This is a genomic window from Microbacterium sp. 1.5R, from assembly GCF_007667425.1.
Classification (GTDB): domain Bacteria; phylum Actinomycetota; class Actinomycetes; order Actinomycetales; family Microbacteriaceae; genus Microbacterium.
The window spans coordinates 1725327-1782035 of the sequence record NZ_VDRC01000001.1; the positions used below are offsets into that span (position 1 = coordinate 1725327).

54 protein-coding genes and 1 pseudogene (1 of these 55 cut by a window edge) are annotated in these 56709 nt (G+C 69.8%); 29 read left to right on the plus strand and 26 right to left on the minus strand.

The features are described 5' to 3' along the window. The 7 genes and pseudogenes from FSY98_RS08315 to FSY98_RS16680 form a co-directional block, all read left to right on the plus strand. Window positions 1–424, plus strand: partial view of a Na+/H+ antiporter subunit A gene (locus FSY98_RS08315; RefSeq protein ID WP_144875669.1) — the 3' end only. 2519 nt of this gene lie to the left of the window's left edge; the window shows 424 of its 2943 coding nt (coding positions 2520–2943); the start codon falls outside the window, past its left edge; the stop codon is at window positions 422–424. Beyond that, window positions 424–954, plus strand: a pseudogene (locus FSY98_RS08320) (Na(+)/H(+) antiporter subunit C); the annotation flags it as partial. The gene FSY98_RS08315 and the pseudogene FSY98_RS08320, both read left to right, overlap by 1 nt. 248 nt (window positions 955–1202) lie before the next feature. After that, window positions 1203–2756: a Na+/H+ antiporter subunit D gene (locus tag FSY98_RS08325; RefSeq protein ID WP_144875671.1), complete on the plus strand. Its 1554-nt coding sequence runs from the start codon at window positions 1203–1205 to the stop codon at window positions 2754–2756. Continuing rightward, window positions 2753–3331: a Na+/H+ antiporter subunit E gene (locus FSY98_RS08330; RefSeq protein WP_144875673.1), complete on the plus strand. Its 579-nt coding sequence runs from the start codon at window positions 2753–2755 to the stop codon at window positions 3329–3331. The genes FSY98_RS08325 and FSY98_RS08330 overlap by 4 nt, the downstream gene beginning before the upstream one ends. Continuing rightward, on the plus strand, window positions 3328–3597 hold the full coding sequence (locus FSY98_RS08335) for a monovalent cation/H+ antiporter complex subunit F (RefSeq protein ID WP_144875675.1): 270 nt from the start codon (window positions 3328–3330) through the stop codon (window positions 3595–3597). Before FSY98_RS08330 ends, FSY98_RS08335 begins: the two co-directional genes overlap by 4 nt. After that, entirely contained in the window at window positions 3594–3983 is a 390-nt protein-coding gene (gene mnhG, locus FSY98_RS08340) for a monovalent cation/H(+) antiporter subunit G (protein ID WP_144875677.1), read from the plus strand. Before FSY98_RS08335 ends, mnhG begins: the two co-directional genes overlap by 4 nt. Window positions 3984–4087: 104 nt before the next feature. After that, entirely contained in the window at window positions 4088–4255 is a 168-nt protein-coding gene (locus tag FSY98_RS16680) for a hypothetical protein (RefSeq protein WP_186307586.1), read from the plus strand. On the opposite strand, the gene FSY98_RS08345 is transcribed toward FSY98_RS16680, so the two are convergent. Beyond that, the gene (locus FSY98_RS08345) at window positions 4256–5017 is read right to left on the minus strand and encodes an alpha/beta fold hydrolase (RefSeq protein WP_144875679.1); all 762 of its coding nucleotides are present in this window, start codon (window positions 5015–5017) and stop codon (window positions 4256–4258) included. An 82-nt stretch (window positions 5018–5099) separates the two neighbouring features. On the opposite strand from FSY98_RS08345, the gene FSY98_RS08350 reads away from it, so the two are divergent. Then, entirely contained in the window at window positions 5100–6443 is a 1344-nt protein-coding gene (locus FSY98_RS08350; protein WP_260857322.1) for an MFS transporter, read from the plus strand. A gap of 42 nt (window positions 6444–6485) precedes the next feature. Here the strand turns inward: FSY98_RS08350 and FSY98_RS08355 are convergent, their stop codons facing one another. From FSY98_RS08355 to FSY98_RS08390, 8 genes are all read right to left on the minus strand, one after another. Continuing rightward, the gene (locus tag FSY98_RS08355; protein WP_260857323.1) at window positions 6486–9137 is read right to left on the minus strand and encodes a penicillin acylase family protein; all 2652 of its coding nucleotides are present in this window, start codon (window positions 9135–9137) and stop codon (window positions 6486–6488) included. Between the two features lie 175 nt (window positions 9138–9312). After that, complete coding sequence (locus FSY98_RS08360) at window positions 9313–11148, minus strand: YhgE/Pip family protein (protein WP_144875683.1); 1836 nt, start codon at window positions 11146–11148, stop codon at window positions 9313–9315. Continuing rightward, window positions 11145–11897: a hypothetical protein gene (locus FSY98_RS08365; RefSeq protein WP_186307587.1), complete on the minus strand. Its 753-nt coding sequence runs from the start codon at window positions 11895–11897 to the stop codon at window positions 11145–11147. The genes FSY98_RS08360 and FSY98_RS08365 overlap by 4 nt, the downstream gene beginning before the upstream one ends. Further along, the gene (locus FSY98_RS08370; protein WP_144875685.1) at window positions 11894–12523 is read right to left on the minus strand and encodes a TetR/AcrR family transcriptional regulator; all 630 of its coding nucleotides are present in this window, start codon (window positions 12521–12523) and stop codon (window positions 11894–11896) included. The genes FSY98_RS08365 and FSY98_RS08370 overlap by 4 nt, the downstream gene beginning before the upstream one ends. A gap of 143 nt (window positions 12524–12666) precedes the next feature. Then, window positions 12667–14346 (minus strand): Ig-like domain-containing protein, encoded by a 1680-nt coding sequence (locus FSY98_RS08375; RefSeq protein ID WP_144875687.1) that lies wholly within the window; start codon window positions 14344–14346, stop codon window positions 12667–12669. Then, on the minus strand, window positions 14347–17817 hold the full coding sequence (locus tag FSY98_RS08380) for an Ig-like domain-containing protein (protein WP_144875689.1): 3471 nt from the start codon (window positions 17815–17817) through the stop codon (window positions 14347–14349). Between the two features lie 187 nt (window positions 17818–18004). Beyond that, a complete protein-coding gene (argG, locus tag FSY98_RS08385; protein WP_144875691.1) occupies window positions 18005–19438 on the minus strand; it encodes an argininosuccinate synthase in 1434 nt (477 codons plus the stop codon). A 213-nt stretch (window positions 19439–19651) separates the two neighbouring features. After that, a complete protein-coding gene (locus tag FSY98_RS08390; RefSeq protein WP_144875693.1) occupies window positions 19652–20023 on the minus strand; it encodes a helix-turn-helix domain-containing protein in 372 nt (123 codons plus the stop codon). Between the two features lie 99 nt (window positions 20024–20122). On the opposite strand from FSY98_RS08390, the gene FSY98_RS08395 reads away from it, so the two are divergent. From FSY98_RS08395 to FSY98_RS08405, 3 genes are all read left to right on the plus strand, one after another. Further along, a complete protein-coding gene (locus tag FSY98_RS08395; protein WP_186307588.1) occupies window positions 20123–21493 on the plus strand; it encodes an MFS transporter in 1371 nt (456 codons plus the stop codon). Beyond that, window positions 21471–22298, plus strand: coding sequence for an NAD(P)H-dependent oxidoreductase (locus FSY98_RS08400; protein WP_260857324.1), 828 nt, complete (start codon window positions 21471–21473; stop codon window positions 22296–22298). The genes FSY98_RS08395 and FSY98_RS08400 overlap by 23 nt, the downstream gene beginning before the upstream one ends. A 153-nt stretch (window positions 22299–22451) precedes the next feature. After that, on the plus strand, window positions 22452–23159 hold the full coding sequence (locus FSY98_RS08405) for a ZIP family metal transporter (protein WP_144875697.1): 708 nt from the start codon (window positions 22452–22454) through the stop codon (window positions 23157–23159). Window positions 23160–23183: 24 nt separating this feature from the next. Here FSY98_RS08405 and FSY98_RS08410 read toward each other — a convergent pair whose 3' ends face one another. From FSY98_RS08410 to FSY98_RS08455, 10 genes are all read right to left on the minus strand, one after another. Beyond that, window positions 23184–24302: a hypothetical protein gene (locus tag FSY98_RS08410; RefSeq protein ID WP_144875699.1), complete on the minus strand. Its 1119-nt coding sequence runs from the start codon at window positions 24300–24302 to the stop codon at window positions 23184–23186. Continuing rightward, complete coding sequence (locus FSY98_RS08415; protein WP_144875701.1) at window positions 24296–25060, minus strand: hypothetical protein; 765 nt, start codon at window positions 25058–25060, stop codon at window positions 24296–24298. Before FSY98_RS08415 ends, FSY98_RS08410 begins: the two co-directional genes overlap by 7 nt. Next, the gene (locus FSY98_RS08420) at window positions 25057–26163 is read right to left on the minus strand and encodes a VWA domain-containing protein (RefSeq protein ID WP_144875703.1); all 1107 of its coding nucleotides are present in this window, start codon (window positions 26161–26163) and stop codon (window positions 25057–25059) included. The genes FSY98_RS08415 and FSY98_RS08420 overlap by 4 nt, the downstream gene beginning before the upstream one ends. After that, window positions 26160–27146 carry a VWA domain-containing protein gene (locus tag FSY98_RS08425; RefSeq protein WP_260857326.1) on the minus strand — a complete coding sequence of 329 codons (987 nt, stop codon included), beginning with the start codon at window positions 27144–27146 and terminating at the stop codon, window positions 26160–26162. The genes FSY98_RS08420 and FSY98_RS08425 overlap by 4 nt, the downstream gene beginning before the upstream one ends. Then, complete coding sequence (locus FSY98_RS08430) at window positions 27137–27628, minus strand: hypothetical protein (protein WP_144875705.1); 492 nt, start codon at window positions 27626–27628, stop codon at window positions 27137–27139. The genes FSY98_RS08425 and FSY98_RS08430 overlap by 10 nt, the downstream gene beginning before the upstream one ends. Further along, window positions 27615–28502 carry a DUF58 domain-containing protein gene (locus tag FSY98_RS08435; RefSeq protein ID WP_144875707.1) on the minus strand — a complete coding sequence of 296 codons (888 nt, stop codon included), beginning with the start codon at window positions 28500–28502 and terminating at the stop codon, window positions 27615–27617. Before FSY98_RS08435 ends, FSY98_RS08430 begins: the two co-directional genes overlap by 14 nt. Window positions 28503–28509: 7 nt before the next feature. Further along, a complete protein-coding gene (locus FSY98_RS08440) occupies window positions 28510–29475 on the minus strand; it encodes a MoxR family ATPase (protein ID WP_144876671.1) in 966 nt (321 codons plus the stop codon). Between the two features lie 323 nt (window positions 29476–29798). Then, window positions 29799–30062 carry a type II toxin-antitoxin system RelE/ParE family toxin gene (locus FSY98_RS08445; protein ID WP_144875709.1) on the minus strand — a complete coding sequence of 88 codons (264 nt, stop codon included), beginning with the start codon at window positions 30060–30062 and terminating at the stop codon, window positions 29799–29801. After that, window positions 30059–30319, minus strand: coding sequence for a type II toxin-antitoxin system prevent-host-death family antitoxin (locus FSY98_RS08450; RefSeq protein WP_144875711.1), 261 nt, complete (start codon window positions 30317–30319; stop codon window positions 30059–30061). The genes FSY98_RS08445 and FSY98_RS08450 overlap by 4 nt, the downstream gene beginning before the upstream one ends. A 41-nt stretch (window positions 30320–30360) precedes the next feature. After that, a complete protein-coding gene (locus FSY98_RS08455; protein ID WP_144875713.1) occupies window positions 30361–31062 on the minus strand; it encodes a Pr6Pr family membrane protein in 702 nt (233 codons plus the stop codon). A gap of 111 nt (window positions 31063–31173) precedes the next feature. Between FSY98_RS08455 and FSY98_RS08460 the strand changes: the two genes are divergently transcribed. After that, window positions 31174–33330 (plus strand): adenylate/guanylate cyclase domain-containing protein, encoded by a 2157-nt coding sequence (locus FSY98_RS08460; protein ID WP_144875715.1) that lies wholly within the window; start codon window positions 31174–31176, stop codon window positions 33328–33330. Window position 33331: 1 nt separating this feature from the next. Beyond that, entirely contained in the window at window positions 33332–34759 is a 1428-nt protein-coding gene (locus FSY98_RS08465) for a mechanosensitive ion channel domain-containing protein (RefSeq protein ID WP_222119128.1), read from the plus strand. 3 nt (window positions 34760–34762) lie between these two features. Here FSY98_RS08465 and FSY98_RS08470 read toward each other — a convergent pair whose 3' ends face one another. Next, window positions 34763–35689, minus strand: coding sequence for a DMT family transporter (locus FSY98_RS08470; RefSeq protein ID WP_144875717.1), 927 nt, complete (start codon window positions 35687–35689; stop codon window positions 34763–34765). A 251-nt stretch (window positions 35690–35940) separates the two neighbouring features. On the opposite strand from FSY98_RS08470, the gene FSY98_RS08475 reads away from it, so the two are divergent. The 8 genes from FSY98_RS08475 to FSY98_RS08510 all read left to right on the plus strand — a co-directional run bounded on the left by FSY98_RS08475 (window position 35941) and on the right by FSY98_RS08510 (window position 43788). After that, complete coding sequence (locus FSY98_RS08475; protein ID WP_144875719.1) at window positions 35941–37227, plus strand: adenylosuccinate synthase; 1287 nt, start codon at window positions 35941–35943, stop codon at window positions 37225–37227. Window positions 37228–37234: 7 nt separating this feature from the next. Further along, window positions 37235–38344 (plus strand): beta-propeller fold lactonase family protein, encoded by a 1110-nt coding sequence (locus FSY98_RS08480; protein ID WP_144875721.1) that lies wholly within the window; start codon window positions 37235–37237, stop codon window positions 38342–38344. 211 nt (window positions 38345–38555) lie between these two features. Continuing rightward, window positions 38556–39989: an NAD(P)/FAD-dependent oxidoreductase gene (locus FSY98_RS08485; protein ID WP_144875723.1), complete on the plus strand. Its 1434-nt coding sequence runs from the start codon at window positions 38556–38558 to the stop codon at window positions 39987–39989. Window positions 39990–40136: 147 nt separating this feature from the next. Beyond that, window positions 40137–40439, plus strand: coding sequence for a DUF427 domain-containing protein (locus FSY98_RS08490; protein WP_144875725.1), 303 nt, complete (start codon window positions 40137–40139; stop codon window positions 40437–40439). 64 nt (window positions 40440–40503) lie between these two features. Further along, a complete protein-coding gene (locus tag FSY98_RS08495) occupies window positions 40504–41391 on the plus strand; it encodes an ABC transporter ATP-binding protein (protein ID WP_260857327.1) in 888 nt (295 codons plus the stop codon). Further along, on the plus strand, window positions 41388–42068 hold the full coding sequence (locus FSY98_RS08500; protein WP_144875728.1) for an ABC transporter permease: 681 nt from the start codon (window positions 41388–41390) through the stop codon (window positions 42066–42068). The genes FSY98_RS08495 and FSY98_RS08500 overlap by 4 nt, the downstream gene beginning before the upstream one ends. Continuing rightward, window positions 42065–42799 carry an ABC transporter permease gene (locus tag FSY98_RS08505; protein WP_144875730.1) on the plus strand — a complete coding sequence of 245 codons (735 nt, stop codon included), beginning with the start codon at window positions 42065–42067 and terminating at the stop codon, window positions 42797–42799. Before FSY98_RS08500 ends, FSY98_RS08505 begins: the two co-directional genes overlap by 4 nt. Before the next feature lie 65 nt (window positions 42800–42864). Next, window positions 42865–43788 carry an ABC transporter substrate-binding protein gene (locus FSY98_RS08510; protein ID WP_144875732.1) on the plus strand — a complete coding sequence of 308 codons (924 nt, stop codon included), beginning with the start codon at window positions 42865–42867 and terminating at the stop codon, window positions 43786–43788. 116 nt (window positions 43789–43904) lie between these two features. Here FSY98_RS08510 and FSY98_RS08515 read toward each other — a convergent pair whose 3' ends face one another. Then, on the minus strand, window positions 43905–45218 hold the full coding sequence (locus tag FSY98_RS08515) for an AI-2E family transporter (protein WP_260857328.1): 1314 nt from the start codon (window positions 45216–45218) through the stop codon (window positions 43905–43907). Window positions 45219–45310: 92 nt separating this feature from the next. On the opposite strand from FSY98_RS08515, the gene FSY98_RS08520 reads away from it, so the two are divergent. Together FSY98_RS08520 and FSY98_RS08525 are read left to right on the plus strand one after the other, a co-directional pair. Further along, complete coding sequence (locus FSY98_RS08520; RefSeq protein WP_144875734.1) at window positions 45311–45610, plus strand: chorismate mutase; 300 nt, start codon at window positions 45311–45313, stop codon at window positions 45608–45610. A gap of 136 nt (window positions 45611–45746) precedes the next feature. Further along, window positions 45747–46898 carry an ROK family protein gene (locus FSY98_RS08525; RefSeq protein ID WP_144875736.1) on the plus strand — a complete coding sequence of 384 codons (1152 nt, stop codon included), beginning with the start codon at window positions 45747–45749 and terminating at the stop codon, window positions 46896–46898. Between the two features lie 24 nt (window positions 46899–46922). Here the strand turns inward: FSY98_RS08525 and FSY98_RS16930 are convergent, their stop codons facing one another. After that, entirely contained in the window at window positions 46923–47450 is a 528-nt protein-coding gene (locus tag FSY98_RS16930; RefSeq protein WP_313955869.1) for a phytanoyl-CoA dioxygenase family protein, read from the minus strand. A 6-nt stretch (window positions 47451–47456) separates the two neighbouring features. Further along, window positions 47457–47771 carry a hypothetical protein gene (locus FSY98_RS16935; protein ID WP_260857329.1) on the minus strand — a complete coding sequence of 105 codons (315 nt, stop codon included), beginning with the start codon at window positions 47769–47771 and terminating at the stop codon, window positions 47457–47459. A gap of 93 nt (window positions 47772–47864) precedes the next feature. Here FSY98_RS16935 and FSY98_RS08535 point away from each other — a divergent pair, with 93 nt between their 5' ends. Continuing rightward, window positions 47865–48713, plus strand: coding sequence for an AraC family transcriptional regulator (locus FSY98_RS08535; protein WP_144875738.1), 849 nt, complete (start codon window positions 47865–47867; stop codon window positions 48711–48713). Window positions 48714–48792: 79 nt separating this feature from the next. Here the strand turns inward: FSY98_RS08535 and FSY98_RS08540 are convergent, their stop codons facing one another. Genes FSY98_RS08540 through FSY98_RS08550 form a run of 3 tightly spaced genes read right to left on the minus strand, consistent with a single transcriptional unit; the run spans window position 48793 to window position 51968 of the window. Continuing rightward, a complete protein-coding gene (locus tag FSY98_RS08540; protein ID WP_186307589.1) occupies window positions 48793–49713 on the minus strand; it encodes a carbohydrate ABC transporter permease in 921 nt (306 codons plus the stop codon). Window positions 49714–49715: 2 nt separating this feature from the next. Further along, the gene (locus FSY98_RS08545; protein ID WP_144875740.1) at window positions 49716–50690 is read right to left on the minus strand and encodes a carbohydrate ABC transporter permease; all 975 of its coding nucleotides are present in this window, start codon (window positions 50688–50690) and stop codon (window positions 49716–49718) included. A 30-nt stretch (window positions 50691–50720) separates the two neighbouring features. Continuing rightward, window positions 50721–51968: an extracellular solute-binding protein gene (locus FSY98_RS08550; RefSeq protein WP_144875742.1), complete on the minus strand. Its 1248-nt coding sequence runs from the start codon at window positions 51966–51968 to the stop codon at window positions 50721–50723. A 245-nt stretch (window positions 51969–52213) separates the two neighbouring features. Between FSY98_RS08550 and FSY98_RS08555 the strand changes: the two genes are divergently transcribed. From FSY98_RS08555 to FSY98_RS08575, 5 genes are read left to right on the plus strand one after another with little or no spacing between them, the layout of a single operon-like run. After that, window positions 52214–53110, plus strand: coding sequence for an SIS domain-containing protein (locus tag FSY98_RS08555; protein WP_144875744.1), 897 nt, complete (start codon window positions 52214–52216; stop codon window positions 53108–53110). After that, window positions 53107–54096 carry an ROK family protein gene (locus tag FSY98_RS08560; RefSeq protein WP_260857330.1) on the plus strand — a complete coding sequence of 330 codons (990 nt, stop codon included), beginning with the start codon at window positions 53107–53109 and terminating at the stop codon, window positions 54094–54096. The genes FSY98_RS08555 and FSY98_RS08560 overlap by 4 nt, the downstream gene beginning before the upstream one ends. Beyond that, window positions 54093–55034: a 1-phosphofructokinase family hexose kinase gene (locus tag FSY98_RS08565; RefSeq protein WP_144875746.1), complete on the plus strand. Its 942-nt coding sequence runs from the start codon at window positions 54093–54095 to the stop codon at window positions 55032–55034. The genes FSY98_RS08560 and FSY98_RS08565 overlap by 4 nt, the downstream gene beginning before the upstream one ends. Further along, complete coding sequence (locus FSY98_RS08570; protein WP_144875748.1) at window positions 55031–55870, plus strand: class II fructose-bisphosphate aldolase; 840 nt, start codon at window positions 55031–55033, stop codon at window positions 55868–55870. Before FSY98_RS08565 ends, FSY98_RS08570 begins: the two co-directional genes overlap by 4 nt. Continuing rightward, complete coding sequence (locus tag FSY98_RS08575) at window positions 55867–56646, plus strand: DeoR/GlpR family DNA-binding transcription regulator (RefSeq protein WP_144875750.1); 780 nt, start codon at window positions 55867–55869, stop codon at window positions 56644–56646. Before FSY98_RS08570 ends, FSY98_RS08575 begins: the two co-directional genes overlap by 4 nt. The last annotated feature ends 63 nt before the right edge of the window (window positions 56647–56709 follow it).

Here is a 56709-nt window from a genome sequence, read left to right on the forward strand (position 1 = left end):
CCTCTTCCACACGATCATCGTGGTGTCGATCTTCCTGCTGTTCGCCGGCCACAACCTCCCGGGCGGAGGGTTCGCCGGCGGACTCGTCGCGGGCATGGCCCTCGTGATGCGCTACATCGCCGGCGGGCGCTGGGAGCTCGGGGCCGCTGCCCCCACGGATGCCGGACGCCTGCTCGGCGCGGGGCTCATCCTCGCGGTCGGCGCCGCCGTCGTGCCCCTCTTCTTCGGCCAGGCGCCGCTCACCAGCACGTTCTGGGAGTGGGAGGTGCCCGGAATCGGTCACATGGAGTTCGTCACCTCGACGATCTTCGACGTGGGCGTGTACCTCGTCGTCATCGGTCTGGTGCTCGACGTGCTCCGCAGCCTGGGTGCCGAGGTCGACCGCCAGACGCAGGAGCTGCGCGAGCGGGGGGTGACGCTCTGATGGACGTCTCGATCACCCTCATCGCCATCATGGCCGTGCTCTTCGCGTGCGGCGTGTACGCGATGCTCGAGCGCAGCCTGACCCGCGTGCTCATCGGCTTCCTCCTGCTGGGCAACGCCACGAATCTGCTGCTCCTCATCGTCATGGGCGTCCCCGGACGCGCGCCGTTCTACGACGCGGACGGCGATGTGAGCGACCCGCTGCCGCAAGCGCTGACGCTCACCGCCATCGTCATCACTTTCGCCGTCTCGGCCTTCCTGCTCGCCCTCATCTACCGCTCCTGGCAGCTCGGCCAGGCCGACACCGTCGAGGACGACGAGGCCGACATCGCGCTCCGCGAGCGCACCGACGCCGACGAAGACCTCATGGACGACGAGGCCGACAACGACGGCGACGATGCGACGACCGACTTCGTGGGCGTGCAGACCTCGCCGATCACCGTGCTGCACATGCGCGACAACGCGGCGATCCACGACGACGCCCCCGTCGATCGCCCGAGCTCGTGGTCGCCGGATGACCGCGACGTCGACGGCCGTGCCGACGCGGAGCACGCCGACGACGACGAGGCGGACGACGCGGATGCCGCGGCATCCGTCATGACCGACGAATCCGCTCCCCCCGACGACGCGGACGGCTCCTCCGACTTCCGGACCGACGCCGACACCCACGCCTCCGACGCCCATGAGACGGATGCCGCCGATGCGGCGCGGGACACGGCGTCCGACACGGCATCCGACGACAACGCACCCGAACACCGAGAAGACGGGGAGGGCAGCCGATGACCGCACTCGTCCCCCTTCTCGTCGCCCTGCCGCTGCTGGGTGCCGCCGTCACGCTGATGTTCGGCCGCAACGCCCGCCTGCAGGTGTTCGTGACGGTCGCGACGCTCGCCATCGTCTCGGTGATCGCCGCCATCCTGCTGGTCGTGGTCGATGCCGGGACCCCGCTCGCCGTCTCGGTCGGCGGCTGGCCGGTGCCGTTCGGCATCGTGCTCTACGTCGACCGGCTCGCCGCCCTGCTCGTGCTCATCTCGAGCATCGTGCTGCTCGCGGTCCTCCTCTTCTCGATCGGTCAGGGTGCAGCCGACGGTACGGACGAGACGCCCATCTCGATCTTCAACCCCTCGTACCTGATCCTCGCGGCCGGCATCTTCAACGCCTTCATCGCCGGCGACCTCTTCAACCTCTACGTCGGCTTCGAGATCCTGCTCGTCGCCTCGTACGTGCTCATCACGCTCGGCAGCACCGAGTCGCGCATCCGCACCGGCGCCGTCTACATCGTCGTCTCGCTCGTCTCGTCGATCCTGTTCCTCGCGTCGATCGCGATGATCTACGGCGCCCTCGGCACCGTGAACATGGCGCAGATCGCCGAGCGGATGACCGAGCTGCCGCAGGAGACGCAGCTCGTGCTGCACCTCATGCTCGTCGTGGCGTTCGGCATCAAGGCGGCCATCTTCCCCGTGTCGTTCTGGCTGCCCGACTCCTACCCGACCGCGCCGGCACCGGTCACCGCCGTCTTCGCCGGCCTGCTCACGAAGGTCGGCGTGTACGCGCTGATCCGCACCGAGACGCAGCTGTTCGCCGACAACAGCATCGACACGCTGCTGCTCATCATCGCGCTGGCGACCATGATCGTCGGAGTGCTCGGCGCGGTGGCGCAGGCCGAGCTCAAACGGATCCTCTCGTTCACCCTCGTCAGCCACGTCGGCTACATGATCTTCGGTCTCGCGATCGCGACGCCCGCGGCGATCGGGGCGACGGTGTACTACATCGTCCACCACATCGTCGTGCAGACGACGCTGTTCCTCGCGGTGGGGCTGATCGAGCGCCGCGCGGGGAGCACGTCGATCCTGCGCGTGAAGGGGCTGCTCAAAGTGGCGCCGGTGATCGCCGTGCTCTACTTCATCCCCGCGATCAACCTCGGCGGGCTCCCGCCCTTCTCGGGTTTCATCGGCAAGTTCGCGCTCTTCGAGGCGGCCGCCTCGGTCGGCACCCCGCTGATGATCGTGCTGATCGTCGGCGGCATCGTCACCTCGCTCCTCACCCTGTACGCCCTCATGCGCGCCTGGAACCTCGCCTTCTGGCGCGAAGAAGAGGACTCCACCGAGACCGAGGGCCGCATCTCGTACCTCGGCAATGCACCTGCTGCGGATGAGCAGCAGGAGCGCCGCCGCATCCCGAAGATCATGACCGTCGCGACCGCCGGCATGGTCGGCGTCACCGTTGCGCTGACGGTGTTCGCCGGTCCGCTCTACGCGCTCTGCGACCGCATCGGGGCCGGACTCCTCGAGCCGGTCAACCTCGTGCAGCTGGAAGACGAGGTGGAGGGATGAGCAAGGAGACCGGGCGTCACATCTGGCGCGACATCGGCGTGCAGCTGCCGTTCCTCGCGTGGCTCGTCGTGCTCTGGATGCTGTTGTGGAGCCAGTTCACGGTGCTGGCTTTCCTCTCGGGGCTCGTGGTCGCCGTGTTCGTCACCCGGGTGTTCCGGCTGCCGACGGTCGAGCTCTCCGGCCGGATCAACCTCTGGTACGGCGCCCTGTTCGTGGTGCAGTTCCTGTTCGCGATGATCCGGGGCGGGCTCGCCGTGACGATGCAGGTTTTCGACCTCCGTCGTCAGCCTGGGGCGGCGATCATCGCGGTGCCGCTGAGGTACGCCGACGACCTGATGATGACCCACGTCTCGGTGGTGTCGTCACTGATCCCCGGATCGCTGATCGTCGAGGCCGACCGCGACCGGCAGATCCTGTATCTGCACGTGATCGGCGTGCGGTCGCACGACGACGTCGAGAAGCAGCGCGAGGGCGTGCTGCGCTGGGAGCGTCGCATCGTTCGCGCGCTCGGGGCGCCGTCGCAGTTCCGCGCCCTCAAGGCCGACGAGCGCGCGGCGAAGGGCGGTGCGCGATGAACATCCTGCTCCTGATCGTCATGGTCGTGTTCGGCATCGCAGCGATCCTCACGATCGTGCGGATCGTACGCGGGCCGTCGATCCTCGACCGCGCCGTGGCCTCCGACGTGCTCCTCACCGAGGTCATGTGCGTGCTCGGGGCCGAGATGGCCATCAACGGGCACACCCGCACCATCCCGGTGATGCTGATCATCGCAGCGATCGGGGTCTTCGGCTCGATCGCGGTCGCCCGGTTCGTCGCGAGAAGGGACAACACGACCCCATGAACGTGTTCGAACTCCGGCTCCCCGACGCGGTCGTCGATGTGACGGTCCTCGTGCTCATCCTGCTCGGGGCGATCCTGTGCCTCTCGGCCGCGGTCGGCCTGCTGCGGTTCCGCGACGTGCCGTCGCGACTGCACGCGGCGACCAAGCCGCAGGTGCTCGGGCTCGTGCTCATCTGCCTCTCGATCGCGGTGTCGATGGGAACGGTCGGCGGCATCCTCGTCGGCCTGCTCCTCGTCGCGCCGATCGTGCTCATGCAGTTCGCCACCGCTCCGCTGTCCGCCCACATGGTCGGGCGTCAGGCGTACCGCAACGGCACCACCGACGAGCGGAGCCTCATCGTCGACGAACTCGCCGAGTCGAAGCAGACGCCGCCCGCCGCGGGCTGACCCGGCGCCGCCCGCCGCCGCGGCGCGCGCTGACGTGCGTGCCGCGGACTGACACCTCGGATCTCGACAGGTCCGCCCGACCGGCGCTACGCTCGCCCGATGAGATGTTCCTGCTCATCGGCGCCGTGGTCACGGCCGTGTGGGTCGTCGTGCTGTATCGCGACGCGCCAAGGAAGGCACCGGCGGATGACGGCTTCGCTGTCGATCCCGCGCTCACGCACGCCGTGGACGAGCTCGCAGCCGAGCACACGCGGTTCAAGGGATACCCCTGATCAGAGGCGGTCGGCGAAGCCCTGGATGAGTTCCGCGGCCGGCTCGGAGTCGCTGATGAGCGTGCCGTGGCCGTGGTCGGGGATGACCCTCAGGTCGGCGCCGGGGATCTCATCGATGATCTCGCGGCACCAGCTCATCGGAGCGAGCGGATCGCTCTCCCCCCGCAGCACGAGCACGGGGCAGTCGATGCGGGCGAACGCCTTCTCGGGTTCGTGCACGATCGTGGCGCGCATCTTGCGGAACAGGTGGGGCCCGCCGCGCAGGTATTCGCGAGCCCCGCGCCAGATCACGAGAGGGCGCTCTCCGACGAGGTCGGTGAGCAGGTAGCTGGCCTGTGCGGCGATGTTGCGGGCGGCCTTGTTGACGGTGGGACCGGCGAGCACGACGCCCTCGACGAGATCGGGATGCCGGGCGGCGAGCTCCGCCGCGATCTGACTGCCCATCGAATGGCCGATCACGACGACGGGGCCCTCGCCGACGTGTCGGAGGTAGGCGGCGACGAGGTCGGCGTGGCGCTCCATGGTGAGCGTGCGGTCGGGTTCCGGCGCCTCGCCGAACCCGGGCAGGTCGAGGGCGATGACGCGCCCGCGCAGACGCTGCACCACGTCGAGGTAGACGCTGCGACCCATGCCGATGCCGTGCAGCAGCAGGAAGGTCGGACCGGCGTCGCCGAACGTCTCGGCGATGAGCGTCGCGCCGCCGTGCTCGAACTCGAGCAGCGTGACCGGCGTGCCCTTCGGAGCGAGATAACTGGATACCACTCGTCAACGGTAGTAGAGCCGTCGCTGCTCGGCGAAACCTGATCGCGAACGGAGGCGTCCGAGGCCCGTGTGAGGATGGAGGGTGACTTCGCACGACCCCGGACCCGACTCCGAGACCACGACGGTGCCGGAGGTCGGCCCTGCGGCGAAGCCCTCTCGCTTTTTCGCGCGGCTCGCGGCCGATCTCGACGACCCGGTGCTTCGCGCCCTGGTCACCGCGACGGCCGTCTCGCGCATCGGCCGCGGCGTGTTCTTCGCGGTCACAGTGCTCTTCTTCACGCAGATCATCGGGCTCTCCGCAGCCCAGGCGGCGGTCGTGCTCGCGGTGTCGAGCGGCTGCGGGGTGCTGGGTTCACTCCTCGGCGGCTGGACGGCCGATCGCTGGAGCGCACGCCGACTCGCGTTCGCTTTCGAAGCGCTGGGCGGGCTGCTGCTCGCTGCCTACGCCTTTGCGGGGGACTTCGTGTCAGCGCTCATCCTCGCCAGCGCGAGCGGCTTCCTCGACTCGACTGGTCACTCCGCGCGGTCGGCGATCATCGCCCGCGGCTTCGCACCCGAGCGCCGGGTGCACGCACGGGCGGTCCTCCGCACGGTCACCAACCTCTCGATCGCTGCGGGTTCGGGGCTCGGCGCCATCGCTCTCGCGCTGGGCACCCCCGAGGCCTACCGCATCGTGATCGCGAGCGGCGGTCTGCTCTGCGCGCTCGGATCCCTTCCGCTGCTGCGCCTGACCTCGGCGGTCGATGCGCCCAACCGCGCGGTCCACGACGTGCGCACCGAGACCGGCTCCATCGACATGGATGCCGCCGCGGCCGCGCGCCGCGACTGGACCCGCCGCTCGCCCTGGCGCGACCCTCGCTATCTGCTGCTCACCGTGTTGTCGGCCGTGTTCGGCATGCAGTTCGGGGTGGCGGAGTTCGGCATCCCGCTCTGGATCACCGGCTACACCGACGCCCCCGAGGTCGTGGTGTCGGTGCTGCTCATCGTCAACACCGCGCTCGTGGTGCTGTTCCAGGTGCGTGCCTCGCGGGGTACGCACGACGTGCGGGTCGCTGGCCGGGTGACCATGGTGGCCGGCTGGCTGATGGTCGCCGCCTGCATGATCTACGCCCTCGCTGCCGGGCTGCCCGCGTGGGTCGCGATCGTCGTGCTCGTCGTCGCGATGGTGGCGCACACATTCGCCGAGATCCTGTCGCAGGCCGGCGCGTGGGGCCTGAGCTTCGAACTCGCCGACCCCGTGCGCGCCGGTGCCTATCAGGGCGTCTTCGGCATGGGGTTCTCGCTCGGAGCACTCGCCTCGCCGATCATCGTCAACGCGACGGCCATCACCTACGGTCCAGTGGGGTGGGCGATGCTCGCCGCGATCTTCCTGGCCGCCGCGGTCGGCATCTGGATCATCGCTCGCCGCGCCGCGGCATCCGCCTGATCCGCCTGGGCTGCCACCCGCCCGGCGTCACCGGCGTGCCCCTCATCCCGCCGGGCGCAGCACGAGGGTGCGCTGCGTCGCGGCATCCACCGCCTCGGGCGAGAAGGCCCAGGGCCGCTGCACTCCCGCCGCCCAGTCCTCGGTCTGGTCGGTGTAGTGCTCGTCGAAGGCGTGCCCCGACGCACCGGTGAGGTGTATCCAGGTCGAGGCATCGAAGTCGGACAGGTCGACGACCATGCGCATCGACGGCACGGTCGTGGTGGCGTACGACTCGCCGAGTCGCCAGCCGGTCGCGTTCACGACCGACGCCCCGCCGCCCACGGCGTACGGCCCTCGGTTGAACAGCGCCTCGATGGGCGCGATGCCCGACGAGCCGAGGGTGTCGCTGGTGAGCGTGATGGCGTGCAGCGCACCCCAGTTCCACCCATCCACATCGGTGCCCTGCAGTCTTGACAGCTCGTCGTAGGCCTGCTCGGCCGACAGCGCGAGCATCTCGTCCCTGCCGTCGACGTCGATCGCCGAGTTCGTCCACAGTGGGTCGGCCGGGTCGTCGAGCAGGTCGCCGACCACGGTGAAGAGGCGGCCCTGACCGTCGGCGGGCAGCGGCTCATCGCGCTCGACGAAGAGGTTGCGCACGAGGTTCGACCAGAGCACGTTCGCGTAGGCCGCGGCAGCCGAGCCCGCCTCGTTCTGCGCGTCCCAGTCGCGCAGAAGGTCGACGGCATCCTCGATGCCCTCGCCGCTCACGTCGACCTCGTCCATCGCGCTCGCGAGCCGCTTGCCGATCCACATCTCGTTGTCCATCTGGATGTCGCGCATGTCCTCCGGGGTGAGCGGGCCGGCGGCCGCGCGGCGCTCGATGAGGTACGCGATGCGGGCGGCGCGGTAGCCGTAGTCCCAGTCGCGCGAGAGGAAGTACTGATAGTCGTCGGCGACGATGGCGTTGTTCGCGGTGACGATGTAGCCCGACGCGGGGTTGTAGGCGACCGGCAGTTCTTCGAAGGGGATGAAGCCCGTCCAGTCGTAGGCGCTGTCCCATCCGGGCTGCGGCATCCACCCGTCGCCCGCCCCGCGGATCGGCAGGCGGCCGGGGGTCTGGTAGCCGATGTTCCCCTCGGTGTCTGCATAGATGAGGTTCTGCGCCGGCACGTCGAAGAGCGATGCCGCGGCGCGGAAGCCTTCGAAGTCCTGCGCCGTCGACAGGGCGAAGATCGCGGTCGCCGTGGTGCCGGGGTCGAGCGCGGTCCACCGCAGGCTGACGGCGTATTCGGCACCCTCTCCCTCGGGGGCGGATGCTGTGGCGCCGCCCGCCGCGAGGCCGGGCCCCGGGTCCTCGGCGATGGCGGTGAAGTCGTCGACCAGCCCGGAGATGATGGGGCCGTGCCCGGTGGACCGGATGGTCAGCTCGATGTCGTCGCCGCCCGCGACGCGGATGGTCTCGGTGCGCTCGTCGAGCGGCACGAGCACGCCGTCTCGCCAATACTGGTCGCCCTCGAGGCGCTCGACATACAGGTCGGTGACGTCGGTGGTGAGGTTGGTGAACCCCCAGGCGACGTGCTGGTTGTGGCCGATCACGATGCCGGGGAGCCCCGAGAACGAGAAACCCCCGACGTCGAACGGGCACTCCTCCGACACCTCCGCGCACCGCAGCTGCACCTGATACCAGACCGACGGCAGCGAGGCGCCGAGGTGCGGGTCGTTGGCGAGCAGCGGCATCCCGCTCCCGGTGAGGTCGCCGGAGACGACCCAGGAGTTCGAGCCGATGCCCTCGCCCACATCCCCGACGAGCAGGCTCGCCGCCTCGATCACGTCGGAGGCCGCGGTCCAGTCGACCGTCGTGATCGCCTGCTGCAGCTCGGGGTCGGCGGGCGAGGGGGAGAAGCCGGCCGGCTCCGCCCCCGTGTCGAGCACGGGCACCGTCGAGATGGTCGGCACGATGACCGGGTTCTCGTCGAACGGGTACGGCGGGTACAGCTGATCGAGGGTCGTGTCGAGCTGGGCGGCATCCGCTCCGCCGTCGGCGAGCCGCGCGCTGAGCAACGCGCGCTCGGTCTCGTCCTCGACGTTGCCGCGGAGGTCCCACGCCATCGCCTTCAGCCATGCCACAGAGTCGGCGGGCTCCCACGGCTCGGGGGCATAGTCGGGGTTCTGTATGCCGAGAACGGCATACTCGAGCGAGAGCTCGGAGCCTGAGCGTGCGGCGAGGTAGGCGTTGACGCCCTCGGCGTACGCCTCGTAGTACCCGAGGGTGACGGCGTCCATCTGCGCGACCTCCTCCTCCGCGACCTTGCGCCAGCCCAGCGTGCGCAGGAAGGCGTCGGTGCCCGCCTGCGATTCCCCGAACATCTCGGCGACGCGGCCCGCGGTGACGTGGCGGCGGAAGTCCATCTCGAAGAAGCGATCCTGCGCGTGCACGAAGCCCTGCGCGAAGAAGAGGTCGTGCGAGGAGTCGGCGGTGATGGTCGGCACCCCGCTCGCATCGCGCTGCACGGGCGCCTCGGCCTGAAGCCCGTCGAGGCTCAGTTCGCCGTCGGTCTGCGGGAAGGAGCGCTGGATGGTCCACGTCACGAAGAACGCCGCGGCCACGGCGATCACCACGATCGCTGCGGCCACGACGAAGGCGATCCTGCCCAGCCGCACAGCCCACGAACGGCGCGCAGGCTCCACGGCGGAAGCCCCATCAGTTGTCATCATCGAAAACTCTCTCGGGTGGCTCGACGGGACTCAGTCCCAGAGAGCCCCAGAGCGCGTCCCACGGACGCATCCTCGAATCCTACCCACAGAGCCGCTTTCGAATCGCCTGACTGGCAACTTCACGCCGGTCGACGTTGCAAGTCAAGCGACTCGAATCGCGGTCTCGCTTCCGGTGTCAGCCGATCAGGCTCGGCTGCAGATCGCGCAGCGTCCGGCGATGCGTCATCCGCGTCACGCCGACCGCCGCCAGCGCGAGCGCCCCGACCAGCCACATGCCGAGCACCGCGAGATCCCATCCGGCCCGCGACAGGTCGCCGCCGTACATGAGCTGCCGCATCGCGTCGACGACGTATCCGAGGGGGAGCACATGATGCAGGGCCGCCAGTGGCGCAGGCAGCGTCTGCCACGGGAACGTGCCGCCGGCCGTCACGAGCTGCAGCACCATGAGCACCAAGCCCATGAACTGGCCGACCGAACCGAGCCACACGTTCAGCGCGAGGATGATCGCCGCGAACGTCGCCGACGCCGCGATCAAGACCCCGAGCGTGCCGACCGGATTGTCGAACGTGAAGCCGAGGGTGATCGCGAGGATGCCCATGAGTCCGAGCATCTGCACAGCGCCGAGCGTGGCCGGGGTGAGCCACCCCGCGAGAGTCACCCTGATCGGCGAGTGCAGGGCGGTGACCGCGCGCCGCGAGATCGGCTTGACGATGAGGAACAGCGCGTAGATGCCGATCCACGCCGACAGGGCGGCGAAGAACGGCGCGAGGCCTGCGCCGTAGTCCTCGGCGGAGGCGACCTTGTCGCTCGACACCTTCACGGGGTCGGCGATCGTGTCGGCCTGCTTCTCGCGCAGTTCAGGGGTGGATGCCGGGATGCGCGCGACCCCGTCGGCGAGGCCGTCGCGCAGCTGGGCCGCGCCGTCGGACAGGGTCGACAGGCCGTCGCGCAGCTGCACGGCGCCGTCGTTCACCGCAGCAGCGCCGGTCGCCGCCGTGCTCGCGCCCTCGGAGAGCTGGGCTGCTCCGGATGCCACGGCGGCGGCGCCGTCGGCGAGCTGATCGACCTTGCCGACGGCGGTCTGCACGGTGGAGTTGCCCTGCTGCAGCCGCGTCGCGAGCGGATCGAGGGTCGAGAGCACCCGGTCGATCTCGTCCTGTGCGAGGCCCTGATCGGCGAGCAGCGTGGCGATGTCGGTGCGCACCTGCGGCAGCGCATCCGTCGCCTGCTGCACGACGGACCCTGCGCGATCGGCGACATCCGCAAGCTGACGGTTGCCGTCGCTCACCTGCTGAGCTCCTGCCGCGAGGGTGCTCGCGCCCGCAGCGAGCTGCGCCGTGCCTGACGAGAGCTGCGCGGTGCCGTCGGCGAGTGTGGCGCTGCCGGATGCCGCGGTCGTCGCGCCGTCGGCGAGCTGGCTGGCGCCGTCGACCGCTGTCACGAGGTTGTCCCGTACCTCACTGAGTCCGGTGAGCAGTCGCTCCGCCGCTTCGCTGCCGACCATCTCGGCGACCGAGCTGCGGATCTTCTCGACCGCCTGGGTGCCCATCGATGACGCGAGGTAGTTGTTGGCGTCGTTCGTCTCGAGGTCGATGCGCGCCTGGTGAGGGTCGTCGCCGGCGGCTGAGGTGAGCGCGGCCGAGAAGTCCGCAGGGATCGTCACGGTGAAGTCGACGGACCCGGTGCGCAGTGCCTCCGCGGCCTCGTCCTCGGTCATCCGCTGCCAGTCGAAGGCGTTGCCGTCGATGAGGTTGTCGGCGACTTCCTCGCCGTAGTTGACGGTGTCGTCGGTCTGCGCCGTCGCATCCGTGGTCGGTGCGGGAGCGCCCTCGTCGTCGACGACGAGGGCCACGGGCACCTCGGGGAACTTCGCGTACGGATCCTGGTTCGCCCACAGGTACAGGCCGCCGTAGAGGATTGGCACGCACACGAGCGCGACGAGCGCGATGATGCCCATCCTGCTCGCAGTGAGCCGCCGCAGTTCGGCGGCGATCATGGCGGGGACCTTCATCGCGCGTCCTCCTCATCTGCGGTATCGGATGCCGTGGGCTCGGCGTCGTGTGTGTCGTGGGGCGTTTCGTCTCGGTCGGCTTCGCCGTCGTCCCCCTCGGGATCCGTGCCCAGCGTCAGCGGCTCGATCGGGCCCGAGGCGTTCACAGCGTCGAACTCGTGCATCCGCTCCAGGGCCACGGCGGCGGAACCGCCGACGATCACGAGCATGGCGTAGCCGCGGTCGGCGAACTCCATCGCGATGCGCCACCAGCCGTCGGGGCTTCCGCCGTGGCGGTCGGGCGCCACGAGCACGATCGCCTGCGTGCCGTCGCGCAGTACCGCGAGTTCGCAGAGGATGCGGACGCGCGCCGCCGGATCGATGTTGCCGATCGGCACGGAGGCGAGCTCGCCGTACCCGAGCTGATTCAGCCAGCGGCGGGCGTGGAGCGGAGTGGCGCCGACACCCGCGAACATGAGCTCCTCGCCGACGACGCCCGCGAGGGCGATGTCGGGGTGCGGGTCGCTGACGTCGGGGGCGTCGACGAGCGCGACGGTGCGCCGCAGCATCCGGTTGTCGGTCGCGCCGTCGATCGTGACCCGCCCCGTCTCGGGGCGCATGCGCCCGCTGGCGATGAGGCCGAGAACGGTCGGGCGCTGCTCCGTCTCGGCGAGGGCGAAGCGCACCGCGCCGGTGTGGAACTCGAGGCTGGTCGTCGGCAGCGCCTGGCCGCTGCGTCCCTTGCTGACCTCGTGGAGTGCGATCTTCATGCGACGGGCTCCTCGCCCTCGATGATGTCGGGGTGTGCGCCGAGCAACTCGTCGGCATCCCGCCACGAGAGCCCGGCGATGCTGAGCAGCGTCCGGACCGCGAGGTTCGCCGCCCCGGTGCTGGTCGCGTCGGTGCGGGCCACGACTGTGCGAGCCACCTCTTCGATGAGGCGCGCGAGTGCCGGTGCGGCGATGTCGGTGCGGAAGCTGCCGTCGTCCTGCCCTCGGCGCACGAGCGCGGCGACCGTGCGACGCAGAGGTGCGAGGGCGGTGGCGGTGTGCTCGACGTGCGCCTCGTCGAGCGCGAGCGCGGCGGCGACCTGCACGTGCGCCGCTTCGCGCCAGAGTCGGGCCGCGAGGCGGGCGAGAGCGATGCGCGGATCGGCGTCGGCGACGGCGACGGACTCGGCGATGGAGTTGAAGCGCTGTGCGCCGGTGGAGATGAGCTCCCGGATCAGGGCGTCGCGGTCGTCGAAGTGCCCGTAGAGCGTACGGCGCGAGAGCCCGGCGCTGCGGGCGATGACGTCGATCGACGCGCGGGGGTCGTGAGCGAGCGCGGATCGGGCTGCATCGAGGATGCCGGCGCGGTTCTCGACCGAGTCGCGGCGAGGTGCACGGGTGGTCATGACTCCATAGTACTTTTCCTGCACATAAGTGTGCAAGATAACTCAGGGAACTCCCGGCATCGCGTGACGCGTGGTGCCGTCGGAGACGGGGCGCAGGAGCGGAGGGGCGGATGCCGCGGCATCCGCCCCTCCCTGTCATCGGGTCACACGTCGCCCCGTCGTCGCCGGAGGATCAGCACGGTCAGTCCGGCCAGCAGCAGCGCGAGCCCGCCGCCGATCGGAAGCCAGGGAACATCGGCTCCGGTGGCGGGGAGCCCGCCGCCGGCCTCATCGCCCGAGCGCCCCGGTGCCGGTGTCTCGCCGGGTTCCCCGGGCTCCGGTGCGCCGGCATCGCGCCCCGTCACCGTCACCACGACCCGAGCGGTCACGCGCACACCCGCGACGTCGGCGACCGAATACGTCACCGGGGTCGTCTGACCGCGGAAGTCGGGGAGCGGCGTGAACACGAGCTTCCCGTCGACCACCGTCCATGCTCCCTCGCCGGCGACCGTCACCCGGGGCACGAGCTCGCTGTCGGCGTCCACGAGCGCGAGGCTCGACGGATCGAGCGGCACGCCGCCCGCGGCCGAGTCGTTCGCCAGCACGTCGAGAACGATCGCGGTGCCCTGCACGGTGGTGGCGGAGTTGTCGCGGGCCACCGGGTCCGGACCCTGCACCGTGATCGCCAGGGTCGCCGTGCCCGTGTTGCCGAGGGAATCGGTCGCGCGGTAGACGACCGGCGTCGCCGCGCCGCGGAACTGCGGCTCGGGGGTGAAGGTGATCGCTCCCGTGCCGGGGTCGACGGTGTAGACGCCCTCTCCCGTCACCGTGAGGGTCTTTCCGCCTTCGCCGACGGTTCCCACGCTCTGCGCATCCGCCGGGAACACCACGGACGCGGGGTCGAGCGCCGCGCGATCGCCGCCGGCGTCGAGTCCGGCGAGGTCGTTCGCGAGCACGTCGACGGTGACGGCGACCCCCTGCGGGGTGCGGTCTTCGTCGTTCGCGAGCACGGGTCCCGGCTGTACGGTCACCACGATCGCCGCCGTCGCCGCAGTGCCGTTCGCGTCGCGGATCGTGTACCGCACGGGGCTGGTCGCTCCGCGGAATCCGTCAGCGGGGGTGAAGGTCACCGTGCCGTCATCGCCGAGGGCGAATACACCCTCGCCGACGATCTCGAGGGTGCTGCCGGCGTCGCGGATCTCCGCCCGAACCCCTGCGGGGATGCCGGACGCCTCGAAGATCAGGGAAGAGACCACGAGTGGCGCCGTCCGATCCCCGGCCTCGTCGTTCCCGACCAGGTCGAAGGTCACCGGGGTGCCGAACGGAGTGGTCGCCTGGTCGTCGGCCGCGGTCGGGGTGATCGGTGCGACCTCGATCGCGATGGTCGAGGACGCGTTGTTCCCGTTCGCATCCGTCGCGACGTAGGCGACCGGCGACGCAGCTCCCGTGAACGCCGGTTCCGGGCTGAACGTCACGTCGCCGTCCGCGGCGATCGCGTATCGGCCCTGCCCGGGGACGGTCAGCGTCTTGCCGTCGTCCGACACGAGCGATCCGGAGGGCTGTCGGTCCGTCGGGAACACCACGCTCGACGCGACCCACTCGCCCGTCGAGTCGTCGACGTCGCGCGACGGGGTGTCGTTGCGCAGGGGCGACACCGTCACGGCGCTCCCCTGGCGTGCGGTCTCCGCGTCGGCCGCGGCACGGGGGCCGGAGCGCACCGTCACCGCGACCTGCGCGAGAGCGGTGGTGCCGTTCTCGTCCTCGATGCGGTACGTCACCGCGGTGGTCGTTCCGACGAAGCCCGCCGCAGGCGTGAACGTCACCGACCCGTCGGCGGCGAGCACCTACGTGCCCTCGCCCGGGATCGTGAGTGTCTTCCCGTCGTCCGCGACCACCGCTCCGGCGGCCTGCCCGTCGGCCGGGAACACCGTGCGTTCCGCGACGAGCGGCGCGAGGTCGTCTCCCGCATCGTCGTTCGCAAGGAGATCGATCGAGACGGGGGTGTCGAACGGCGTCCGGGCCGTGTCATCGACCGCGACGGGTGTGACAGCCGTCACCGTGATCGTCACTGTCGCCGCGACGGTCGCGCCGAGCGAGTCCGTCACGGCGTAGGTCACCGGCTGGGCGGTACCGGTGAAAGCCGGTTCCGGGGTGAAGGTCACGACGCCCGTTGACGCATCGATCGCGTACACGCCCTCTCCCGGGACGGCGACGGTCTTGCCGCCGTCGCCCACCGTGCTGCCGTCCGGCTGTCCGACCGTCGGGAAGACGACGCTCGTCGCGAGCAGCTCCCCGGTGTCGCACCCGGCGGGGACTCCGGGTTCACCCGCGTCGCACGGAGCGCCGAGGTCGCTCGCAACGTCGTTCGCCAGCGGCTTCACCTGCACCGGCCGGCCCTGTCTCGTCGTCTCGGAGTCGGGGGCTGCGAGGGCCCCGCCTCCGACCGTCACCGTCACCCGGGCGAGAGCGCGAGTGCCGTTGGCGTCTCGCGCTTCGTACTCGACCGGGGCCGTGACCCCCTCGAAGCCGGGCGCCGGCTCGAAGCGGATGCGACCGTCGTCATCGATGCTCCACGATCCTTCCGGCGTCTCGAGAGCGGTGCCGTCGTCGGTGGCATCGGGAGAGGTGAACCGCACGGAGTCCGGCGCGAGGGGCACCGACGGGTCACCGGGGTTGTCATTCGCCAGCGGGTCGAGCTCGACAGGCACCTCCCCGGGGGTCTTGGCGGCGTCGTCGGTCAGGACCGGTGTGATCGGCCGCACCGTGACCGTGACGGTCGATGACGCGGTGTTGCCCGCCTGATCCTCGACCTCGTAGCCGATCGTCGAGGCGGCTCCGGTGAACTGCGGATCGGGATCGAAGGTCACCCGGCCATCGGCGGGGTCGACGGTGTAGACGCCCTCGCCCGCCACGCGCAGGCGGCGGCCGTCGCCCGACACCGCACTGCCCGACGGGAGGTCGGCGGTGACGAGCAGGCGCACCGTGGCCGGGTCGAACGCGCCCGCGGAGCCGTCGGCCCTGCGGCCGGGAGCGTCGTTGGGAAGGAGGGCGATCACCACATCGACGTTCTGGTCGGTGGCGCCGGTGTCGGCCGTGGCCGACGGTCCGGGGCGCACCGTCACCGTGACCGTCGAGGTGGCGGTCTGCCCGTTGTCGTCCGTGATGCGATACCCGACGGCCGGCGTCGTGCCCGTATATCCGTCTGCGGGGGTGAACGTGATCGAGCCGCTCTGCTCGACCGACCACGTTCCCTCGGGAGTCACGAGCCGGGTGCCGTCGGCCGTGGCGGCCGGGTCGGTGAACACGGTCTTCGTCGGGTCCAGCTCTCCGCCGGGGCCCGCAGCATCGTTGGCGACGACGTCGATCGTCACCGGAGTCGCGAACGGGGTGTCGGCCGCATCAGGAGTGGCAGTCGGCGCGACGGCCGTGACCGTGACGGTGATCGTCGATCCGGCGGGGTTGCCGACGGCATCCGTGAAGGAATAGGCGACCGGCTGCGCGGTGCCGAAGAAGGTCGGTTCGGGGGTGAACGTCACGACACCCGTCGTCGGGTCGATGACGTAGGCGCCCTCCCCGGGAACGGAGACCGAGCGGCCGTCGGCGCTCACCGAGGCTCCGGCCGGCTGCCCCGTCGGCGGGAAGGTGAGGGAGGCCGGGGGGATCGGTGCCGACGATCCGTCCACTTCTTCACCCGGGGTGTCGTTGGTCAGCGGCGCGATGTCGACGGGGGTCGCCTGCGTCGTGGTGGCCGTGTCGGCGGTCGCCGACGGTCCGGGGGCCACGGTCACGGTGGCGGTCGACGTCGCCGTCTGCCCGTTGTCGTCGGTGATGCGATACCCCACGGCGGGCGTCGTGCCCGAGTAGCCGGCTGCGGGCGCGAAGGTGATGCGGCCGTCCGCCCCGATCGTCCACCGCCCCTCCGCTGTGTCGAGCCGCGTGCCGCCGTCGGTGGCCGCGGGATCCGTGAACACCGTCAACTCAGGTCGGATCGCGCCCGTGCCCCGGGCGTCGTTCGCGGCGCCATCGAGCGTCACGGACGGCGTGCCGAAGGTCACGGATGCCGTGTCCGGCACGGCTGTCGGCGGGCGGAGCTCGTTCACGAAGGCGCAGACGACGGAGGAGCCGTCCGTGCCCGTGGCCACGGTGTAGGACGCGGAGTTCCCCGTGCCGGAGGCGACGACCCGCCCGAGGAGGTCTCGGCAGGACCACGTGGTCGTGTAGTCGCCGAGGTTCGTGTCGCCGTTCCCGACCTGCCGCACGGTGTACGTCTCGCCGGGCAGCACGACGCCCGGCTCGGTGCTCGACGACCCGTCAGGGTTGACCGAGCTCGGGCCGAAGTCCGGGCCGGTGCCGGCCGCGCCGTACGAGCCGCCCTCCACGATGAGTGTCGTCGAGTCGGCGGGGCGACGCTTGCCGTCGGGGAACGTCGAGGTGACCTCCACGGTCGAGGGGTTCGCGCAGGTCGCCAAGTCGTTCGAGGTCACGCCGGTCATCGTGATCGGGCTGCCGACGGTCGCTCCCGTGATCGGGTTCGCCTTCTGCACGCTCGTGCTGCCGCCGAGGTAGAGGTAGCCGTCCGAGGCGAAGGCGATGCCGTTGGTCGCCGCGGTGGTCGTACCGCGCGCGATCTCCGAAGAGGTCAGCGCTGCGCCCGTCGTCGTGCCGTCGCTGACGGTGGGCACTGCGCCGTCGACCACGTAGAGGGCGTAGGCAGTCGTGCTCGCCGCGACGACGTAGAGTCGGCCGGCCTTGTCGAACGCGATGTCGCCGTTCGCTCCGGGGCTGGCCGTGATGGATATGGACGCGACGGGGTTCGGTGACGCGGTGTCGGTCGCCGGGTCGAATGTGAAGACGCGCAGCGTGGGGCCCGAGAACGCTCCGTAGTAGAACAGGCCGTTCCTCGGATTCACGGCTCCGACGGTGCCCTGGGCGACTCCTGTCGGCTTCGGCTGCAGAGTCGTGGAGTCCGACGCCGCGACGTACTTCACCAGGTTCGTCGCGGTGCCGTAGAGGGCGCTGGCCCCCGCGGCGCCGATGCCGAGCTGATTCGTTCCCGTTCCCGCAGCCGGGATCGGGAACACGGGGCTGGCTCCCACGGTCCCGGAGGCGAGGTCGAGCGCGCGGACCGACTGGTCGCCGGAGTTCGTGAGATAGATCGTGCCGATGCACGAGAGTGCCGGTGCCGCGACGGCGGGCGCAGCGGGCACTCCGACCACGATGGCTGACGCGACGAGTGCGATCGTGGCGAGCCGCGCTCCGATGGCCCCTCGGCGGCGTCCGCCCTTTCGGTCGATGGTGACGTCGCTCGACTGCATGCTGTGGCTCCCCCGCGCTGTTTCCCGGTCATGGGACGGCACGCCCCAGCGGCTGAAACTATCCGGTGGGGCAGCTCACGCCCAGAGGATTCCCACGACGTATATCGGAATGCCGGAATTGTCGTGCGGCGGACACGGGAAAGGGGGCGGATGCCGCAGCATCCGCCCCCTTTCTCGGTGACGCGCGTCAGTCGGTGCCGGAGTCGAACGCCGCGCCCTCGGATGCCGTGTCGACGGCATCCGCGAACCGCTCGTCGAACTCTTCGACCGCTCCGGTGATCTCGGCGGACTCGCCGGCGGTGACGCGTCCGACGAGTTCGCCCGTGGCGCCGCCGACGAGGCCGAGGCCCGCGTACTGCTCGAGGCGGGCGCGCGAGTCGGCGATGTCGAGGTTGCGCATGGTGAGCTGGCCGATGCGGTCGACGGGGCCGAACGCGGCGTCGCCGACGCGCTCCATCGACAGCTTCTCGGGGCCGTACGAGAGGTTCGGCGAGACGGTGTCGAGGATCGTCCAGTCATCGCCGCGGCGCAGACGGATCGTCACGGACCCGGAGATCGTCGATCCGACCCAGCGCTGGATCGACTCGCGCAGCATGAGCGACTGCGGCTCGAGCCAGCGCCCCTCGTACATCAGGCGGCCGAGACGGCGACCCTGCTCGTGATACGTGGCGAGTGTGTCTTCGTTGAGGATGCCGTTGACCAGGCGCTCGTACGCGATGAAGAGAAGCGCCATGGCAGGTGCCTCGTAGATGCCGCGCGACTTGGCCTCGATGATGCGGTTCTCGATCTGGTCGCTCATGCCGAGGCCGTGGCGGCCGCCGATCGTGTTCGCCTCCATGACGAGGGCGACCGGGTCGGTGAACTCGACGCCGTTGATCGCGACGGGGCGACCGCCCTCGAAGGTGACGGTGACGTCTTCGGCGTCGATGGCGACGGACGGGTCCCAGAACTTCACGCCCATGATCGGGTCGACGGTCTCGAGCGACACGTCGAGGTGCTCGAGGGTCTTCGCCTCGTGCGTCGCACCCCAGATGTTCGCGTCGGTCGAGTACGCCTTCTCGGCGGAGTCGCGGTAGGGGAAGTCGTGGGCGACGAGCCAGTCGCTCATCTCCTTGCGGCCGCCGAGCTCGGTCACGAAGTCGGCGTCGAGCCATGGCTTGTAGATGCGCAGGCGCGGGTTGGCGAGCAGTCCGTAGCGGTAGAAGCGCTCGATGTCGTTGCCCTTGTAGGTCGAGCCGTCACCCCAGATGTCGACGCCGTCCTCCTTCATGGCGCGAACGAGGAGGGTGCCGGTGACCGCGCGGCCGAGGGGAGTGGTGTTGAAGTACGTCTTGCCGCCGGAGCGGATGTGGAAGGCGCCGCACGACAGGGCGACGAAGCCCTCCTCGACCAGGGCGGTCTTGCAGTCGATGAGACGCGAAGCCTCGGCGCCGTACTCGAGCGCACGGCCGGGGATAGACTCGATGTCGTCTTCGTCGTACTGCCCCAGGTCGCCGGTGTAGGTGTAGGGCACCGCACCCTTGTCGCGCATCCACGCAACGGCGACGGAGGTGTCGAGTCCTCCGGAGAAGGCGATGCCGACGCGCTCGCCGACGGGCAGGGACTGGAGGACCTTGGACATGCCTCTCAGTCTATCGGCGGCGTGTCGCCTGCCCTGCGGGTGCCCGTAACAGGAGCGGCGCCCCAGATCAGGAGGATGCCGACAGCATCCGGCTTCCGCGCCGTTTCCGAGATCAGGATCATTGACCCGGATCAGGAGGATGCCGGCCTGAGTCTCCTGATCTCGGGGCGACGTCCTGTTCTCGGAGAGGGGGGAGGAGGTCGGGCGAAGCGGTCAGGATGCCGCGGCGCTCAGGGTCCGGCGCTGCGTGGCGGCGTACTGCCCACCCCACGCGGTGAGCGCGTCGACGAGGGGCATGGACCCGTGCCCGAGCTCGCTGAGACGGTACTCGACCTTCGGTGGCACCTGCCGGTAGACCTCGCGCGTGATCAGCCCGTCGTCTTCGAGCTCGCGCAGCTGGCGTGTGAGCACCCGTGCCGTCGGCTCGTCGAGCAGGCGGCTGAGCTCGCCGAAGCGGAGCACCTCGTGTTCGCCGAGCAGGCTCAGGATGCTGGGCTTCCACGCCCCGCCGAGCACGGCGATCGAGATCTCCGCGTCGCACGCGTCACCCCACTCGCGCACGATGCGTTCGGTCTTCTCCCTCATCGTCCCGCCCTCCGTCGAGTGCCATGGTATCCGAAACGTCAGTATGTGACCTCAATGACAGTACTTGTCGGAATCGTACCCCTCCGCCAGACTCAGGTGGTGACCTTCCCCGTTCCCGTCGTCTCCGCTCGATCGCGCCCTGCGCGGCATCCGTGGCTGGCGATGGTCCCGCTGCTCCTCGGCATCCTCATCGGAGCCCTCGCGATCAGCAGCGTGTCGACCGCGCTGCCCGCGATCCGCGGCGACCTGACCCTCTCCGACAGCGGTGCGCTGTGGCTGGTCGACGTGTACGCGCTGTCGCTCGCGGCGACGCTCATCCTCGCCTCGCGGATCGGCGACACCTTCGGGCGCAAGCGCATCGTGCTGCTCGGCCTCGCCGGTTTCGCGGCGCTCAACCTCGTGGGCGGCCTGGCTCAGGACGGACTGCTGCTGATCGTCGTGCGCGCACTGCTCGGCGTCGCCGAGGCGTTCGTCGTGGCCGGGGTGGTGGCCACGATCGGCGCGCACTACCAGGCCAGACAGCGCGTTCTCGCCTACGGCCTCTGGACCGCGACGTTCGGCACCGGCAGCGCGCTCGGGCCCGTACTCGGCGGCATCGTCACCGAGGGCCCCGGATGGCGGTGGCTGCTGCTCGGCAGCGTCCCCCTCGCGGTGCTCGCCGGCATCCTCGCGATCTGGCTCGTGCCGGACTCCCGCAGCTCGCGGCCCGCGTCGTGGGACGTCCTGAGCATCCTGTCGTCGATCGTGGCTCTGGGTGCGCTGGTGTTCGCGCTGCACGAGGCGCTCGCGGCGCCCGTCGCCGCCGCGGTCGCCGCGGTCGTCGCCATCGCGACCCTCGTCTACTTCATCCGCCGCCAGCGCGCACTCTCAGAACCGCTCATCGACATGCGGTTGTTCACGGTGCCCGGATTCAGCCCCGCGATCGTGCGCATCGTGGCGAGCAGCGGTGTGGCCGCGGCATCCGTCCTGCTGGTCAGCCTGCACCTGCAGGACGTGCGGGCGCACTCGGCGGCCGAGGCGGGGATCGCGATCCTCCCGCAGGCCGTCGCGATCGCGCTGGGCGGCGTCGTCGCGCCGCTGTTCCTGCGCTGGCTGACCTCTCCGACGCTCACGGTGCTCGCCCTCGTCGTGCAGGGAGTGGGCCTCGCATGGCTGGCGTTCGACCCCGAGGTGGTGGCGATCCCGCTGGCGCTGGTCGGTGCCGGCTTCGGAGTCGCCGCGACGCTGGCCGCCACGACCCTCTTCGACGTCACCACCGAAGACGACGCCGGACAGGTCGGCGCCATCCAGGAGGTGAGCTTCTCGCTCGGCGGCGGACTCGGCATCGCCGTGCTCGGCACGATCGCGACGATCGTCGGCAGAGGCGGATTCGCCGTGTCGCTCGTCGTCGCGACCGCGGCCGTCGTGACGGCTGCGCTGCTGCCGCTGTGGAGGAGCAGCGCCGCGGATGCCGTACCCGAAGCCCGCTGACACCGACCACCGAGAGGACACCATGTCGTCGCGCCCCGTGGCCCACTGGATCCACGCCCACCCGCAGCCGGATTCCTTCAACGCCCGACTCTTCCGCGAGGGGGCCGAGGCGCTCTCCCGCGACTACGACGTCGTGAGCAGCGACCTGTACCGGCAGGCGTTCGACCCGGTGCTCGCGGCGCGCGACCTCGGCGATCCGCTCGGCCGGTCGGGCAGTGTCGTCGACCTCATGGGCGACGCGTTCGCCGCGGGCCGCCTGCCCGACGACGTGGTCGAGGAGCAGCGCAAGCTCGCCGCGGCGGATCTCGTCGTGCTGCAGTTCCCGCTCTGGTGGTACGGGCCGCCGGCGATCCTCAAAGGGTGGTTCGACCGCGTGCTCACGAACGGTTTCGCCTACGGTCCGACCGACCCCGAGACCGGTCTGCCGCTCCGCTACGGCGACGGACTGCTGGCTGGGCGCCGCGCGCTCGTCATCGTGACCGCGGGTGAGGACGACCGCTCGATCGGCACGCGGGGCATCAGCGGCGACATCGACCAGCTGCTGTTCCCGCTGACGCACGGGACGCTCTGGTACACCGGCATCGAGCCCCTCGACCTGCACGTCGTCCACGACGCCGACGGCCTCGATGCGGACGACGTCGAGCGCGAGACGGCGCGGTTGCTCGAGCGTCTCGACGGCATCGCCGACGAGGCTCCGAGCCGTCCGTTCCGGCGGTTGAAGGATGGCGACTACCGGGGCACGCGGGCACTGCGCGCCGACCTCCTGCCCGGGCGCATCGACCTCGGCATCCACCGCATCGACTGACGCGCGGGCCGCCCGCCTTCACGAGATCAGGACGATGTCCCGAAATCAGGACTGCGGGGGCAGCATCCTCCTGATCTCGGGTCATGGTCCTGATCTCAGAACCCGCAGACAACCCCCTGGGCTTCCCGCACCCGCGGTGGGAGAGTGGGCCACATGGGTCAGGCAGTGCTGTGGGGCGTGGTCGCGGCATCCCCGTTGTTCGTGGGCGCGGTGCTCGCGCTGCTGCGCGCCTGGCCGCCCCGCTGGTTGGGCATCGTGCTCGGTTTCGGCGCTGGCGCGCTCATGGCGTCGATCGCGTTCGAGCTGTGGGAAGAGGGGCTGCAGCTCGCGGGGCCGATCCCGCTGGTCATCGGCGTCGCGCTCGGCGCGCTCAGCTACTACATCGCCGACCGCATCCTCGACGCCAGGGCTGCCAGGAAGAAGGGCGGCGCGGGAGGCGGGCAGCTCGCCGTGGGTGCACTGCTCGACGGCATCCCCGAGCAGCTCGTGCTCGGCATCGGACTGGCGTCGGGCGAACCGGTGAGCGTGGCGCTCGTCGTCGCGATCCTCGTCTCGAACCTGCCCGAATCGATAGGCTCGGCGGCCGACCTGCTCGAAGGCGGCATGAAGCGCTCCCGCGTGCTGGTGCTGTGGGGCGGCGTCGCCGTCGTCTGCGCCGCGGCCACGGTGGCGGGCTTCGCGCTCGCTAGCGTCACCGGCGACACGTTCCGGTCGGCGGCGGGCGGATTCGCCGCCGGCGCGCTGCTGGTCATGCTCGTCGACTCGATGGTGCCCGAGGCGCAGTCGAAGGCGAAGGAGTCCACCGGGCTCGCGACCGTGCTCGGGTTCGCGCTCGCCGCGGGTCTCGCGCTCTCGTCCTGACCCCGCCACCCGGCGCCCCGCGACTCACTCGAAGCCGGGGTACTCCTGCAGCTTCTTCTGGAACTCGTCGCGGTCGGCGTCGCTGAGCACTGCGCTCGCGAGGACGGTGAGCTGCAGCCCCTCGAGCGGTTCTCCGGTGCGGGCGTTCTGCGCCTCCCTCGCGGTGCGGAAGTCGCCGGTCGGGTCGTTCGACAGGTCGTAGACGTTCGCGTAGAACCGCAGCGGGTCCGGGTAGTTCTCGGCGTAGTACTCCCAGGTGTGCTGCTCGCGAGGGTCGTCGCTGCCGTACAGTTTCGCGATCATCGTCGGGTCGAGGCCCGACGACTCGTCGTTGAACGAGTACAGGTACGACATGCCGTGTTCGGCGACGACGTCGTCGATCGTCGCCATGACATCGAGCTTGCGCCGGTAGTCCTGCACCGGCTGCGTCGTCGCCCAGCTGGCCGAGGTGTACTCGACGAGCATCGACTCCCCGCCGTAGCCGTTGCGCTCCGGGCGGAAGTCCTCGTCGCCGACCTGCACCCATTCGAACCCGAACTCCGCGGTGAGCCGGGAGCGGATGTCGGCGAACAGGCTCTCCGCCTCGGCCTGCACCTGTTCGAGCGACTGCTGCGCCAGCACGTCCTGCGAGTCGGTGCCCTTGATGCCCGGGTAGGCCTCTTCGTGCTTCTGCTCGTCGGACTTCATGCCGTCGTAGCTGCCCGATGCCGAGGTCTGCAGCGCTCCGAGTCCGCCGACCGTGGCCACGTTGACGACGAGGGTGATCGCGAGTGCGATCGCCCCGAGCGTGCGGCCTCTGCGGGTGAACAGCGCGCCGACGATGACCGCGACGACGACGAGCTGCAGCGCGAGCATCGTCACGCCGTAGAGCACGTCGGCACCCCCGGCCGCGAGGGTGATGAGCAGGATCAGGGCGAAGAGGATGCCGGTGATCAGCGCGACCCACCCGAGGGCGTTCGCAGGCCTCTTCGCCTCGGGTTCGGCCGTCGCGGTGCCGATCGCTCCCGGGACGGCCGGATGCTGCACGAGCGTCGCCGACGAGGGCCGGCGGGCGTTGCGGTATCCCCCGGGCGGGGGCACGGGCGGTGCGCCCTCGGTGCCGGCGACGTACCGCGCACGCTGCTTCTCGTGGTCCATCACCATGGCCTGTCCGTCCCCGAGCCGCCGCCGTCGTCACCCTGCTGCTGATCGCGCTCCTGCGTGCCCTGTTCGAGCTTGTCCTTGAGCTCTTCGAGCTTGTCGTCGGAGGGCTGCGGCTCCTCCTCCTGCGGCTGCTCCTGCTCTTCGGGCTGCTCCTGCTCCTGCTGCTTCTGCTTGAGGCGGTCCTCGAGGTCTTCCTTGCTCTGCTGCATATCGCGGTTCGGATCCGACGACTGCTGCTCGGCCTCCTCGCTGTTGCACTCCTCCGGCATCTCGGTGGTCACGGTCAACGCCTCCGCGTACAGCTGCGCGGCACCCGCTCCGTCGCCGTCGGCCCGGGCGGCGTCACCCATTCGCTCGATCACGATCGCGAGGTTGATCCGCACGCCGCACACCTCGAGACCTGTCGCGAGGTCGAGCGCCTCTTCGAGCTTCGCACGTGCGTCGGGCAGCTGCTCCGAGCCGGCCAGCGCCGTGCCCACATTGAAGGGCGCCTTGTACGGCTCGAACCAGTTGAGGAACTCCTGGCCCCGAGCCGACGCCTCCGAACCCGCATAGTCGTCTGCCACGTAGGCGCTGATCGACTGGTGCGCGAATGCGTACATGCTCAGCAGCTTTCCGACGAACAGCAGGGCGACGAGCACCAGCGGCAGCGAGCCGATCGCGACCCACCGGCGGATGCGACGGCGACGCCGGTTCGATGCGAGGAGAGCGGATGCCGCGTCCGCGCGGACGTCGTCGGGTGCGGTGGCCGTGGTCATGCGTCACCTCCGTCGGCGCGTTCCGTCTCGGTGCGCTCGCTCGACGACCTGCGTGTGCTGCGCTCGCTCGACGACCCGCGGGGGCTGCGCTCGGTCGACGACCCGCGGGGGACGCTCCCGGGCCGCGGCGCGCGGAGGTGGCGGAGGCGAGCGACGAGCATGCTCGCCCGCGCGAGCTCGACCGCGAGCAGCGCGGCGATGACGAGCGCGGCGATCCAGTACAGCTCGATCACGTTGCCGACCTCGCCGGACTCGGCGTAGTTCGTCGTGGTGGACGGCGCCTCGGGCAGCGCGATCTCGGCATCCGCTGTCCGGTGCTCGTACTCGACGCCCAGCTGGCCGGCGATCGTCTGGAGGTTCTGCTCGTCGATGGTCGACAGTGCGTTCGTGCCCTCGTACTGGATGTACTCGCCGCTCGACCCGTCGACGCCGCCGGTGGTGAGCCGCATCGGCCCGCCCTCGGTGGTGCCGTAGCCGAGCACGGCCCCGGCATCCGTGTACTGCGCGCTGCCGTCGAACGGCTCGGGCGTCGAGCTCGCCGTCTGCTCGCCGTCGCCAAAGTAGAAGACCATGCGCGAGCGGTCGGGCTGCGATTCTGCGGCGTTCGAGAGCGTGTCGGCGAGCAGCTGGTTCGCGATGCCGACCGAGCTGCCGCGCGACTGGCTGGTGACCTCGGGGCGCAGAACCTCGAGCGACGAGATCAGCGCGGTGGTGTCGGTCGTCAGCGGCAGGCGCAGGTCGGCCGAGGCGTCGAACGTGATGAGGGCGAAGCGCGCGCCGGGGTACTCGTCGACAATCGATTGCACGTCGGTTCGCACGCCGTCGAGTCGAGGCTGTCCGTCGCCCCAGTCCTCGGCGACGATGCTCGCGGTCGTGTCGACGACGAGCACGATGTCGGTGTCGGTCGCGAGCGTCTGCGTCGCCCCGCCGGGGATGCCGGGTCGCAGCAGCATCGTGAACAGGGCCACGAGCATGACGAGACGCATGACCCACAGTCCGCGGTCGCGTCCTGGTGCCTTGACGAGCGCGAGCACGCCGATCGCGGCCACCGGTGCGAACAGCAGCAGCAGCAGGAAGACATTGAGGACGGGCTGGAGGATCACAGCTTCACCCTCCAGAGCACGACGATGAACGAGAGCATCGAGACGAGCAGCACGACGATCCAGAGGTTCGGGGTGTCGGTCCAGACGACCTGCGCCTGACCTTTCAGCTCGGTGGCCTCCTGCTCCTGCACCTGCGTCACGATGTCCGACACCGTGGTGGTGTCGCGCAGACCGTACGCCTGCCCCCCGGTTGCTTCGGCGGCACGGGTGAGCTCGGCGCTGACGTCGGCATCCTTGCCCTGCACGGGGTTGAGCGCGAACACCCGGACGCCGACGGACTTCGCGTACGCGGACGCCTCGTCGAGGGTCACGATCGACGCGCCGTTGATCTCGTTGTCGGTGGCGAAGATGATCGAGCGCGAGCGCTCGTCGTCGGGGTGGTCGAACGCCATCGCGCAGGCGGCGAGACCGTCGCCGATGAGCGAGGCGCCGTTGCCGTTGAGGGTGCCGACCCAGTGCTCCGGCACGTCGTCGAGGTAGTCGAAGCTCTCGCGGATGCTCTGCAGGTGCTCGCGGATGAACGGGTAGTCATCGGTGAGGGGGAAGATCTGCACCGGCGAGCTGTTGAAGATCGTGAGTCCGATGCGCTCGCCCTCGAAGTCGTCGAGCAGCTCGTCGAACACGCTGAGCACCTCGACGTCGACCTCGCTCATCGATCCGGAGACGTCGAGGCACAGCATGATGTCGCGGCTCGTGTTGACGGGTTGGATCGTCTGCGACGACATCGGCCGCGCAGCCACGACACCCGCCGAGACCACGGCGATGACGCCGAGCAGCAGGATGCCGGAGAGCGCCAGCACCCGACGGTTCAGCGCCTGGCGGAACGTCGGCAGGGCACGCAGGCGTTCGGCGCGCGCGACCCTGGCGCGCTCGTGCTCGTCGGTCTTCGCCCCGCCCCGCAGCCCGAGGAGCACGCCGATCGCGATCGCGACGACCGCGGCGCCGACGACGACGAGGATCACCCACCAGTTCGCTAGTGCCATGTGCGCACCACCGTTCGGGCAGCCTCGGCGCCGGCGAGCGGATCGATCGCCGGACCCTGGCGGAAGATGCTCGGGTAGTAGTGGCGGCCCATCGCGTCGATGAGGGCCGGATGCACGCCTCGGGCCACGAGGTCGTCGAGGGCGAGAACCGGGGCCTCGAGGCCGCTGTACTCGTTCACGAAGGTGCGCACGACCCGGCTGAGCTCGAAGTTCGCGTTGCGCGCCGTGAGGCTGCGCGCGCGGTAATCGTCTTCGATGTGCTGGATCGCGTCGAGGTACTCCATCCGCAGCTGCGACAGGACGTCGACGGTCTGCAGCGTGGCGCCCTGCCCCTCGCGGGTGAGGGTCAGGTCGCGACGGGGACGCGTGAGGACGATCAGCAGCCAGGCGCCGGCGACGAGCAGCAGCAGGATGCCGATGGCGAGCAGCATCCAGCCCCAGCCGTACTGCGCCGGTGGATAGAGCTCGTCAGAGCCGGGCATGAGACCTCCGATTCAGCAGCTGCAGCAGCTGCGAGACGGCGTCGTCCTGGTCAGCGAGCACTCCGTGGCTGATCTCCATGCGCGTGAGGACCTCGGCGAGCCGCGCGGCATCCGCCTCGGTCTGCGCCGTCAGCTCCCGCACGATGTCGAGGTCGCCCTGCACGAAATCGGGTACCTCCCACATACTGTCGACGTCGCTGCGGATGGTTCCCGTGGTGTGGTCGAGCACCGGTTCGGCGTCGCGCAGGGTCAGCCACAGCACGTCGTGCTGGACTCGCAGTCGACGCAGCATCCGCTCCGTCTCGGTGGTGACCGGTGCTTCGTCGGTGATGACCACGACGATCATCCGTCGAGAGATCGTCCGCGTGACGTACGAAAGAAGGGCGTCGCGGTCGCTGGGAGCCGTGCTGCCTTCGATCGCTCCGTCGACCGTGCGCAACGTGTGCTCGAGCGCGCCTTCGCTGCGGCCGGGGGCTCGCCGACGCACACCGTCGGCGTCGCCGTAGACGAGCGTGAAGTCGTCGCCGTGGCGCAGCGCGAGGATGCCGAGCACCCCCGTCGAGAGGATCGCGAGGTCTTTCTTCGACCGCTCGTCGCGTGCGAGCGCGCCCATCGAGCGTCCCGTGTCGACCACGAACAGGACCGTGTGCATGCGCTGGGCGCGGTGACGCTTCACCAGCGGCGTGCCCATGCGTGCGGTCGCGCGCCAGTCGATGTCGCGCACCTGATCGCCGTACTCGTACTTGCGCAGGTCCTCGAAGTCGAGGCTGCGTCCGTGCAGCAGCGACGCGTACGCGCCGTCGAGGGCGTGCAGCGACTTGCGCGACGAGTGGATGAAGAGCTTGCTCTTCACCTGCGTGATCAGGCTGGGCATGGGATCGTCAGGGAGTGGGGACGGCGCCGAAGATCTGGTCGATGATCTCTTCGCTCCGGATGCCCTCGGCGTCGGCCTCGAACGTGAGCAGCACGCGGTGGCGCAGCACGAGGTGGCGCAGCGAGCGGATGTCCTCGGGCAGCACGTGGCCGCGTCCGTTGATCAGCGCGAGAGCCCGCGCCGCCTGGAGGAACGCGATGCTCGCGCGGGGGCTCGCGCCGTACTTGATGTACCGGGCCCTCTCCTCGCCGATGTACGGCGCCGGATTGCGGGTGACGTAGGCGATCGAGACGATGTAGTTGCGGATGGCCGGGTCGACGTAGATGCGTGCGGCGACGTCCTGCAGCATCCGCACGTCGTCGAGCGAGATGGCGCTCTCGACGTGGCGCTCGGGGTCGAGCACACCGGAGTCGATGCGTCCGAGGATCTCGAATTCGTCCGCCGGGCTCGGGTACTCGACGATCTCCTTGAGCAGGAAGCGGTCCATCTGCGCCTCGGGCAGCTCGTACGTGCCCTCCTGCTCGATGGGGTTCTGCGTCGCGATCACGAGGAACGGCTTCGGCAGGGGGTGGATCTCGCCGCCGATCGTGGTCTGGTGCTCCTGCATCGCCTCGAGCATCGCGCTCTGCGTCTTGGCGCTCGAACGGTTGATCTCGTCGAGTAGCACGAAGTTCGCGTGCACCGGGCCGAGCACGGTGCGGAACGAGCCGGTGGCGGCGTCGTAGATCTGGTTGCCGGTGATGTCGCTCGGCAGCAGGTCGGGCGTGCACTGGATGCGCTTGAACCGCGCCTTCACGGTGTCGGCGAGCGTGCTGGCGGCCGTGGTCTTCGCGAGACCGGGCACGCTCTCGAGCAGGATGTGGCCGCCCGCGATGAGCGAGATGAGCAGGCTCGTGCGCAGGCGCTCCTGGCCGACCATCTTCGCCGAGTACGCGTCGGACACCGTCTTCAGCACGGCGCCCGCGCGGCGCAGCTCGGCGTCGGACGGAGCTTCGGATCGCGTGGATGCCGAGGGCGAGGCGGGGGGTGCGGGCTGCGCGGCGCTGGCTTCGGCGCGCGTGGCCGGAGCAGCGGGCGGGGCGGGGGGAGCCGGAGGCGCGGGCGGGGCGGGCGATGCCGACGGAGCGGGCGGAGGCGGCGGGGTGGAACCCGCGGGGCTGCCGGATGCGTAGGGCTCGTTCACAGGTCTCCTCGTTCCCACGGGGACGCGACGATGTTCCCCCGCGACCAGAGTATCGGCATCTGTTGCAGCGGCTCCGGCCGGCGAATGGGGACTTCTCCCCATGATCCGCTGGCTCAGATGTCGTAGACGTCCCGGCGATGCGCCACGCGCACCACCGTCACGAGGACCTGGTCGTCGATCACCTCGTACAGCACGCGATAGTCGCCGACCCGCAGCCGCCATGCGTTGTCGAAGCCTGTGAGCTTGCGCACGCCGTGCGGTCGCGGCTCACGCCCGAGATCGGAGACCCCCGCGAGGATGCGTCGACGGGTCTGCGGATCCAGTTTGCGGACTTCTTTGGCGGCCGCCGTCGTGAACTCGACGCGATATGCGCTCACGCGACGTCAGCGCGCAGCTCATCCAGCGATATCCGACCGCCATCATCGGCCGCGCGCGCCGCCGCGAACTCAGCGGCGTCACGGGCCGCTTCGAGTTCCTCGAGCAGTTCGAGATCGTCGACGCTGATCACGACTGCGGTGAGCTTGCCGTGACGAGTCACGCCGACACGCTCCGAACCGTAGGCGACGCCGCCCAGGACGTCAGCCAGGCTGTCGCGGAGATCCTTCGACGGGACGCTGCGGCTGATGGTGTTCATATCCCCAGAATAGTACTTATGTACATAAGTGGATGAAGGTATCACCGAGCGGAAAGGGATACCGCGCGGCGGCGCCCTACCCAGACGACGAAGCAGGCGACGCCGATGATCGCGACCGCGATGCCGACGACGTATCCGGCCACGCCGAGGTACTCGCCCGGCACTCGGTGCGGGTTCAGGAAGGGGTACGGGTACCACCACTCCTCGCCGGTGGCCGGGGCGACGATGAGGTTCGCGCGGATCATCGTGTACGCGGCCCAGACCAGCGGGAAGATCGCCGAGATGAAGACGGTGCCCCACGGCAGTGCGCGGCGGCGCGGGGCGAAGAGCACGTCGAGCAGCAGGATCAGCGGGAAGACGACGTGCAGCACCTCGTTCGACCACGGGACCGTGACGCCCTGCGGGAGCTCGATACCCCGCAGGAGGGTGTTGTACACGATGCCGGTGACGATCATGTAGGTGCTCGCGCACACGAGCAGGACGGCGAGCCACGAGGGCTCCCGCTCGTAGTCACCGCGGTGCCGGATGCTCCAGATCGCCGCGATGATGAAGGCCACGGCGGCGATCACGTTGGAGTCGATCGTGAAGAAGCTGAAGAAGTTCCACCACACGGTGGGGAGGTGGCTGCCCCACGGGGTCGGATCGGTCATCGCGATCTGCAGGGTCAGCGACAGCTGGGCGATCACGGCGGCGAGGCCGAGTGCTGCGGACGCCAACCGGACGTAGGGCCACCAGGTCTTCATACTTCCTCCCGCGCACACACTATCGACACGCGGCGAAATCAGCCCTAGACCGCAATGCCGATATATCGATAGCGTCTGTCGCGAGAAGGCACGCGCGTGGCGGAGGGGCTCATGAGCGAAGGCACGACCACACCTGCAGTCCGAGAGGGCCGTCGCTCCTGGCGCGGTCGGGCGGGGCTCAGCATCCAATCCAAATTGCTGATCATGCTGCTGGCGGTGAGTCTCGCCTCGTCGGTGATCGTCGGCGCGATCGGCTTCATCAACGGCCGCGAGTCGCTGCACGACGCAGCGGTCGACCAGCTCATCACTATCCGCTCGATGCGGGCGGCCGAGATCACCGATGCGATCGACCTGGTCAAGCGCGACGCGTCGTTGAACTCCCGCAACCTCAGTGCCCAGACCCTGTCGACCACGATCAACGACGGGTACGCCGAACTGCAGCAGGGCGAGCCCGTGCCCGGCGAATACGAGTCGCTCGAGACGTATTACGCGGACACCTTCATCCCGGAGCTCGAGAACCGCACCGGGGACCAGTACGGCGACAGCGCGTTCATCCCGGAGTCGGTCGCCGGGCAGCACCTGCAGGCCCTGTTCTCGACTCAGAACCAGGACTTCGACGCCGACTACGACACGCTGCTCGACGACAACGACCCCGGCGACGGATCGAACTACGCCGTCGCGTCCGAGCGCTACGGCGACTACTTCACCCGGCTCGTGCGCGAAGCGGGGTACGAGGACGCGCTGCTGATGAACCTCGACGGAGACGTCGTCTTCTCCGCCTACAAGGGACCGGAGCTCGGCACGAACCTGCTGACCGGGCCGTACCGCGAGACGACTCTCGCTCAGGCGTACTCCGATGCGATCGCGACGAACTCGGTGAGCACAGTCGTCCTCACCGACTTCGAGCGCTGGATCCCGTCGCTGAACGTGCCGACGATGTGGGTCGTCTCGCCCGTCGGGAACGACAGCCGCATCACGGGGGCGATGGCGTTCCAGGTCTCGCTCGACACGATCAACGACCTCACGACGGGGTCGGAGGGGTGGAAGGAGCAGGGCCTGGGCGACACGGGGGAGGTCTATCTCGTCGGCCGAGACGACCTGATGCGCAGCAACTCGCGCATCCTCATCGAGAACCCGGACGAGTACGAGCGCCGCGCCGTCAACGGCGGGGTGGCCCCCAGCATCGCGGCACGCGCCGTCGCGGTGAACGGCACCGTGCTGCTGCAGCCGGTCACCACGCAGGCCGTCGCCGATGCGCAGGCGGGGCGATCGGGGACGACGACCGGTCGCGACTACCTGGGCGGCGACAGCGTCACGGCCTACGCGCCGCTCGAGATCGAGGGTCTCGACTGGGTCATCATCGCGCGCATCGACTCGGCCGAGGCCTTCGCACCCGTGAGCGACTTCACCAGGACCGTGCTGCTGTCACTGCTCGGCATCCTGCTCGGCGTCTCGCTGCTCTCGCTGCTGCTCGCGCAGGTGTTCACGCGTCCGATCCACCGCCTCGTCGGCGCCACGCATCGCGTGGCGGAGGGCGACCTCGATGTGCAGGTGCCGCAGACGTCGCGCGACGAGTTCGGCGACCTGGGCAGCGCGTTCAACGACATGGCGTCGAGTCTGCGCATCAAGCAGGACCTCATCGACGAGCAGCACGCCGAGAACGAGCGACTGCTGCTCACCCTCATGCCCGAGCGCGTCGCCGAGCGGTACAAGAAGGGTGACGAGGCGATCTCCGAGGCGCACGAGAACGTGTCGGTCGTGTTCGCCGAGCTCATCGGCTTCGACGACTACGCGCGAGGGCTCACCCCGGAGCAGGAGATCGGGCACCTCAACACGCTCATGCGCGGCTTCGACGAGGCCGCAGAGAAGGCAGGCGTCGAGAAGGTGCGCACCCTGCGCGGCGGATACCTCGCCTCGTCCGGCCTCATCGTGCCGCGGGTCGACAACGTGCGACGCAGCGTCGACTTCGCTCGGAACCTCGTCGGGGTTATCGACCGGTTCAACGCGCAGAACGGCACGGCGATCGGCCTCCGCGCGGGCGTCGACACCGGCACGGTCACGAGCGGACTCGTCGCGCGTACGAGCCTCGCGTACGACCTGTGGGGCGACGCCGTGAACCTCGCCTACCGGGTGCGCTCCGTCACCGGACAGCCGGGGGTCTACGTGAGTCAGACCGTGTACGACCGGACGCGCGAGATCTTCACCTACACCGAGGCCGGCACCGTCGAGGCCCGCGGCACCACAGAGACCGTGTGGAAGGTGGCGTGACGTGATCGAAGACGCCTTCCGCGACGGCTGGGGCTGGTGGGTCGTCGTCCTCGCCGTGGGGGTGCCGGTGCTGCTCGTCGTCCTGACCGAGCTCATCAACGGGCTCCGACGGCGGAACAGCCCGGTCGCGGGGCCCCTGCGGCTCCTGCGCAATGCGGTGATCCCAGTCGGCGCGCTCTTCGCACTGCTGGCGTTCGCGATCCAGTCGCCGGCCGATCAGGTGTGGACGCGCGTCGTCGCCACCGTCTTCGGCTTCCTCGTCATCCTGCTGCTGCTGTCCTCCTTCAACGTCGCCCTGTTCGCGAACGCCGCAGAGGACTCGTGGCGTAAGCGCATCCCGACGATCTTCGTCGAGATCGCCCGACTCGTGCTCGTCGCACTCGGCCTCGCCCTGCTGTTCTCCTGGGTGTGGGATGCCGACGTCGGCGGGCTGTTCACCGCGCTCGGCGTCGGATCGATCGTCATCGGCCTCGCCCTGCAGAACGCTGTCGGCGGCGTCATCTCCGGGCTGCTGCTGCTGTTCGAGCAGCCGTTCAAGATCGGCGACTACCTCGACGCCGCGGGCGTGCGCGGCCGTGTCGTCGAGGTGAACTGGCGCGCCGTGCACATCGACACGGGCTCCGGCATCCAGATCGTCCCGAACTCGAGCCTGTCGGGGGCGTCGTTCACGAACCTCTCCGAGCCGGACGGCCCGTACGCGGCCGAGGCCTCGGTGAAGTTCGCGACCGACGACCCCCCGCACGAGGTGATCGCGCTGCTCATCGAGGTCGCGGAGGCCCTGCCCATGCGTGTGCACGGCGAGAGTGTGAACGCGAGCTACTCGGGCGCCGGGGCGTACGGCGTCTCGATCCCTGTCGCCGGACCGGCGGATGCCGGACGCGCGCTCTCGACCTACCTCTCCTGGCTCTGGTACGCGGCGCGGCGGCACGGGTTCGCGCTCGACGGCGACGCGACGGATCCGATCGCCGAGCCGGGCCGACTGGCCGAGGCGCTGTCCGCGATCGCCGGCACGCTGCACCTGCACGACGACGACCTCGAGGCGATGCTGCAGGGGTCGCACCTCGAGCGCTTCGGCGTGGGTGAGATCGTGCTGCCGAGCGGCGTCGTCCCGGATGAGGTGCGGGTGGTCGTCTCGGGCCGCGCCGTGCTGGCGCTCGAGATCGACGGCGGTCGCGTCGAGTTCGCGACGGCCGAGAGGGGCGACATCATCGGGCAGACCGCCCTCACGCGAGAGCGTACGCAGGCCGTGACGGTGGCCGGAGAGATCCTCACCGTCGTGGTGCTCCCCCTGGCGACGGTGGACGAGCTGATCCGCACCCGCCCGCGGTTGGCCGCCGAGATCGGGGAGTCACTGGAGCTCAAGCGCAAGCTCGCCGGCGAGATGCTGGCGAACCTCGAGGGCGCGCGGGGGTCGATCTCGCGCGGCTGAGCCTCAGCTCGCGCGCCGTCGCCAGCGCATCCGCGTGACGAGCACACCGAGCAGACACAGCGCGCCGCCGAGGAACATGAGCGGCGTCGGGACCTCGCCGAGGATCGCCCACGACAGCAGGATCGCGATGGCCGGTACGACGTACGTCGTCGCCGAGGTCTGCCCCGCGGTGCTCCGCTGCAGCACGAACGCCCAGGTGGTGAATGCGATGGCCGTCGGGAAGACGCCGAGGTAGACGACCCACAGCGTCGAGCCGAGGGGCGCGGAGCCGACGGCGTCGATGAGGCTGCCGGTCCAGGGGAGGAGGGCGATCGTGCCGGCGACCGCGCCGAGGAAGGTGAGGGTCGTCGCGTCCGATCCCGCGTTGAGGAGCCGCTTCTGCACCAGGGTGCACCCCGCGTACATGACGGCCGCGAGGAGGGCGAGCAGCAGACCGGTGATATCGGGGCCCGCCGTCGACGTCGAGTTCATACCGATCAGCACGACGCCGAGGAAGGCGATCGGCGCTCCGATCAGCAGCGGCCTCGGGAATCCCTCCCTCAGGAACAGTCCGCTGAAGACGACGACCATCAGCGGGGCGAGGTTCACGACCATCGCCGCGGTGCCGGCGTCGAGCGTGCGCTCGGCCGCGTTGAGCGCGAGGTTGTAGACGCAGAACCAGCCGACCCCCCACACCGCGATGAGCCACCAGGTGCGGCGCGGGGGCAGACGGATGCCGTGCCGCACCGCGATGATCGCCAGCACCGCACTGCCGACGGCCATGCGCAGCAGCGCGAGAGCACCCGGATCGAAGTGCGGACCCGCACCGCGGATGCCGATGAACGCCGATGCCCACAGCACGACCGTGACGAGCGCGGCCGCGAGCACGAGCGGGCCCTGGCGGCGCGGTGGCGCGACTGCGGCATCGCTCGGGAGGTCGGTCTTCGGCATCCTCCGATCGTGCCACCGGCCACCGACATCGGTCGATGCGGTCGAGCGACAGCATCCGACTCTTTCCCGCCATGCGAGGTTCCGGTCGCACTACGTGCCGCCCGTCCGAGTCTCGACCGGCACGAAGTGCGACCGACACTGCGCCGCACCACCCGGAACAGCCCCGAAACCGGGCTTCGGTAGGATGGGACCGCCCGAAGAGGGCCAGCTCATCAGCCGGTGCGAACCCGGCGTCAGCAAGGGGGACACCCATGCCAGGAATCGTGATCGTCGGCGTCCAGTGGGGCGATGAGGGCAAGGGCAAGGCCACCGACCTGCTCGGTGAGCGCACCGACTGGGTGGTGAAGTTCAACGGCGGCAACAACGCCGGGCACACCGTCGTGGTGGGCAACGAGAAGTACGCGCTGCACCTGCTTCCATCCGGCATCCTGTCTCCCGGTGTCACACCGGTGATCGGCAACGGCGTCGTCATCGACCTCGAGGTGCTGTTCCACGAGCTCGAGGCGCTCGGCGCCCGCGGCATCGACGTCTCTCGCCTGAAGGTGAGCGCGAACGCGCACATCATCACGCAGTACCACCGCACGCTCGACAAGGTCACCGAGCGCTTCCTCGGCAAGCGCAACATCGGCACCACCGGTCGCGGCATCGGTCCGGCCTACGCCGACAAGATCAATCGCGTGGGCATCCGCGTGCAGGACCTCTTCGACGAGAACATCCTGCGCCAGAAGGTCGAGGGCGCGCTCGACCAGAAGAACCACCTGCTCGTGAAGGTCTTCAACCGCCGCGCGGTGACGGTCGACGAGATCGTCGAGGAGCTGCTCTCGTACGCCGAGCGCCTGCGCCCGATGGTCGCGGACACCGGCTACCTGATCGCCGAGGCGCTCGACCGCGGCGAGGTCGTCGTGTTCGAGGGCGGCCAGGCCACCATGCTCGACATCGACCACGGCACCTACCCGTTCGTCACGTCGTCGACCGCGACGGCGGCCGGAGCGGCATCCGGTTCGGGTGTCGGCCCCGGTGCTCTCGACCGCATCGTCGGCATCGTCAAGGCCTACACGACCCGTGTCGGCTCCGGACCCTTCCCGACCGAGCTGTTCGACGAGCAGGGCGAGTGGCTGCGCTCGCGCGGCTTCGAGTTCGGCACCACGACCGGGCGCCCGCGCCGCGTGGGCTGGTACGACGCCCCGATCACCCGCTACGCGACGCGTGTGAACGGCATCACCGACCTCGTGCTCACGAAGCTCGACATCCTCACCGGACTCGAGCAGATCCCCGTGTGCGTCGCGTACGACGTCGACGGCGAGCGCTTCGACGAGGTGCCGGTCAATCAGACCGACTTCCACCACGCGACGCCGGTGCTCGAGTACTTCCCCGGCTGGTCGGAGGACATCTCGACCGCGCGCAGCTTCGACGACCTGCCGAAGAACGCCCAGGACTACGTGCTCGCCCTGGAGGGCATGAGCAACACCCGGATCTCCGTGATCGGCGTCGGTCCGGAGCGCGACCAGGTCGTGGTCCGCCACGACCTGGTCGACTGAGCCGCGCATGACCCGGTTCTGGCTCGGCGGCTACGGTGCCGCGATGGGCGGCTCCGCCGACGGCATCGGCCTCCTCGCCGGCGACGAGCAGACGCCCACGAAGCTCTCGTATCGGGGGGCGGTCACCGAGACCCCCTCGCCGTCGTGGCTCGCGCAGCATCCCACCCTCGACGTCGTCTACGCGGCGCGGGAAGCGGATGCCGTGGTGCAGGCGTTCCGCCGGACCGGCGAGTCGGCGCTGCAGCCTCTCGGCGACCCGGTCGAAGCCGGCGACTCGGTCTGCCACGTCGCGGTGTCGCCCTCCGGCGGCTACCTCGTCGCGAGCTGCTACGGCGACGGACGCGTGGTGCGCATCGGGATCGCTGCCGACGGGAGCCTCGTCCCGGATGCCGCGAATAAGGCCGCAGAACTGCGCGCGGCGCTGCTCGGCGAGCCGGCGCAGACGTCGGCTCCGGCGGGTGTCGCCGCAGCGGCATCCGACCCTTATGCCGGCGCCCTCACCGCGACCGGCGATCCGCGTGCGTCGCATGCGCACGCCGCGGCGTTCCTGGCCGACGGTCGCATCGCGACGACCGACCTGGGCTTCGACCTGGTGCGCATCTGGCGTCCGACCTCGGGCGGCCTCGTGCTCGACCACGAGGTCACCCTGCCGCAGGGCACCGGTCCGCGGCACATGATCGTGCATCCGAGCGGTCACCTGCATGTCGTGACCGAGTACTCGTGCGAGGTCTTCACGCTCGCCGCGGGCCCTGATGGCACCTGGAGCGTCGTGTCGTCGACGCTGTCGAGCCCGATCGCGCAGGTGGGCGTCGACTTCCCCGCCGAGCTCGCCCGCACCCGCGACGGACAGTTCCTGTACACGGCGCTGCGCGGCAGCAACACGATCGCCGCTCTGCGCGTGCGCGGAGCGGGTGAGAGCCTCGAATCGGTCGCGCTCGCGGACGCCGGTGTCGACTGGCCGCGACACCACATCGTGCACGAGGGCAAGCTGCTCGTCGCCGGGCAGCGCTCCGACACGATCGCGCTGCTCGACCTGGACGAGCGCACGGGGGCGCCCCTCGGCATCCGTCATGAGGCGCAGGTGCCCACGCCGACGCACTTCCTGCGCGTGCGCTGACGCTCGCACGTTTCCGCTTCGGGGGTCGATACGCCACATCGCGGTCCCGTGCGCGGCGATCCATCCGACATCTGGCGAGTCGGCCCCCGGTTCGTGTGCCAGGAGGCCCCCGGGTGATCGCCGGCGGAACAAACCCGGCCGTCCCTCGTTTGTAAACCCCGTGACTCCACGTTCGTTCTGAGCGAGACTGGGCCACGGAGAGGGGCACCGCATGACTGCCGAGAACACCGACGAATACGACCTGATCGTCCTGGGCGCCGGACCGGTGGGCGAGAACGTCGCCGACCGCGCCGTGCAGGGGGGTCTGACCGCGATCATCGTGGAGAGCGAGCTCGTCGGAGGCGAGTGCTCCTATTGGGCGTGCATGCCCTCGAAGGCTCTGCTGCGCCCGGCTCAGGCGCTGCGCGCGGCGAAGAAGGTCGGCGGCGCGGCCGAGGCCGTCACGGGTGAGCTCGACGTGCGCGCGGTCTTCGATCGCCGCGACTCGTTCACCAGCAACTGGTCGGATGACGGTCAGGTGAAGTGGCTCGACTCGGCCGGCATCGCTCTGGCCCGCGGGCACGGCCGGCTCACGGGCGAGCGGGAGGTCACGGTGACGGATGCCGAGGGCGGCACCCGCGTGCTCCGCGCCCGCCACGCGGTGGCGATCAGCACGGGGACGGATGCCACGGTGCCGCCGATCCCGGGTCTGCGCGAGGCCGAGCCCTGGACGAGCCGCGAGGCGACCAGCGCCGAGGAGCTGCCGGAGTCGTTGGCCGTGATCGGCGGCGGCGTGGTGGCCGTCGAGATGGCCACGGTCTACGCATCGCTCGGTACGAAGGTCACCGTCATCGCCCGCAGCGGTCTGCTCGGCACGTTCGAGCCGTTCGCCGGAGAGCGGGTCGCCGCCGGACTCGCAGAGCTGGGCGTCGACGTACGCACCGACACCGGCACGACCGGTGTGACGCGCGGCGAAGACGGCGTCGTGATCGATCTGTCCGACGGATCGACAGTCACGACGGCCGAGGTTCTCGTCGCCACCGGCCGCACTCCTCGTAGCGGGGATATCGGACTCGAAGTCGCCGGTCTCGAGCCCGGCCGGTACATCGAGGTCGACGACACGCAGCGCGTCCCCGGCTCCGACTGGCTGTACGCCGTGGGCGACGTCAACGGCCGCGTGCTGCTGACGCACCAGGGCAAGTACCAGGCGCGGGCGGCGGGCGACGTGATCGCGGCGCGTGCGAAGGGGGATGCCGTCGACGACGCGCCCTGGGGCCGCCATGTCGCGACGGCCGACCACGCCGCTGCGCCGCAGGTGACGTTCTCGTACCCCGAGGTCGCGTCCGTCGGGCTCACCGAGGCCGAGGCCCGCAAGGCCGGCCAGGAGGTCGCGGTGGTCGACTACGACCTCGGCGGGATCGCCGGCGCGAGCGTCTACGAAGACGGCTTCGAGGGTCAGGCGCGTCTCGTGATCGACTCCGAGCGCGAGGTCGTGCTCGGAGCGACGTTCGTCGGCCCCGAGGTCGCCGAACTCCTGCAGGCGGCGACGGTCGCGGTCGTCGGCGAGGTGCCGATCTCCCGTCTGTGGCACGCCGTTCCGGCGTACCCGACGATCAGCGAGATCTGGCTCCGACTGCTCGAGGAGTACGGCCGGCAGTCCGCCTGACCGGGTGCCGGCCGGGGCAATCCGTTCCGCGGCACGCATCGAACAGGCGAGGGACTTTGTTTCCCACATTGACGACCCCTCGCGCAACCCCGAGCGGATGTCGTACACCTCCGTTACGCTCATACCCACATCCGAGGAGGCAGGACCATGAAGGCTGTACTCGCAGGAACCGTCATCGCCGAAGCAGACGAGAGTGACCTCGCGCGCATGGAAGGCAACTGGTACTTCCCGCCCGCATCGATCACCGAAGGCGCGCTCGTCGAGAGCCCCACGCCTTACACGTGCCCGTGGAAGGGTGCGGCGCAGTACTTCTCCGTGCAGGCCGGCGGCGAGCTGCACGAGGACTACGCCTGGTCGTACCCCACCCCGTACCCGTCGGCGTTCGACCGGGTCGGCAAGGACTTCTCCGGTTTCGTCGCGTTCGACCCCCGCGTGCAGATCGAAGCATGACCACCGTGTGCCGGCGCCGGGGCGCCGATGCTCGACTCGTCGATCGACCGACTGGAGTACAGCCATGATCGAATTCCGCAACGTCACGAAGAAGTTCCCCGGCGGCGCCGTCGCGGTGAACGATTTCAATCTGGTTCTGCCATCGCGAAAGACGACCGTCTTCGTCGGGTCGTCCGGGTGCGGCAAGACCACACTGCTCCGCATGATCAACCGCATGGTGGAGCCGACCTCCGGAGAGGTCGAGATCGACGGAGAGAGCGTCCTTGCGGGCGATCCCGTCGCTCTGCGCCGCAGCATCGGCTACGTGATGCAGAACTCCGGGCTCATGCCGCACTTCACGGTGATCGACAACGTCGCCACGGTGCTCCGCCTCAACGGCGTGAAGAAGGCGGACGCACACAAGCGCTCCCGTGAGCTGCTCGACACGGTCGGGCTCGACCAGGCGCTCGCCGAGCGCTATCCGAGCCAGCTGTCCGGTGGCCAGCAGCAGCGTGTCGGCGTCGCCCGCGGCCTCGCGGCCGACCCGAACGTCCTGCTCATGGACGAGCCCTTCGGCGCGGTCGACCCGATCGTGCGGGCCGACCTGCAGCAGGAGACACTGCGGCTGCAGCGCGAGCTCGACAAGACGGTGGTGTTCGTCACGCACGACATCGACGAAGCCTTCCTGCTCGGCGACCAGGTCGTGATCCTCGACAAGGGGGCGCGCATCGTCCAGGTGGGCAGTCCGAGCGAGATCATCGAGAACCCGGCCGACGACTTCGTGGCCTCGTTCATCGGCGCCGACCGCGGCCGCCGCGCGCTGCACCTCAAGCAGACGCCGCACGGCACCATCGTCGTCGACTCCGAGGGGCGCACGCAGGGTGCGATCGTGGCGGATGCCGAGACGTCCGACGGGCCGCTCTCCGGCCCCGACACGGCAGCGCTCAAGGCCGTGCAGGGCGGGCTCACGTGAACTGGGTCGGTGACAACCTCGGGCTGATCCTCGATCTCACCGTGGTGCACCTGCGCCAGAGCATCATCCCCATCGTGCTCGGGTTCGTCCTGTCGCTGCCGCTCGGCTGGGTCGCCTGGCGGTTCCGTCTCGTGCGCGGGCCGATCATCGTGCTCACTGGTCTGCTGTACACGATCCCGTCTCTGGCGCTGCTGATCCTGCTGCCGGCGACGCTCGGGTACTCGGCGATCAGCGAGTCGAACCTCGTGATCGCGCTGACGATCTACGCCATCGCGATCCTGGTCCGTGCCGTCTCCGACGGACTCGACTCCGTCGACGACGATGTGCGCCAGGCGGCGACCGCCACGGGCTTCGCCTCGTTCCGACGCTTCTGGGCCGTGGAGTTCCCGCTCGCCGGGCCGGTGGTCCTCGCAGGCCTGCGCGTGACAGCGGTCAGCACGATCTCCCTCGCCACGGTCGGCACGCTCATCGGTGTGACGAACCTCGGCTACCTCTTCACGAACGGTCTCGAGCGCCGCATCATCGCCGAGGTCGTCGCCGGCGTGATCGCGGTCGTGATCATCGCCCTCGTGATCGACCTGATCCTGCTGCTGCTCGGACGCGCGCTGATGCCGTGGACCCGCGCCGCGAAGAAGTCTCCGGCCGCTCGTGCGATCGCTGTGGGGGCTCCCGCATGAACCTCTTCCTCGAAGCATTCGCCTGGATGTTCGCCCCCGAGCAGTGGACGGGCAACTACGCCCTGCCGAAGCTGCTCGGCCAGCACCTCGCGCTCACCGCGATCTCCGTGCTGATCGCGGCGGCGATCGCGCTGCCGATCGGATGGCTGATCGGGCACACAGGGAAGGGTCGCGAGATCGCGGTCGCGGTGTCCGGCGCTGCACGCGCGATCCCGGCGTTCGGACTCCTGATCCTCCTCGTGCTGCTCCTCGGCGTGCTGCGGATCCCCGAGGCCGCCGTCATCACCTTCGTCCTGCTCGCGATCCCGTCGCTCCTCGCCGGCGCGTACACGGGTCTCGAGGCCATCGACCGTCGGGTGATCGACGCGGCGAAATCGATGGGCATGACCGGGTGGCAGGTGTTCTGGAAGGTCGAGGTGCCTCTCGGGCTGCCTCTGCTGGTCGGCGGCATCCGGTCGGCTCTGCTCCAGGTGATCGCCACGGTCACGATCGCCGCCTACGTCAACCTGGGTGGTCTCGGATACCCGATCATCCAGGGCATCCCGCTGCGTCGCTTCGACCAGGTGCTCGCGGGCGCTCTCCTCGTCGCGGTGCTCGCCCTCATCGTCGACCTGATCCTGGCGGCCGCGCAGCACGCGGCGGTACCGGCAGGTCTCCGCGCCGGGCGTCCGGCACGGCGGCGTGCCCGCTCGGACTCCGCCGCGACGGCATCCGCCCCCGCCACCGCCTGACCCAGGGCGCTGAGATCACCCAGACTTTTCGTCACACAGCAGCAGTTCCAGAGAAGAGGAATCCCATGTTCACAGCACGAGGCAAGCGCTCCGTCTTCGCCGTCGGCCTGGTCGCCGCGGCGGCTCTCACCCTGTCGGCGTGCGCGTCGAGCAACCCGCTCGATGAGCCCAGCGATTCCGGCGAGAGCTCGGGCAGCGGCGACACGATCGTCGTCGGCTCGCAGGCGTACTACTCCAACGAGATCATCGCCGAGATCTACGCGCAGGCGCTCGAGGCCGAGGGCTTCGACGTCGAGAAGAAGCTCAACATCGGTCAGCGCGACGCGTACATGCCCGACGTCGAGTCCGGTGCCATCAACGTCTTCCCCGAGTACACGGGCAGCCTGCTCGAGTACCTCTCGGATGACGCCGTCACCGTCACGAGCCCCGAAGACGTGTACTCCGCCCTGGGCGACGCACTGCCCGATGGCCTCACGGCACTCGACTTCGCTGAGGCCACCGACCAGGACTCCTACACGGTGCTGAAGAGCTTCGCCGAGGAGAACGACCTGAAGACGATCGGCGACCTCAAGAACGTGTCGTCGCAGGTGACCATCGGTGCCGCGCCCGAGTTCGAGCAGCGTCCGTACAGCCCGGCCCGCGCCAAGGAGGTCTACGGCGTCGACCTGACGTTCTCGGCCACCGGCCAGACCACGCTCGAGTCGCTGCTCGCCGGTTCGATCCAGGTGGCCGACATCTACACGGCCGACCCGGCGTTCGAGACCGAGGACATCGTGGCCCTGGAGGACCCCGAGAACCTCATCATCTCGTCGAACGTCGTGCCGATCGTCTCGAGCGACATCGCCGACGAGGTGTCGGATGTGCTGAACGCGATCAGCGCGAAGCTCACCGGTGAGGAGCTCGTCGCCCTCAACGTGCAGAGCACCGTCGACCAGAAGTCGTCGGCCGAGATCGCGAAGCAGTGGCTCACCGACAACGACCTCATCTGAGTCGCAGAGCCTGACAGAAGTGCCCGGGTCCCAGGACCCGGGCACTTCTGCGTGTCCACCTGCCTGCGTCGCGGGTGGTGGGTCTCGACGCGGGGGTGGGTGTCCAGAGGGGGCGACTAGACGCGGGCGTCCTGCCGCGGCACCCATACCTGCTTGATGATGATGAGGATGGATGCCGCGACCGGCACCGCCACGAGGGCGCCGAGCAGACCGAGCAGCGTTCCGCCCGCGAGCGCCCCGATGACGACCAGTGATCCAGGGATCGCGATCGCGCGGTTCATGACGCGCGGCGTGATGACGTACGCCTCGATCTGCATGTACACGAGGTAGATGACGGCGAACACGAGCGCGGCGATGGGGTTCGTGAACAGAGCCAGGCTGGTGCCGATGATCCAGAAGAGCACCGACCCGACGAGGGGGATCAGGGTGATGCAGAACGCGACCGTCGCCATGAGCGGCGGGAACGGCAGTCCGAGGAACAGGTAGAGCAGGAACGCGAGGATCGCGTTGCAGAATGCCAGCACCACCATGCCCATGACGTAGCCGCCGACGGAGTCGGTGATCTGGTCGGTGATGTCGCTCGCTCGCCGGCGGTCGCGGGCGGGGGCGAGGCGCAGCAGCCCCGACTTGATGGTCGGCAGAGTCGCCACGAAGTACAGGGTGAGCACGAGCACGACGATGATCCCCGAGATGGCTGAGGCGATGCTCGCTCCGACCTGCAGTGCTCCGCCGCCGATCACGGCGATGTTGCCCGGGTCCGTGAGGAACTTCTGCACGTCCGAGACGAGGTCCTCGAACTGGTCGCCGAACTGTCGCTCGAGAGTCGCGTAGATGTCGGAGCGGGTGAACTCGCCGATCATGCCCGGCACGGAACGCACGAAGCTCGCGATCTGATCGACGACGATCGGCACGACCATCCAGAGCAGCAGACCGGCGATGACGATCAGCGCGAGGATGACGGCCACGACCGACAGGGCACGAGACAGGCCTCGGCGTTCGAGGAACCGCACCGACGGATCGAGGCCGAGCGCCGCGAAGAGGGCGAGCGCGATGTAGATCAACACGGTCGAGAGGTTCGACAGCGCGAGTCCGAGCAGCACGGCCGCGAGACCGCCCAGCGTGACGAGGAAGCCGAAGACGAACGGTCGGTCGATGCGCGTCCAGAACGAGCGGGTGGGGGTCATCGGCTCGACGACCTTCTGCGTCCTGTCCGCCGTGGTGTCCGTGTCGACCGCGGCGACCGCGGCGACCGCGGCGACCGCGGCGGACGAACCCGGTGCCGCAGTCGGATCGCCGACGGCATCCGTCGACTCGGCGGGCGATTCGGCCACGGGCGAGGAGTCCCTCGATCGCCGAGATGCGCCGCCACCCGGGTTCTCGGAGGCCGCGCCATCCGCGCTCTCGGACCCGGGCCGCTCGTCATCGCTCATGTGCTCACGATAGCGGCCGGTGTCGTCGCACCCTCGGCATCCGTCGCCTCCCGCAGGGTCGTTCCGCCGCGTGTTTCCGTAGAGTAGGGGGCATGACCGCCGCCGAAGATCCCCGGGCTGAACTCCTCCGACTGCGTTCGAGCATCGACAACATCGATGCCGCTCTCATCTTCATGCTGGCAGAGCGTTTCCGCGCCACGCAGCAGGTCGGCCGGCTCAAGGCCGACCACGAGATGCCGGCGTCCGATCCGGGGCGCGAGGAGCAGCAGGTCGCGCGCTTGCGCGCGCTTGCGGAAGAGGCCCATCTCGACCCGGAGTTCGCTGCGAAGTGGTTCAACTTCGTGGTGGCCGAAGTCATCCGCCATCACACGGAAGCCGCCGAAGGGCGGTGACGGGTCTTCCGGGCGAGCGACGGTGTGTGCAGCACTCACTCGCCCGGAACCCGACTTAGTTCATTGACTAAACTATGTAAGAGGGTACGCAGCCGATCCCGGACTGTCAACCGTTCTCCCGCGCAGGAATCGCCCCATGCTCAACGCCGATGACGCACTCGACACGCAAGCGGCGGTACGGCGTGCAAACCTGCGCCGCGCGCTGCAGCTCGTGTTCGACGCGCCGGGCACCCAGACGCGTGCCGGCATCTCTCGCGCGACCGGGCTCACAGCCGCCACGGCGTCGTCGCTCGTCGCCGAGCTCCTCGACGAGCGCCTGATCGTCGAGGGAGCGCAGGCCGCGAGCACCGGCGGCAAACGCGCGACGACGCTCGACATCGACGACGAGCATCACCTGATCCTCGTCGTCATCCTCCGCCCCACGGACGCGCGGATCACCCTGCTCTCACTCGCCGGGAATGCGATCGACGCGCGTCGGGCCGACTTCACCGACGACGCGCGCGAGCGGACGCTCGACGCCGCCCTCGCCGCAATCGCCGACGAGTACGGCTCCCGCCTCCTCATCGCCGCGGTGCAGCTGCCCGGCACCACCGACGGTCGCACCGTGCTCGAGAGCGTGCAACTGGGCTGGCGAGACACTCCGCTCGCCGAACGCCTGGAGCAGGTGCTCGGCGCGCCGGTGCTTCTCGTGAACGACGTGGATGCCGAGGCCATCGCCGAAGCCGGGGTCGAGGGCCCACCCTCCGGTCACCGCCTCTTCATCCACGTCGGCGGTGGCATCGGCGCGGCCGTCACCCTCGACGGCGAGCTCGCCCCCGGGCCACGCCATCGCGCCGGCGAGATCGGCCATGTGCAGGTGGTGTTCGGCGACGCCGCCCGCCCCTGCCGTTGCGGTCGACGGGGATGCCTCGAGTCCGCTGCCGCGCTCGGGCCGATGCTCGGCGAGGGGTTCTCCGATGCTCTCGACGTCGACGAGATCAGGGCGCTCGTGGCCGGCGCCGACCAGCGTGACCTCGACGAGGGTGCCCGCGCGCTGGCCAGAGCCATCAAACTCCTCAGCGCACTGCTGGACCCCGCCGAGATCGTGATCGGCGGGCCGGGGGCGCTGCTCGGCGATCGCTTCCTCGACCTGGTGCGCGCCGAGACCGATTATGCGGCGACGGGCACGGCGCAGGTGCCCGTCCGCTACGCCGATCCCGCGATCTCGCTCGCCGCCGGTCCCGCACAGGCCGCGCTCACGGCATCCCTCGGGGTGCGGTGGATGCCGCAGCCGCCCGCGCGTCCGTAGCGCTTCCCGAGCCGGGGCGCGTGTTCAGAGGCCGTCGCCCTCGAACCAGTGCTCCTGCCAGCGCCAATCGATGGGGTCGGACACCCGCTGATAGCGGATGTCGGTGGAGAGACGGATCCGCGAGCCGGGGTCGACGTTGTCGGTCGAGGCGTGCACGATATGGGCCGAGTGCACCATGACGTCGCCCGCCCGATAGTCGGCGATCAGCCAGCGCGCGTCGTACTCGTCCGCCAGGGCGGGGAGATCGGCGGTGATGGACGCCGCGGGCATCCGCAGGGTCCCGGCGCGTTCCTGCGCCATCACCCGATGGTGGCTGCCCTCGAGATAGGCGAGGCCGCCCGTCTCGACCGCGCAGTCGCCGAGTGGGATCCACATCGACAGCACCCGGTCGGTGCCCTCGCGGAGGTAGACGAGGTCGTAGTGCGCCTGCGTGGCCGTGCCGATGCCTCGCTCACCCGGGCGGATGTGCCGGATGATGCGCCGCTTGTGCAGGTGCACGTCGTCGCCGAGGAACCACCGGAACCAGCCGCGGATCGACGGGTGGCCGGTCAGGGCGGCCTACTCGTCACCGCGGACGATGTCGTCGAACAGCAGCCGCCTCGTGAGGGCGAGGTCGATCGCGCCGCCCGCGTCGACGCCCTCGGCGATGCCGTTCGCGGCGACGAGGCCGGTCGGGGCGAGGGTCTCGAAGTAGTGCCGGCGGAAGTCTCTGACGACGTCGGCGTCGAGATGGCCGCTGAGGTAGAGGTAGCCGTCGCGTCGGAGACGCCGCCACAGGGCATCCTTGTCGCCGCGCTCATCGGCGGGCACCGGCTCGAGCCTGCCCAGCCGCGCGGCACTGTCGTCGAGGATGTGCCCGTTGGAGGTGATCATGGTGGCAGTCTGACCGGACTAGCACGATCGCTCCATGTAGTTCAGCGACATGTGCTTGTGATTTCGTGGGCCCCTCCCGACACTAGGAGGATCATGGAGAACTGGGCGATCTATGCGGCTCCCGCCCGTACGCTCACGGACGTCACGATCGCGTGTCTCGGGGCCGGGGAGTACTCGGGGCGCAACGAGGGCTTCCGCAACCGGCAACTGCGCTCGCACGCGGTCGTCGTGGTGAGCGAAGGCAGCGGGTGGTACTCGAGTCCGCTGACCGGAGACGTGCGCGTCGAGGCACCGGCGCTGCTCTGGCTCTTCCCCGGAGTGCAGCATGGCTACGGCCCGCTGCGCTCCGGCTGGACGGAGCACTGGGTGCTGTTCTCCGGTGCGGCGACCCGCGCGCTCGATGAGCTGGGTGCCTGGCGGCGGGCGGGGCCCGTCGTGCCGCTCGACCGCGTGCCCGGTTCTCTGCACCGCACTTTCGCGCGGCTGCACGCCGCCCTCGCCGACAGCGGATCGCCGGGTGCGCTCCGCGCATCCGCCACCGGCTACGCCTGGATCGCCGAGCTCGCTGCGTCGACCATGCCCGCCGCCGCGCCCGACCTCATCGAGGCGTTCACCCGGGGCGCATCGAGGCAGGTTCCGATGGAGACCCGGGCGCGGGAGCTGGGGCTGAGCGTCGGGCAGCTGCGTTCTGCGGCGGTCGCCGCGACCGGCCTGACGCCCCTGCAGCTGCTCATCGACTCGCGCCTCTCCCGCGCCCAGACCCTGCTCGTCGAGACCGACCTCGAGGTCGGCGCGATCGCGCGGCAGGTCGGGTTCGACGATCCGTCGTACTTCTCGAGACAGTTCACGCAGCGACTCGGGCGTTCGCCGAGCCTGTTCCGCGACGAGCAGCGACGGATGCCGATGCCCGCCGACGCGGCGGCGGAGCAGCTTCTGCGGTGAGGGGCGCTCTGCGCGGCCACCTCGACTCCGCTTGGCCGCAGAGGTCGACGATGGCCGCGAGGCGTCCGCCCGATGCGCCCTACTTCACGCTGCCGGCGGTGAGACCGCCGACGAGACGCTTCTCGATGAGCATGAAGAGGATGACGACGGGCAGGATGGCGACGATCGAGACGCCGAACACGTACTGCCAGCTCGTCTCGTACTGACCGACGAACTTCGTCAGCGCGACGGAGAGCGGCTGATTCTTGTCGGTCGACAGGATCACGAGGGATGCCGCGAACTCGTTCCAGCACGCGACGAACGTGAACACGATCGCCGTCACGATGCCGGGCCAGACGAGCGGCAGGTTGATCTTGAACAGCACGGTGAAGCGTCCGGCACCGTCGATCTGCGCGGCCTCGTCGACCTCCTTGGGGATGCCGGCGAAGAACGAATGCATGATCCACACGGCGAACGACAGGTTGAACGCGGCGTTGATGAAGATCATCGCCGCCCAGGTGTCGCCGAGCCCGAGCGTCGTGAACTGGCGGAAAAGTCCCGAGGTGAGCACGGCGGGCTGCAGCATCTGCGTGACGATCACCAGGAACAGGAACACCATGCGGCCGGGGAACTTGAACCGGGCCGTGTAGTACGCGGCCGGGAGCGACACGAGCAGCACGAGCAGTGTCGCGAAGACGGCGATGATGATGGTCGAGATCAGGTTGTACGGCAGCGGCGTCTCGGGGGTCGACCACATCGTGATGTAGTTCTCCCAGTGCCACTCGACCGGAAGATAGGTGGGGTCGACGGAGCGGATCTGCGGCTTCGTCTTCACGCTCCCGAAGAACATGATCAGGTACGGGAGAACGAAGATGGCGAGCACGATGAAGCCGGCGGCCGTGCGGAGGATGACGCGGGGAAGCGTCACCTGGTCCTCGGTGTACCGGCGCCTGCGGCCGGGGATCCGCGGGGCGGGATCGGATCCTGCGGTGGTGACGAGAGCGGTCTCGGTCAGGGTCACGATCAGACCTCCTTCATCGGTTTGACGGCCTTGACGTAAATCGCGACGATCACGATGACGATGAGGAAGGCCACGACCGACAGGGCGCTCGCGACATCGACCTTCTTCTGCAGCTCGATGTACTTGAAGATCATCGTCATGATCGTGTCCGCGCCGTAGCCCGGGATGGAGCCGGTCATGACCTTGAGGATCGGCAGCGAGTTGAACACGTTGATGATGTTGATGAGCACCGCGACGGCGAGGGCGCTACGGAGCTGCGGCACGATGATCGTCCAGTAGGTGCGCATCGCTCCGGCGCCGTCCATCTTCGCGGCCTCGAGGGTGTCGGCCGGCACCGTCTGCAGCCCGGCGAGGATCGTGTAGGTCGTGAACGGCAACGACACGAAGATCGCGATGACGATCGACCACGCGAACGCGGTGGCGGGATTCTTCGTCCACCCGTAGCCCACGGCGTCGTCGGACAGCCCGATGTCGTACAGGAATTTGTTGAACACCCCGAAGTACGGCTCCAGGCTGTAATAGAAGACCATCGTCGTCATGACGACGGATGCCGCCCACGGCACGATCACGGCCATGCGCACGATCTGCCGGCCGGGGAAGGCCTTGTTGAGGATCTGCGCGAGTCCGAGCGAGATGATCACGGTGAATCCGACGACGACCACGACCCACACGACCGTGCGGAACAGGATCGGCCAGAACTCGGCGAACGCGAACACCGTCGCGAAGTTGTCGAACCCGACCGAGCCCTTGTCGAGGCCCGACAGGGAGATGTCGCGCGTGGAGTTGAAGAACATGACACCGGCGGGGAACAGCACGACGCCGATGATGAGCAGCAGCGCCGGGGCGATCCACGGTAGCGCCTGGAGGAGGTCCTTGCCGCCCGGTCGTCCGCGAGCGGCGCCCGACCGGCGGCCGGGGGTGCGGGGGCGGCCGGTGGCCGCCCCCGCGAGGGTCTGGGACTCTGTGGTCTGGCTCATGGGAATCCCCGAACCTCTCCTTCAGCGGGCTCAGCCCGCGTCGACCTGCGCCTGGATCTCGGTCAGAACGTCCTGGGCGGGCTTGGTCTGCAGCTGCCCGAACAGTGACTTGAAGGCACCGTCGGTGGCCGACCACTTCGGGTTCGTCGACGGGTAGAACTGCGCGTCGGGAAGGACGTCGAGGAACGGCTTCAGTGCTTCCTCGCCCGACAACTGCTCTGCGCCCGACTTGGTGACGGGGAGGAAGCCCTCGGCCTGCACCCACGGGACGTACACGTCGGCCGAGTAGTAGTAGTCGAAGAACTTGGTGATGGCCTCCTGCTTGTCGCCGTCGTTCTGGAACGCCATCAGCTGGTCCATCACGCCGAGGGTGAAGGGCGAGCCGTCCTTCGTCGGGATCGGCACGATGGAGTAGTCCAGCTCCGGGTTGCCCTCCTCGATCTGGCCGACCGTGGGCGGCAGGCCCACCTGCATGCCGATCTTGCCCTGGATGAAGATGTCCATCAGGGGCGAGCGCTGGGTGGAACCGGGGTCGGCCTGGGTCGCTCCGGCGTCGATCATCTTCTTGATCTGCTCGGCACCGGCGAGGTTCTCCGGGGTGTCGATGGTGATCTCTGACGCGTCGCCGAACGAGCCGCCGCCGCCCCAGAGCCACACGGCCGCCTCGGCCTGGGCCTCTTCGGATCCGAGCGGCATGCCGTATCCCGCGACGCCGCCGCCGAGTGCCGAGACCTTGGTCGCGGCATCCAGCAGCGAGTCCCAGTCGGTCGGCGCCTCGGTCACGCCGGCCTGCTGCAGCAGCGTGTTGTTGACGAACAGCGCACGTGCCGAGGCGATGAGCGGCAGGGCGTACGCCGTGCCGTCGACCTCGGCGTTGGCGATGAACGAATCCTGGAAGTCGGCGAGGGTGTCCTCCGACACGACGTCGGAGACCGGGTAGAGCAACTCGTCGCCGACGAAGCCCGCGAACGGTCCGCCGTTGTAGATGTCGGGTGCTTCGCCGGCCTGGATCTTGGTCGAGATGACCTTCTCGAGGTTGTCCCACGACTGCACCTCGAGGTCGACCTTGATGTCGGGGTTCTCCTTCTCGAACCCGTCGATCACGTCCTCCCACAGGCCCTTGGTCGCGTCGGAGTAGCTCGGCACGAGCAGGCTGAGCGTGCTGGCGTCGTCTCCACCGCCGCCTCCGCCGGAAGAACCGCCGAAACCGCAGGACGTGAGTGTGAGCGTGGCGGTTGCCGCGAGTGCGACGGCGCCGATTCGCAGTGACTTATTCATCTGTGTGGCATTCCTCACTGTGTCAGGAACCGCTCTGGAGAGCGGAGGGGCGCACTGTCGCGGGTACAGACGCGACAGTGCGTGTGGCGCCGCCCCAGACGGGTCGGCGGTGGAACGGTTCGATTATTTGTCAGGCAAATAAACAAATCAAGGGGAATATTGGTTGGCCCTCGAATGTGGCCATACTATGATCGATCTATTAGTTAAACGATCACAATCGTGCATCAGAACCCCTCGGAGACGTCATGACCGACCATCTTCCCGGCGCGCACATGCGCGCGGAACTCACCTCTCAGCCCGAGACCTGGGCGCGCGCCGTGGCCCTGCGCGACGAGCAGAAGCGCCTCCCCGCCACCGGCGAGCGCATCGCCGTCGTCGGGTGCGGCACCTCCTGGTTCATGGCGCAGGCGTACGCCGCCCTGCGTGAGGGATCCGGTCAGGGTGAGACGGATGCCTTCGCGGCATCCGAGGCCTTCGTCGACCGCGGCTACGACGCCGTCGTCGCGCTGACGCGGTCGGGCACGACCACCGAGGTGCTCGAGCTCGTCGAGCGCGTGCGCGGCAGGGCTCGTGTCATCGGCGTCATCGGAGATGAGACCTCGCCCCTCGTCTCGCTCGTCGACGAGGCCGTGCTGCTGCCGTTCGCCGACGAGGAGTCGGTCGTGCAGACGCGCTTCGCGACGACGTCTCTCGCCCTGCTGCGCGCCTCGCTCGGCGAGGACCTCACGCCGGCGATCGAGGATGCCGCGGCGGTGCTCGCCGCAGACGACGACGCCGAGCTGGGTGCCGCCGAGCAGTACACCTTCCTCGGCCGCGGCTGGACCGTCGGCCTCGCTCACGAGGCGGCGCTGAAGATGCGCGAATCCTCGCAGTCGTGGACCGAGTCGTACGCGTCGATGGAGTATCGGCACGGCCCGATCGCCATCGCCGCGCCGGGTCGCGTGACCTGGCAGTTCGGCGAGGCGCCCGAAGGATTGGCGGCGCAGGTCGAGGCCACCGGCGCGCGGTTCGTGCAGCATCCGATCGACCCGCTGGCCGATCTCGTGCGCCTGCACCGCGTCGCCCTCGATCGCGCTGTCGCCCGCGGACTCGAGCCCGACCAGCCACGCAACCTCACGCGATCCGTCATCCTGGATGCATGACCTCAGCGACACCCGAGCATCCGATGACCACGCCTGAGGCCGGGGGCGCCGCGCGCCCCGGCACCGCGCGACCATTGGGTGCGGGCGCTCCGGTCCTCGCGTTCGACGTCGGCGGCACCGACATCAAGTCGGCGCTCTTCGACGAGACCGGCACGGCGCTCGACCTGCGGCGCACGCCCACTCCGATCGTGGCGGGCGACCGCACGGCCGCGGTGGTCGAGCGACTGGGAGTCCTCGCATCGGAGTACACCGCCGCGCATCCCGAGGTGGCACCGCGCGCGGTCGGACTCGTCGTCCCGGGCATCGTCGACCCGGATGCCGGGATCGGCGTGTTCGCGAGCAACCTCGGCTGGCGGAACAGCCCCCTCCGCGATCTCGCCTCGGCGCGGCTGAAGCTGCCGGTCGCGTTCGACCACGACGTGCGGGCGGCGAGCTGGGCCGAGAACGTGCTGGGTGGAGCCAGGGCGTACGACGACTCCGTCGTTCTCGTGATCGGCACCGGCATCGCCGGCGCGCTGATCATCGGCGGCGCCCCGTACACGGCGGGCGGCTATGCCGGGGAGATCGGCCACTCGCCGATCGCCGACGGCCCACTCTGCCCGTGCGGAGCCCGGGGCTGCCTGGAGGCCGTCGCCTCGGCCGGGGCGATCACCCGCCGCTACACCGAGGCGACGGGCATCACGCCCGACGGGGCCGAGGATGTCATCGCTCGTGCCGCCGCCGGAGATCCGGTCGCCGCCGAGATCTGGGACTCCGCCCTCGACGCCCTCGCCCTCTCGCTCGCCCAGCTCACCGCGGTGATCGCCCCGCAGGCCATCGTGATCGGCGGCGGACTCTCCCGCGCAGGCGGAGCGCTGTTCGACGAGCTGCGCCGCCGCCTCGCCGCCCGCCTCAGCTTCCACCGCCTTCCCGACCTCGTCCCCGCCGAGCTCTCCGGCAACGCGGGCATCCTCGGCGCGGCCCTGCGCGCACGGGAGCTCGCATGATCGTCACGGTCACCCCGAACCCCGCGCTCGACCTCACCTGGCGGGTCGAGCGCCTGACGGTCGGCGCGACGCACAGAGCGGATGCCGGGGCCGCCCGCGCGGGCGGCAAAGGACTCAACGTCGCGCGGGTCGCCCACGCACAGGGCGCCGCGACTCTCGCCCTCACCACGGCAGGTGGACGCAGCGGCATCGCCTTCTCGGCCGAGCTCGCGGCCAGCGGAGTGCCGCACCGCGTGGTGCCCGTGACCGCGCCCACACGGCAGAGCATCGCGATCGACGACGAACAGCTCGGCGACACCACCATCATCAACGAACGCGGCGTGAACCCCGCCGACACCGAATGGGCCGCGCTGTTCGGCGAGGTGGTCGACGCCCTGCCGGGCGCGCGGGTGCTGGTCGTCTCCGGCAGCCTTCCCCCCGGCGCCCCCGCATCCTTCATCCCGCTGCTGATCGGCACCGCCCGTGACGCGGGGATCCCCACCATCGTCGACACCTCGGGCCCGGCGCTGCTCCTCGCGGCGGATGCCGGAGCATCCGTGCTCAAACCCAACGCCGCCGAACTCGCCGAGGCCACCGGCATCAGCGATCCCGTCGACGGCGCACGGTCGCTCGTCGCGCGCGGCGTCGAGCTGGTGCTGCTCTCGCTGGGCGCCGAGGGCATGCTCGCCGTCACGGCATCCGCTGTGCTGCACGCGCGCCTGGACGCCCCGCTCGCCGGCAACCCCACCGGCGCGGGCGATGCCGGCGTCGCCGCGTGCGCGGTGCTCTACGCCGACGGCGTGCGCGACCCCGAGAGCGTGCTGCGTCGGGCCACGGCCTGGTCGGCCGCCGCAGTGCTGATGCCGCTCGCCGGCGACATCTCCGACGAGTGGCGAGCTCTCGAAGACCGTCTCGTCGTCGTCCCCCGCACATCCACCGACCGTGAGGACTCACCGTGACGCTCGTCTCCGCCCGCGAACTCGTGACGGATGCCGCGACGCGCGGCACCGGCATCGGCGCCTTCAACGTCATCCACCTGGAGACCGGCGAGGGACTCGTGCGTGCCGCCGAGGTCGCCCAGCTGCCGGTGATCCTGCAGATCTCGCAGAATTGCGCCGACTATCACGGCGGACTCGAGCCGATCGCGCTGGCGACTCTCGCCCACGCGCGTCGTGCCGCGGTGCCGGTGGCGGTGCACCTCGACCACGCGGAGCGCCCCGAGCTCGTCGACGAGGCCATCGAGCTCGGGTTCGGGTCCGTCATGTTCGACGGGGGCGCGCTGCCCTACGACGAGAACGTCGCACTCACCGCCGCGGTCGTCGAGCGCGCGCACCGGGTCGGCGTCTACGTCGAGGGGGAGCTCGGAGAAGTGGGCGGCAAAGACGGGGCGCACGCCCCCGGTGTCCGCACCGATCCGGAGGAGGCTCGCGCCTTCGTCGCGGCGACGGGTGTCGACGCGCTCGCCGTGGCCGTGGGGTCGTCGCACGCGATGACCGATCGCACGGCATCCCTCGATCTCGACCTCATCGCCCGGTTGAAGGGTGCCCTCGACGTGCCGCTCGTGCTGCACGGCTCGTCCGGCGTGGCCGACGACGTGATCGCAGACGCCGTGCGGGCCGGCATGACGAAGATCAACGTCTCCACCCATCTGAACGCGTTCTTCACCCGCGCCGTCCGCGAGCGACTCGCGGCCGACGAGCGCCTCGTCGACTCGCGCAGGTACCTCGCGCCCGCGCGTGATGCCCTCGCCGCCGAGGCTGCGCGGATGCTGCGGCTCTTCGCGAGCACCGCATGAAGCGCGCCGCACGGCTCAACGCGATCCTCGACCTGCTCGCGAGCGACGGCGAGGTGACGGTCGACGACCTCGTCGACCGGTTCGGCGCCTCAGCCGCGACCACCCGACGCGATCTCGACTCGCTCGCGGAGCAGCGTCTGCTCACGCGCACGCACGGCGGGGCCGTCGCGCACTCCGTGGCGTACGAGCTCCCGGTCCGCTACAAGAGCCACCTGCGCACTCAGCAGAAGCAGAGCATCGCGCGCGCGGCGGCGGCGCTGGTGTCGCCGGGCATGGTCGTGGGGCTCTCGGGCGGCACCACCACCACCGCGATCGCTGCCGCGCTCGCCGCCCGCGACGACCTGGAGTCGGGCGGCGGGATCACGATCGTCACGAATGCCGTGAACATCGCCGCTCAGCTCGCCACGCGACCCGAGATCAAGGTCGTCGTCACGGGTGGTGTGATCCACGCGCGCAGCTACGAGCTGGTCGGACCGTTCGTCGAGCAGCTGCTTCGCGGCGTGCGACTCGACATGGCCTTCATCGGCGTGAACGGTGTGGATGCCGAGGCCGGAGCGACCACGCAGGACGAGCGCGAGGCGGCGGTGAACCGCATGATGGCCGAGCGGTCTCGTCGAGCCGTGATCGTGACCGACAGCAGCAAGCTCGGACGGGTCGCGTTCGCGGCCGTCGGCGGTGCGGAGCTGTTCCCCGAACTCCTCACCGACGACGGCGCGGACGCCGCGATCATCGCCGACCTGCGCGCGGCCGGCTTCGAGGTCGTCACCACGGACTGATCGCCGACGTCGTCGTGCTGGTGGGGATGCCGCGACCCCTCACGCGGCATCCCCGAGGTAGAC

Excerpts from the sequence above, each read along its gene's own strand:
- FSY98_RS08575 (WP_144875750.1), top strand. The coding sequence starts at position 55,867 with ATGAAGCGCGCCGCACGGCTCAACGCGATCCTCGACCTGCTCGCGAGC.
- FSY98_RS08525 (WP_144875736.1), top strand. The coding sequence starts at position 45,747 with ATGCTCAACGCCGATGACGCACTCGACACGCAAGCGGCGGTACGGCGT.
- FSY98_RS08475 (WP_144875719.1), top strand. The coding sequence starts at position 35,941 with ATGCCAGGAATCGTGATCGTCGGCGTCCAGTGGGGCGATGAGGGCAAG.
- FSY98_RS08430 (WP_144875705.1), bottom strand. The coding sequence starts at position 27,628 with ATGCCCGGCTCTGACGAGCTCTATCCACCGGCGCAGTACGGCTGGGGC.
- FSY98_RS08520 (WP_144875734.1), top strand. The coding sequence starts at position 45,311 with ATGACCGCCGCCGAAGATCCCCGGGCTGAACTCCTCCGACTGCGTTCG.
- FSY98_RS08470 (WP_144875717.1), bottom strand. The coding sequence starts at position 35,689 with ATGCCGAAGACCGACCTCCCGAGCGATGCCGCAGTCGCGCCACCGCGC.
- FSY98_RS08515 (WP_260857328.1), bottom strand. The coding sequence starts at position 45,218 with ATGAGCGATGACGAGCGGCCCGGGTCCGAGAGCGCGGATGGCGCGGCC.
- FSY98_RS08330 (WP_144875673.1), top strand. The coding sequence starts at position 2,753 with ATGAGCAAGGAGACCGGGCGTCACATCTGGCGCGACATCGGCGTGCAG.
- FSY98_RS08335 (WP_144875675.1), top strand. The coding sequence starts at position 3,328 with ATGAACATCCTGCTCCTGATCGTCATGGTCGTGTTCGGCATCGCAGCG.
- FSY98_RS08560 (WP_260857330.1), top strand. The coding sequence starts at position 53,107 with ATGACCTCAGCGACACCCGAGCATCCGATGACCACGCCTGAGGCCGGG.
- FSY98_RS08380 (WP_144875689.1), bottom strand. The coding sequence starts at position 17,817 with ATGCAGTCGAGCGACGTCACCATCGACCGAAAGGGCGGACGCCGCCGA.
- FSY98_RS08460 (WP_144875715.1), top strand. The coding sequence starts at position 31,174 with ATGAGCGAAGGCACGACCACACCTGCAGTCCGAGAGGGCCGTCGCTCC.
- FSY98_RS08455 (WP_144875713.1), bottom strand. The coding sequence starts at position 31,062 with ATGAAGACCTGGTGGCCCTACGTCCGGTTGGCGTCCGCAGCACTCGGC.
- FSY98_RS08505 (WP_144875730.1), top strand. The coding sequence starts at position 42,065 with ATGAACCTCTTCCTCGAAGCATTCGCCTGGATGTTCGCCCCCGAGCAG.
- FSY98_RS08390 (WP_144875693.1), bottom strand. The coding sequence starts at position 20,023 with ATGAGGGAGAAGACCGAACGCATCGTGCGCGAGTGGGGTGACGCGTGC.
- FSY98_RS08405 (WP_144875697.1), top strand. The coding sequence starts at position 22,452 with ATGGGTCAGGCAGTGCTGTGGGGCGTGGTCGCGGCATCCCCGTTGTTC.
- FSY98_RS08565 (WP_144875746.1), top strand. The coding sequence starts at position 54,093 with ATGATCGTCACGGTCACCCCGAACCCCGCGCTCGACCTCACCTGGCGG.
- FSY98_RS08415 (WP_144875701.1), bottom strand. The coding sequence starts at position 25,060 with ATGACCACGGCCACCGCACCCGACGACGTCCGCGCGGACGCGGCATCC.
- FSY98_RS08425 (WP_260857326.1), bottom strand. The coding sequence starts at position 27,146 with ATGGCACTAGCGAACTGGTGGGTGATCCTCGTCGTCGTCGGCGCCGCG.
- FSY98_RS08535 (WP_144875738.1), top strand. The coding sequence starts at position 47,865 with ATGGAGAACTGGGCGATCTATGCGGCTCCCGCCCGTACGCTCACGGAC.
- FSY98_RS08545 (WP_144875740.1), bottom strand. The coding sequence starts at position 50,690 with ATGAGCCAGACCACAGAGTCCCAGACCCTCGCGGGGGCGGCCACCGGC.
- FSY98_RS08490 (WP_144875725.1), top strand. The coding sequence starts at position 40,137 with ATGAAGGCTGTACTCGCAGGAACCGTCATCGCCGAAGCAGACGAGAGT.
- FSY98_RS08510 (WP_144875732.1), top strand. The coding sequence starts at position 42,865 with ATGTTCACAGCACGAGGCAAGCGCTCCGTCTTCGCCGTCGGCCTGGTC.
- FSY98_RS08480 (WP_144875721.1), top strand. The coding sequence starts at position 37,235 with ATGACCCGGTTCTGGCTCGGCGGCTACGGTGCCGCGATGGGCGGCTCC.
- mnhG (WP_144875677.1), top strand. The coding sequence starts at position 3,594 with ATGAACGTGTTCGAACTCCGGCTCCCCGACGCGGTCGTCGATGTGACG.
- FSY98_RS08450 (WP_144875711.1), bottom strand. The coding sequence starts at position 30,319 with ATGAACACCATCAGCCGCAGCGTCCCGTCGAAGGATCTCCGCGACAGC.
- FSY98_RS16680 (WP_186307586.1), top strand. The coding sequence starts at position 4,088 with ATGTTCCTGCTCATCGGCGCCGTGGTCACGGCCGTGTGGGTCGTCGTG.
- FSY98_RS08485 (WP_144875723.1), top strand. The coding sequence starts at position 38,556 with ATGACTGCCGAGAACACCGACGAATACGACCTGATCGTCCTGGGCGCC.
- FSY98_RS08365 (WP_186307587.1), bottom strand. The coding sequence starts at position 11,897 with ATGAAGATCGCACTCCACGAGGTCAGCAAGGGACGCAGCGGCCAGGCG.
- FSY98_RS08495 (WP_260857327.1), top strand. The coding sequence starts at position 40,504 with ATGATCGAATTCCGCAACGTCACGAAGAAGTTCCCCGGCGGCGCCGTC.
- FSY98_RS08550 (WP_144875742.1), bottom strand. The coding sequence starts at position 51,968 with ATGAATAAGTCACTGCGAATCGGCGCCGTCGCACTCGCGGCAACCGCC.
- FSY98_RS08360 (WP_144875683.1), bottom strand. The coding sequence starts at position 11,148 with ATGAAGGTCCCCGCCATGATCGCCGCCGAACTGCGGCGGCTCACTGCG.
- FSY98_RS08400 (WP_260857324.1), top strand. The coding sequence starts at position 21,471 with ATGCCGTACCCGAAGCCCGCTGACACCGACCACCGAGAGGACACCATG.
- FSY98_RS08555 (WP_144875744.1), top strand. The coding sequence starts at position 52,214 with ATGACCGACCATCTTCCCGGCGCGCACATGCGCGCGGAACTCACCTCT.
- FSY98_RS16935 (WP_260857329.1), bottom strand. The coding sequence starts at position 47,771 with ATGATCACCTCCAACGGGCACATCCTCGACGACAGTGCCGCGCGGCTG.
- argG (WP_144875691.1), bottom strand. The coding sequence starts at position 19,438 with ATGTCCAAGGTCCTCCAGTCCCTGCCCGTCGGCGAGCGCGTCGGCATC.
- FSY98_RS08370 (WP_144875685.1), bottom strand. The coding sequence starts at position 12,523 with ATGACCACCCGTGCACCTCGCCGCGACTCGGTCGAGAACCGCGCCGGC.
- FSY98_RS08435 (WP_144875707.1), bottom strand. The coding sequence starts at position 28,502 with ATGCCCAGCCTGATCACGCAGGTGAAGAGCAAGCTCTTCATCCACTCG.
- FSY98_RS08355 (WP_260857323.1), bottom strand. The coding sequence starts at position 9,137 with ATGATGACAACTGATGGGGCTTCCGCCGTGGAGCCTGCGCGCCGTTCG.
- FSY98_RS08410 (WP_144875699.1), bottom strand. The coding sequence starts at position 24,302 with ATGGTGATGGACCACGAGAAGCAGCGTGCGCGGTACGTCGCCGGCACC.
- FSY98_RS08325 (WP_144875671.1), top strand. The coding sequence starts at position 1,203 with ATGACCGCACTCGTCCCCCTTCTCGTCGCCCTGCCGCTGCTGGGTGCC.